This window comes from Halalkalibacter lacteus (assembly GCF_036663595.1).
Classification (GTDB): domain Bacteria; phylum Bacillota; class Bacilli; order Bacillales; family Bacillaceae_D; genus Halalkalibacter; species Halalkalibacter lacteus.
In genome coordinates, this window is the sequence record NZ_JAWRVL010000003.1 from 115,343 (window position 1) to 173,013 (window position 57,671).

The 57,671-nt window shown below is 37.3% G+C and carries 58 protein-coding genes, 5 tRNA genes, 1 other RNA gene, 1 pseudogene and 1 riboswitch (2 of these 66 running past the window's edge); of the genes and pseudogenes, 50 read left to right on the forward strand and 15 right to left on the reverse strand.

Annotated elements, in window-relative coordinates; translation table 11 throughout:
* A protein-coding gene (locus SAZ04_RS03255; RefSeq protein ID WP_332690974.1) for a deoxyribonuclease IV crosses the window boundary here: on the forward strand, positions 1–270 show its end. Its footprint begins 624 nt before the window's first position; 270 of the gene's 894 nt are visible here — the last part of the coding sequence; its start codon lies off the left edge, out of view; its stop codon occupies positions 268–270.
* A 91-nt stretch (positions 271–361) separates the two neighbouring features.
* Here SAZ04_RS03255 and SAZ04_RS03260 read toward each other — a convergent pair whose 3' ends face one another.
* Positions 362–625 carry a DUF2624 family protein gene (locus SAZ04_RS03260; protein WP_332690976.1) on the reverse strand — a complete coding sequence of 88 codons (264 nt, stop codon included), beginning with the start codon at positions 623–625 and terminating at the stop codon, positions 362–364.
* A gap of 174 nt (positions 626–799) precedes the next feature.
* On the opposite strand from SAZ04_RS03260, the gene SAZ04_RS03265 reads away from it, so the two are divergent.
* The 3 genes from SAZ04_RS03265 (at position 800) to SAZ04_RS03275 (ending at position 3,990) form a co-directional block, all read left to right on the forward strand.
* On the forward strand, positions 800–1,918 hold the full coding sequence (locus SAZ04_RS03265) for a two-component system sensor histidine kinase NtrB (RefSeq protein ID WP_332690978.1): 1,119 nt from the start codon (positions 800–802) through the stop codon (positions 1,916–1,918).
* 450 nt (positions 1,919–2,368) lie between these two features.
* A complete protein-coding gene (locus tag SAZ04_RS03270) occupies positions 2,369–3,121 on the forward strand; it encodes a metal ABC transporter ATP-binding protein (RefSeq protein WP_332690980.1) in 753 nt (250 codons plus the stop codon).
* Positions 3,121–3,990 carry a metal ABC transporter permease gene (locus tag SAZ04_RS03275; protein ID WP_332690982.1) on the forward strand — a complete coding sequence of 290 codons (870 nt, stop codon included), beginning with the start codon at positions 3,121–3,123 and terminating at the stop codon, positions 3,988–3,990. Before SAZ04_RS03270 ends, SAZ04_RS03275 begins: the two co-directional genes overlap by 1 nt.
* Before the next feature lie 58 nt (positions 3,991–4,048).
* On the opposite strand, the gene SAZ04_RS03280 is transcribed toward SAZ04_RS03275, so the two are convergent.
* A complete protein-coding gene (locus SAZ04_RS03280; protein WP_332690985.1) occupies positions 4,049–6,172 on the reverse strand; it encodes an RNA degradosome polyphosphate kinase in 2,124 nt (707 codons plus the stop codon).
* 62 nt (positions 6,173–6,234) lie between these two features.
* Positions 6,235–7,794, reverse strand: coding sequence for an exopolyphosphatase (gene ppx, locus SAZ04_RS03285; RefSeq protein WP_332690988.1), 1,560 nt, complete (start codon positions 7,792–7,794; stop codon positions 6,235–6,237).
* 164 nt (positions 7,795–7,958) lie between these two features.
* Between ppx and SAZ04_RS03290 the strand changes: the two genes are divergently transcribed.
* From SAZ04_RS03290 to SAZ04_RS03310, 5 genes are all read left to right on the forward strand, one after another.
* A complete protein-coding gene (locus tag SAZ04_RS03290; RefSeq protein WP_332690991.1) occupies positions 7,959–8,735 on the forward strand; it encodes a metal ABC transporter ATP-binding protein in 777 nt (258 codons plus the stop codon).
* A 3-nt stretch (positions 8,736–8,738) separates the two neighbouring features.
* Complete coding sequence (locus SAZ04_RS03295; protein WP_332690995.1) at positions 8,739–9,608, forward strand: metal ABC transporter permease; 870 nt, start codon at positions 8,739–8,741, stop codon at positions 9,606–9,608.
* A gap of 29 nt (positions 9,609–9,637) precedes the next feature.
* Positions 9,638–10,471, forward strand: a complete 834-nt coding sequence (locus SAZ04_RS03300; RefSeq protein ID WP_332690998.1) for a metal ABC transporter permease — start codon at positions 9,638–9,640, stop codon at positions 10,469–10,471.
* A gap of 2 nt (positions 10,472–10,473) precedes the next feature.
* Positions 10,474–10,899, forward strand: a complete 426-nt coding sequence (locus SAZ04_RS03305; RefSeq protein WP_332691001.1) for a Fur family transcriptional regulator — start codon at positions 10,474–10,476, stop codon at positions 10,897–10,899.
* A gap of 239 nt (positions 10,900–11,138) precedes the next feature.
* The gene (locus SAZ04_RS03310; RefSeq protein WP_332691004.1) at positions 11,139–11,357 is read left to right on the forward strand and encodes a DUF1540 domain-containing protein; all 219 of its coding nucleotides are present in this window, start codon (positions 11,139–11,141) and stop codon (positions 11,355–11,357) included.
* A 36-nt stretch (positions 11,358–11,393) separates the two neighbouring features.
* Here SAZ04_RS03310 and SAZ04_RS03315 read toward each other — a convergent pair whose 3' ends face one another.
* Positions 11,394–11,972 (reverse strand): hypothetical protein, encoded by a 579-nt coding sequence (locus tag SAZ04_RS03315; protein ID WP_332691008.1) that lies wholly within the window; start codon positions 11,970–11,972, stop codon positions 11,394–11,396.
* Positions 11,973–12,132: 160 nt separating this feature from the next.
* Here SAZ04_RS03315 and SAZ04_RS03320 point away from each other — a divergent pair, with 160 nt between their 5' ends.
* Positions 12,133–12,597 carry a DUF4190 domain-containing protein gene (locus SAZ04_RS03320; RefSeq protein ID WP_332691011.1) on the forward strand — a complete coding sequence of 155 codons (465 nt, stop codon included), beginning with the start codon at positions 12,133–12,135 and terminating at the stop codon, positions 12,595–12,597.
* 58 nt (positions 12,598–12,655) lie between these two features.
* On the opposite strand, the gene ispG is transcribed toward SAZ04_RS03320, so the two are convergent.
* Entirely contained in the window at positions 12,656–13,750 is a 1,095-nt protein-coding gene (gene ispG, locus SAZ04_RS03325) for a flavodoxin-dependent (E)-4-hydroxy-3-methylbut-2-enyl-diphosphate synthase (RefSeq protein ID WP_332691388.1), read from the reverse strand.
* A 184-nt stretch (positions 13,751–13,934) separates the two neighbouring features.
* Entirely contained in the window at positions 13,935–14,303 is a 369-nt protein-coding gene (locus SAZ04_RS03330; protein WP_332691014.1) for a hypothetical protein, read from the reverse strand.
* Between the two features lie 165 nt (positions 14,304–14,468).
* Here SAZ04_RS03330 and SAZ04_RS03335 point away from each other — a divergent pair, with 165 nt between their 5' ends.
* The 3 genes from SAZ04_RS03335 to SAZ04_RS03345 all read left to right on the forward strand — a co-directional run bounded on the left by SAZ04_RS03335 (position 14,469) and on the right by SAZ04_RS03345 (position 17,499).
* Complete coding sequence (locus tag SAZ04_RS03335) at positions 14,469–15,707, forward strand: MFS transporter (protein ID WP_332691017.1); 1,239 nt, start codon at positions 14,469–14,471, stop codon at positions 15,705–15,707.
* A gap of 133 nt (positions 15,708–15,840) precedes the next feature.
* Positions 15,841–16,722: a DUF1002 domain-containing protein gene (locus SAZ04_RS03340; protein WP_431308950.1), complete on the forward strand. Its 882-nt coding sequence runs from the start codon at positions 15,841–15,843 to the stop codon at positions 16,720–16,722.
* 129 nt (positions 16,723–16,851) lie between these two features.
* On the forward strand, positions 16,852–17,499 hold the full coding sequence (locus tag SAZ04_RS03345; protein ID WP_332691020.1) for an NfeD family protein: 648 nt from the start codon (positions 16,852–16,854) through the stop codon (positions 17,497–17,499).
* Between the two features lie 33 nt (positions 17,500–17,532).
* Here the strand turns inward: SAZ04_RS03345 and SAZ04_RS03350 are convergent, their stop codons facing one another.
* Positions 17,533–18,303 (reverse strand): DUF1189 domain-containing protein, encoded by a 771-nt coding sequence (locus SAZ04_RS03350; RefSeq protein WP_332691023.1) that lies wholly within the window; start codon positions 18,301–18,303, stop codon positions 17,533–17,535.
* A gap of 363 nt (positions 18,304–18,666) precedes the next feature.
* Here SAZ04_RS03350 and SAZ04_RS03355 point away from each other — a divergent pair, with 363 nt between their 5' ends.
* The 20 genes from SAZ04_RS03355 (at position 18,667) to SAZ04_RS03450 (ending at position 37,753) form a co-directional block, all read left to right on the forward strand.
* Positions 18,667–20,292: a Na/Pi cotransporter family protein gene (locus SAZ04_RS03355; protein WP_332691026.1), complete on the forward strand. Its 1,626-nt coding sequence runs from the start codon at positions 18,667–18,669 to the stop codon at positions 20,290–20,292.
* Between the two features lie 221 nt (positions 20,293–20,513).
* A tRNA-Asn gene (locus SAZ04_RS03360) sits at positions 20,514–20,588 on the forward strand.
* Positions 20,589–20,594: 6 nt separating this feature from the next.
* Positions 20,595–20,668: transfer RNA gene (locus SAZ04_RS03365), tRNA-Met, on the forward strand.
* A 28-nt stretch (positions 20,669–20,696) separates the two neighbouring features.
* Positions 20,697–20,772, forward strand: a tRNA-His gene (locus tag SAZ04_RS03370).
* A gap of 4 nt (positions 20,773–20,776) precedes the next feature.
* Positions 20,777–20,853, forward strand: a tRNA-Ile gene (locus tag SAZ04_RS03375).
* Positions 20,854–20,876: 23 nt separating this feature from the next.
* Positions 20,877–20,969, forward strand: a tRNA-Ser gene (locus SAZ04_RS03380).
* Between the two features lie 376 nt (positions 20,970–21,345).
* A complete protein-coding gene (locus SAZ04_RS03385) occupies positions 21,346–21,954 on the forward strand; it encodes a superoxide dismutase (RefSeq protein ID WP_332691029.1) in 609 nt (202 codons plus the stop codon).
* Between the two features lie 121 nt (positions 21,955–22,075).
* Positions 22,076–23,374, forward strand: a complete 1,299-nt coding sequence (locus SAZ04_RS03390) for an MFS transporter (RefSeq protein ID WP_332691032.1) — start codon at positions 22,076–22,078, stop codon at positions 23,372–23,374.
* Positions 23,375–23,478: 104 nt separating this feature from the next.
* Positions 23,479–23,659: non-coding RNA, 6S RNA (ssrS, locus tag SAZ04_RS03395), on the forward strand.
* 78 nt (positions 23,660–23,737) lie between these two features.
* Positions 23,738–25,837 carry a peptidoglycan D,D-transpeptidase FtsI family protein gene (locus tag SAZ04_RS03400; RefSeq protein ID WP_332691035.1) on the forward strand — a complete coding sequence of 700 codons (2,100 nt, stop codon included), beginning with the start codon at positions 23,738–23,740 and terminating at the stop codon, positions 25,835–25,837.
* Between the two features lie 510 nt (positions 25,838–26,347).
* The gene (locus SAZ04_RS03405; RefSeq protein ID WP_332691038.1) at positions 26,348–26,986 is read left to right on the forward strand and encodes a DUF4912 domain-containing protein; all 639 of its coding nucleotides are present in this window, start codon (positions 26,348–26,350) and stop codon (positions 26,984–26,986) included.
* 11 nt (positions 26,987–26,997) lie between these two features.
* Complete coding sequence (locus tag SAZ04_RS03410; RefSeq protein WP_332691041.1) at positions 26,998–29,778, forward strand: 1,4-alpha-glucan branching protein domain-containing protein; 2,781 nt, start codon at positions 26,998–27,000, stop codon at positions 29,776–29,778.
* 18 nt (positions 29,779–29,796) lie between these two features.
* Positions 29,797–32,214 carry a sugar phosphate nucleotidyltransferase gene (locus SAZ04_RS03415; RefSeq protein ID WP_332691044.1) on the forward strand — a complete coding sequence of 806 codons (2,418 nt, stop codon included), beginning with the start codon at positions 29,797–29,799 and terminating at the stop codon, positions 32,212–32,214.
* A gap of 97 nt (positions 32,215–32,311) precedes the next feature.
* Positions 32,312–32,857, forward strand: a complete 546-nt coding sequence (locus SAZ04_RS03420) for a hypothetical protein (RefSeq protein WP_332691047.1) — start codon at positions 32,312–32,314, stop codon at positions 32,855–32,857.
* Between the two features lie 186 nt (positions 32,858–33,043).
* Positions 33,044–33,193, forward strand: a complete 150-nt coding sequence (gene rpmG / locus SAZ04_RS03425) for a 50S ribosomal protein L33 (protein WP_034624960.1) — start codon at positions 33,044–33,046, stop codon at positions 33,191–33,193.
* An 82-nt stretch (positions 33,194–33,275) separates the two neighbouring features.
* Positions 33,276–33,833 (forward strand): 5-formyltetrahydrofolate cyclo-ligase, encoded by a 558-nt coding sequence (locus SAZ04_RS03430; protein WP_332691050.1) that lies wholly within the window; start codon positions 33,276–33,278, stop codon positions 33,831–33,833.
* Positions 33,833–34,624: a DUF92 domain-containing protein gene (locus SAZ04_RS03435; protein WP_332691053.1), complete on the forward strand. Its 792-nt coding sequence runs from the start codon at positions 33,833–33,835 to the stop codon at positions 34,622–34,624. Before SAZ04_RS03430 ends, SAZ04_RS03435 begins: the two co-directional genes overlap by 1 nt.
* Positions 34,625–34,634: 10 nt before the next feature.
* On the forward strand, positions 34,635–35,654 hold the full coding sequence (locus SAZ04_RS03440; RefSeq protein ID WP_332691056.1) for a ThiF family adenylyltransferase: 1,020 nt from the start codon (positions 34,635–34,637) through the stop codon (positions 35,652–35,654).
* Between the two features lie 177 nt (positions 35,655–35,831).
* Entirely contained in the window at positions 35,832–36,035 is a 204-nt protein-coding gene (locus SAZ04_RS03445; RefSeq protein WP_332691059.1) for a sodium:proton antiporter, read from the forward strand.
* Between the two features lie 215 nt (positions 36,036–36,250).
* Complete coding sequence (locus SAZ04_RS03450; protein WP_332691062.1) at positions 36,251–37,753, forward strand: rhomboid family intramembrane serine protease; 1,503 nt, start codon at positions 36,251–36,253, stop codon at positions 37,751–37,753.
* Here the strand turns inward: SAZ04_RS03450 and SAZ04_RS03455 are convergent.
* Entirely contained in the window at positions 37,750–38,628 is an 879-nt protein-coding gene (locus tag SAZ04_RS03455) for a hypothetical protein (protein WP_332691065.1), read from the reverse strand. The genes SAZ04_RS03450 and SAZ04_RS03455 overlap by 4 nt on opposite strands.
* 127 nt (positions 38,629–38,755) lie before the next feature.
* On the opposite strand from SAZ04_RS03455, the gene SAZ04_RS03460 reads away from it, so the two are divergent.
* Positions 38,756–40,219, forward strand: coding sequence for a spore germination protein (locus SAZ04_RS03460; RefSeq protein WP_332691068.1), 1,464 nt, complete (start codon positions 38,756–38,758; stop codon positions 40,217–40,219).
* Between the two features lie 101 nt (positions 40,220–40,320).
* Here the strand turns inward: SAZ04_RS03460 and SAZ04_RS03465 are convergent, their stop codons facing one another.
* Positions 40,321–40,728, reverse strand: coding sequence for a YueI family protein (locus tag SAZ04_RS03465; RefSeq protein WP_332691071.1), 408 nt, complete (start codon positions 40,726–40,728; stop codon positions 40,321–40,323).
* A gap of 147 nt (positions 40,729–40,875) precedes the next feature.
* Between SAZ04_RS03465 and SAZ04_RS03470 the strand changes: the two genes are divergently transcribed.
* The 13 genes and pseudogenes from SAZ04_RS03470 (at position 40,876) to SAZ04_RS03530 (ending at position 51,324) form a co-directional block, all read left to right on the forward strand.
* A complete protein-coding gene (locus SAZ04_RS03470) occupies positions 40,876–41,388 on the forward strand; it encodes a hypothetical protein (RefSeq protein WP_332691074.1) in 513 nt (170 codons plus the stop codon).
* 18 nt (positions 41,389–41,406) lie between these two features.
* Positions 41,407–41,598: a YqgQ family protein gene (locus tag SAZ04_RS03475; RefSeq protein WP_332691077.1), complete on the forward strand. Its 192-nt coding sequence runs from the start codon at positions 41,407–41,409 to the stop codon at positions 41,596–41,598.
* A gap of 10 nt (positions 41,599–41,608) precedes the next feature.
* Entirely contained in the window at positions 41,609–42,574 is a 966-nt protein-coding gene (locus SAZ04_RS03480; RefSeq protein ID WP_332691080.1) for an ROK family glucokinase, read from the forward strand.
* Between the two features lie 76 nt (positions 42,575–42,650).
* Positions 42,651–44,060, forward strand: a complete 1,410-nt coding sequence (gene aspA, locus SAZ04_RS03485; RefSeq protein ID WP_332691083.1) for an aspartate ammonia-lyase — start codon at positions 42,651–42,653, stop codon at positions 44,058–44,060.
* Between the two features lie 233 nt (positions 44,061–44,293).
* Entirely contained in the window at positions 44,294–45,412 is a 1,119-nt protein-coding gene (locus SAZ04_RS03490; RefSeq protein ID WP_332691086.1) for a YqgU-like beta propeller domain-containing protein, read from the forward strand.
* A gap of 142 nt (positions 45,413–45,554) precedes the next feature.
* Positions 45,555–45,661: riboswitch (TPP riboswitch) on the forward strand.
* Positions 45,662–45,717: 56 nt separating this feature from the next.
* Positions 45,718–46,350: a thiamine phosphate synthase gene (thiE, locus tag SAZ04_RS03495; RefSeq protein WP_332691089.1), complete on the forward strand. Its 633-nt coding sequence runs from the start codon at positions 45,718–45,720 to the stop codon at positions 46,348–46,350.
* Between the two features lies 1 nt (position 46,351).
* Positions 46,352–46,549 (forward strand): sulfur carrier protein ThiS, encoded by a 198-nt coding sequence (gene thiS / locus SAZ04_RS03500; protein WP_332691092.1) that lies wholly within the window; start codon positions 46,352–46,354, stop codon positions 46,547–46,549.
* 2 nt (positions 46,550–46,551) lie between these two features.
* Complete coding sequence (locus SAZ04_RS03505) at positions 46,552–47,331, forward strand: thiazole synthase (protein WP_332691095.1); 780 nt, start codon at positions 46,552–46,554, stop codon at positions 47,329–47,331.
* A 24-nt stretch (positions 47,332–47,355) separates the two neighbouring features.
* Complete coding sequence (gene thiO / locus SAZ04_RS03510) at positions 47,356–48,465, forward strand: glycine oxidase ThiO (RefSeq protein WP_332691098.1); 1,110 nt, start codon at positions 47,356–47,358, stop codon at positions 48,463–48,465.
* Positions 48,466–48,570: 105 nt separating this feature from the next.
* Positions 48,571–49,374: a bifunctional hydroxymethylpyrimidine kinase/phosphomethylpyrimidine kinase gene (gene thiD, locus SAZ04_RS03515; protein WP_332691101.1), complete on the forward strand. Its 804-nt coding sequence runs from the start codon at positions 48,571–48,573 to the stop codon at positions 49,372–49,374.
* A 232-nt stretch (positions 49,375–49,606) separates the two neighbouring features.
* Positions 49,607–50,200 (forward strand): hypothetical protein, encoded by a 594-nt coding sequence (locus tag SAZ04_RS03520; RefSeq protein WP_332691104.1) that lies wholly within the window; start codon positions 49,607–49,609, stop codon positions 50,198–50,200.
* A gap of 32 nt (positions 50,201–50,232) precedes the next feature.
* A pseudogene (locus SAZ04_RS03525) lies at positions 50,233–50,913 on the forward strand (DUF1385 domain-containing protein); the annotation flags it as partial.
* Between the two features lie 78 nt (positions 50,914–50,991).
* Complete coding sequence (locus SAZ04_RS03530; RefSeq protein WP_332691394.1) at positions 50,992–51,324, forward strand: MTH1187 family thiamine-binding protein; 333 nt, start codon at positions 50,992–50,994, stop codon at positions 51,322–51,324.
* A gap of 34 nt (positions 51,325–51,358) precedes the next feature.
* Here SAZ04_RS03530 and SAZ04_RS03535 read toward each other — a convergent pair whose 3' ends face one another.
* From SAZ04_RS03535 to SAZ04_RS03545, 3 genes are all read right to left on the reverse strand, one after another.
* Positions 51,359–51,787: a GNAT family N-acetyltransferase gene (locus SAZ04_RS03535; RefSeq protein ID WP_332691107.1), complete on the reverse strand. Its 429-nt coding sequence runs from the start codon at positions 51,785–51,787 to the stop codon at positions 51,359–51,361.
* 7 nt (positions 51,788–51,794) lie between these two features.
* Complete coding sequence (locus SAZ04_RS03540) at positions 51,795–52,310, reverse strand: YjcG family protein (protein WP_332691110.1); 516 nt, start codon at positions 52,308–52,310, stop codon at positions 51,795–51,797.
* A gap of 80 nt (positions 52,311–52,390) precedes the next feature.
* Positions 52,391–53,122 carry an alpha/beta hydrolase gene (locus SAZ04_RS03545; protein WP_332691113.1) on the reverse strand — a complete coding sequence of 244 codons (732 nt, stop codon included), beginning with the start codon at positions 53,120–53,122 and terminating at the stop codon, positions 52,391–52,393.
* 250 nt (positions 53,123–53,372) lie between these two features.
* Between SAZ04_RS03545 and SAZ04_RS03550 the strand changes: the two genes are divergently transcribed.
* Complete coding sequence (locus SAZ04_RS03550) at positions 53,373–53,561, forward strand: hypothetical protein (protein ID WP_332691116.1); 189 nt, start codon at positions 53,373–53,375, stop codon at positions 53,559–53,561.
* A 172-nt stretch (positions 53,562–53,733) separates the two neighbouring features.
* Here the strand turns inward: SAZ04_RS03550 and msrB are convergent, their stop codons facing one another.
* The 3 genes from msrB to SAZ04_RS03565 all read right to left on the reverse strand — a co-directional run bounded on the left by msrB (position 53,734) and on the right by SAZ04_RS03565 (position 55,260).
* Positions 53,734–54,168: a peptide-methionine (R)-S-oxide reductase MsrB gene (msrB, locus tag SAZ04_RS03555; protein ID WP_332691119.1), complete on the reverse strand. Its 435-nt coding sequence runs from the start codon at positions 54,166–54,168 to the stop codon at positions 53,734–53,736.
* Positions 54,161–54,649: a peptide-methionine (S)-S-oxide reductase MsrA gene (gene msrA, locus SAZ04_RS03560; protein ID WP_332691397.1), complete on the reverse strand. Its 489-nt coding sequence runs from the start codon at positions 54,647–54,649 to the stop codon at positions 54,161–54,163. Before msrA ends, msrB begins: the two co-directional genes overlap by 8 nt.
* 122 nt (positions 54,650–54,771) lie before the next feature.
* Complete coding sequence (locus SAZ04_RS03565) at positions 54,772–55,260, reverse strand: hypothetical protein (RefSeq protein ID WP_332691122.1); 489 nt, start codon at positions 55,258–55,260, stop codon at positions 54,772–54,774.
* A 289-nt stretch (positions 55,261–55,549) separates the two neighbouring features.
* On the opposite strand from SAZ04_RS03565, the gene SAZ04_RS03570 reads away from it, so the two are divergent.
* Positions 55,550–57,259, forward strand: a complete 1,710-nt coding sequence (locus tag SAZ04_RS03570; RefSeq protein ID WP_332691125.1) for a BCCT family transporter — start codon at positions 55,550–55,552, stop codon at positions 57,257–57,259.
* 300 nt (positions 57,260–57,559) lie between these two features.
* Positions 57,560–57,671, forward strand: the 5' end (the start) of a protein-coding gene (locus SAZ04_RS03575; RefSeq protein WP_332691128.1) for a PAS domain S-box protein. The gene runs 1,697 nt beyond the window's last position; only the first 112 of its 1,809 coding nucleotides appear in the window; its start codon is at positions 57,560–57,562; its stop codon lies beyond the right edge, outside the window.

A 57,671-nucleotide genomic window follows, 5' to 3' on the forward strand; every position in this document is an offset into this window, starting at 1 on the left:
GACCGTCTAAAAGTATTGCATATAAATGATAGTAAAAATGAGCGTGGAGCTGCTAAAGACCGTCATGAGAATATTGGGTTTGGACATATAGGCTATAAGGCTCTCCATTATATAGTTCATCATCCACAACTGGGCGAGGTGCCTAAAATTCTTGAAACTCCTTTTGTTGGAGAAGATAAAAAGAATAAAAAAGCTCCTTATAAACATGAAATTGAAATGCTTATTAATGGCGAGTTTGATAAAGAAGTACGCTCAAAAATACTTCTATAGCGTAAGAGGGGTGGCTCAAATTCGGGCTGTTAACCGACCGTTTGAGTCACCCTTTTGATGGTTGTTCTATGATATTTATTTGCCTTTTTTGTTATAGGTATTGGCTAAACTGATGCAACAATTGCTGTACGACAGATGAAACATAAGGATCTACTTCGTTTTGAAGACGTTGTATCATCCTTTCGATTTGTGCTTTATTCGCGACATCAATTTTTTCAGAGTGTAAAATGGAAATTACTTTTTCAGCTTGATTGGAACTAATGTTAATATTATGTTGGCTCGCAAGATCTAAAAGTTCTGTTGTTGTTAATGAATTAATCTTATTGTTGATAAGTTGTTGCATGATTGCATTCATGAAAGCACCCCTCTTCATCCCTTATCATAATGACAGTGTATGACTTCAATAAGAAAATGTGCAGAAAAAAAAGGAAATATTGTTAGTCTTATCGAATTAAGAGAGAGAACCCTAAAATAAAAGGGGAAAAACTCGAGAGAAATATCACTGTTTGAAAAGAGGGGGTGGGGCCTTATGGAAAATAAGCACCTAGAAAAACAAATAGCCCCAAAGAGGAAAATAAATTATTCATTAATGAACCAGCCTGTGCCAATACAATCATCGACACTCATGGAGGAAAAAATGATTGAGCAACACATTCTTATTGAGGAATTAGGTGTTCCTTTATTAAAAATTGATGAAAACTTACATATGGAAAAATGGAATAACGCTTTCATAGAAATACTCAACATAAGTGAAGCTGATTTGCATGTTTATTCATTGGTTGAACTGAGTATGCAGAAACCTATTATTTCATTCAGTTTGCATCTAATTCAAAAGGCGTTTGGAAACAAATGTAAACAAGAACAGGATTTTGAAGATGAAGATATCTTGTATCGTGTACGAGTCATTCCATTTCCCAAAGATGGAATCGTGTATGTAATATATGAAGATCGATCGCTTCAAAAACAATTTGAAAACTTACTCACGTTTCACCATCAAATGGAAGCCGTTTCTCACATCGCTGCAGGGGTTGCACATGAATTGCGAAACCCTTTATCTGTTATAAAGGGCTTTCTGCAATTAGCAAAACTAACAAATGATCATCAAAAGTATTATGATACGATTATGTCTGAATTGGATCGTATGAATGGAATACTTGAAGATTTCTTATCTGTTTCACGAAAAAAATTAGACCGAAGATGGCAATCACCCGTTCAAATAATGGATTCCTTGACGGAGATCATCAAAGCTGAATGTCTTCTCCATGATGTCGAGTTTTATCTTGAATTAAGTGATACGGATAAGCCAGTCTATGTGAACGAATCAATGATTAAACAAGTCTTGCTAAATTTATTACGTAACTCTGTTGAAGCTTATGGGGAATCCAATGTGAATCGAATGTTGAAAATAGAAACAACGGTCCAAGAAGAGAATTATGTCATTCAAGTAAAAGATAACGGAAAAGGGATGTCTGAGTCGGTTTTACAGCAACTAGGAAAACCTTTTTTTACAACAAAAGAGAGAGGGACAGGGATTGGAATCCCATTATGTAAGAAGATCATTGAGGATCATGGAGGCAGTTTTCAGGTAGATAGTACGTATAATGTTGGAACAAATGTGATCATTTCCTTGCCGTTAGGAAATCACTGAGGAGGGTCCTTGATAGGGTCTAGATAATAACTTTTAAAAAGGATTTGGCTTATTGACTATTCGCCCACTATAAGAAATTTATAGCGGGTTTTTTCGCGTGGAATCATTTTTTAACATTACCTAACTCGATGCTTTTTAGTCTTTTTCTAATTGGTCAGTTAAAAGAATGTTCATAACAACATTTACAAGAGCGAGAAGAAAGATTATAATTGATAAAGATAAAAGTTTACTTAGGGAAACTTTTATTCCCTGTCCTAAATTTGCACCTATTTCATTGTATAGCCATATGATGTTGTAACCCTTCATGTTAAATGCCTTTAATATACTTAAGTTACAGCATATTCACATAACAGTGTACATCTCTTTAGAAAAAAAAGAGGGATTCTTATAACGGAAAAGTTGCGTTATGGCAACATTAAAGGATTTTTTATTAGATTGGAGGAGAAGGTGTTGGATAATGTGTTACGAGTTGAATCACTTTCTGTCTATTATGAAAGTAACCAAGCGATTAAAGATATTAGCTTTTCTGCAGAAAAAGGAAAGTTAATCGGGATTGTTGGACCAAATGGAGCTGGCAAGTCAACTTTAATAAAAGCCATTCTTGGATTAGAGAAAGCACAAGGAAAAGTATCTGTTTTAGGGGAAAAAGTTAATAATGTTAGAAAGCAGATTTCTTACGTACCACAGCGCAATCAGATCGATTGGGATTTTCCAGTTTTGGTTGAAGATGTTGTGATGATGGGGCGGTTTGCTCATATTCCGTGGTATAAAAAAGCTGGGAAAAAAGATCAAGAAATCGTCGCAGAATCACTTGATAAGGTAGGGATGATTGATTTTTCTAAACGTCAGATTGGTGAATTATCGGGCGGGCAACAGCAAAGGGTATTTATTGCACGTGCTTTAGCACAACACGCTGATATGTTTTTTTTAGATGAACCATTTGTTGGAATTGATGTAACATCTGAGGAGATTATTATAAATTTGCTCAGAGAAATTAGAAACATGGGAAAAACTGTTTTTGTTGTTCACCATGACTTAAGTAAAGTGGAACAATATTTTGATGAACTTTTACTAATTAACAAAGAACTGATTGAATATGGGAAAGTCAATGAGGTATATCAACCAGATATACTCTCAAAGACGTATAGAGGAAGTATTACATTAGTTGGTTCCAATGAAAACATGATGGTGGTGAGTGAGTAATGAGTGACATTTCAATGTTTATTGATCAAGTAATGCGTTATACTTACTTGCAACAAGCTTTAGTCGCTGCAATATTAGTCGGGATCATCTGTGGGGTGATTGGTTGTTTTATCATTTTACGAGGAATGGCTCTTATGGGCGATGCCATTTCTCATGCTGTGTTACCTGGCGTTGTCATTGCTTATATGATTGGAGCAAGTTTCTTTGTAGGGGCAACGATTACAGGTGTGTTAACAGCTCTTGCAATTGGATATGTCTCTCAAAATAGCCGGATAAAAGATGACTCTGCTATTGGAATTATGTTCACCGCAGCGTTTGCCCTTGGAATTGTGCTAATTACTGGTCTTCGTGGAACTGGGGTCGATTTATGGCATATCCTTTTTGGTAATGTACTTGCGGTTTCTAGGAGTGATTTATTCGTTACGGTTGGAATTGGTGCGTTTGTTCTACTGATGATAGTTATTTTCTATCGTCCTTTGTTGTTGAGTACGTTTGATCCAATTATGGCAAAGGCAACTGGTGTTCCCGTTCACTTAATTCATTATTTGCTTATGCTTTTACTATCACTTGTAACAGTTGCGTCATTGAAGACAGTAGGAATTGTCCTTGTTGTCGCAATGCTGATTACACCAGGAGCAACCGCGTATTTATTAACTGACCGTTTACCTGTGATGCTTATGTTGTCTGCTATGTTTGGAGTCGTTTCAGCAGTTGTCGGAATGTATTACTCCGTTATATATGATGTTGCATCAGGTGCTTCTATAGTACTCGTGGCTTCTACGCTGTTTGGCCTTGCTTTTTTCTTTTCACCTAAACAAGGAATTGTTACAAAAAGGCTGCGTTCTAGGAAGGTGCAGAAAGCATCATAAATGTCTAAAAAAACGAAGCTTCGTAGCTTCGTTTTTTTAGAGTATATAAATAAGGAGGCTATTCTTCGCTTTCGGTAAATCGCGATGCAATTTCGTGAAATTGTAGTTGGCTCTGAATAGGCTGTTCATGTGAAGATCTTTCAATATACTGGTAACTACCATCAGTATTTTGTTGACGAGTTTTGGTATTATCTTGAAGCGTAATAGTTAGAATTTCTTTGATCCGGTTTTTATTTTTCTTGCTAATAACAGGAAACAGAATTTCAATTCTTTTTTCCATATTTCTCGTCATCCAGTCAGCAGAGGATAGATAAATCTTTTCCTCACCATTATTGTGAAAATAAAAAATTCTGCTATGTTCTAAAAAGCGATCGACGATGCTAATAACCCTGATATTTTCACTTACTTCCTTAATTCCAGGTCGTAAACAACAAATTCCCCGGACAATCAAATCAATTTGAACTCCTACTTGCGAAGCTTCATATAACTTTAAAATAATCGGTTTATCAGTAAGAGAATTCATCTTAGCGACTATGCGTCCTTGAGAGCCTCTTTTATGAATTTTAATTTCTTGATCAATTAAGCTGAGAAATTTCTCTCTAATTTCAAAAGGGACAGTAGCCAGATGATACCACTGCGGTTTTTCACTGTATCCACTTAAATAATTAAAAAAATTCGTTGCATCGATGCCAAATTGATCATTGGCAGTTAGAAAGCCTATGTCCGTATAAAGTTTAGCAGTGGAATCATTATAATTTCCTGTTCCTAAATGAACAAAGCGTTGGACTTGATCATCCTGATGGCGGACAATAAGAGTTATCTTACTATGGGTTTTTAAAGCTGTAATCCCGTAAATAACGTGAACCCCAGATTTCTCCAGTTTTTTTGCCCATTGAATATTGTTTTCTTCATCAAAACGTGCCTTTAATTCAACAAGTACAGTTACTTGTTTTCCATTTTCGGCAGCTTGGGCGAGTGCATGAATAATCGGAGAATCTCCACTAACTCGATAAAGAGTTTGTTTAATAGCAAGGACATCAGGATCATCAGCAGCCCGTGCGATAAAATCTATAACAGGTTGAAAGGACTCATATGGATGGTGGAGAATGATGTCTTTTTTTAAGATAGCTTGAAAAATATCCTCTTCTCCGAATAGATCCTCAGGTGGTTGCGGAATCAATGTCTCGTTAGCTAAATACTCATGTTCTTTAGCTAGTTGTCCGTAAAGTTTAAATAAGAACGATAAATCTAATGGTCCATTAAAGGAGTATACATCATTTTCATGTAGCTCTAGTACATCTAATAGAAGGTTGAGAACATTTTGATTCATTTGATCTTCTTGCATTTCTAAGCGGACAGCAGCTCCCCATTTTCTTTTTTTTAATTCTTTTTCAATTTCACGAAGAAGGTCACGTGCACCTTCTTCATGGATCGTCATATCTGCATTACGTGTAATACGAAAAGGTGACACAGATTTGACGACAAATCCACTAAATAAATCACCTATAAAATGACTAATTACATTTTCAAGTAAAATGAATTGCTCATTTTGTTTTTCTCCTGTAGGAGTAGGAAGTTTAATAAAACGAGTTAAAACAGAAGGTACTTGGACAATAGCTAATTGATCTTTTTCTTCCTCATTTCCAAGCTTTTTTAAAATGACAGCAAGGTTTAGACTCTTATTTAAGAGCATCGGAAAAGGACGGTATGCATCAATGGCCATCGGTGTCAGAACCGGAAAAATATAATTTTGGAATCGCTTTTTTAAAAAATGTATCTGTTCATCATTGCATTCATCGATCGATAAGAATTGAAATCCTTCATGGAAAAGAAGAGGTACAAGTGTTTTCGTATAAACGGTATCTTGCAATCTAATCAACCGATGATTTTTTTCCGCTATATGTGTTAATTGTTGTTTAGGGGTAAGTCCAGCCTTGTTTTCTGGTCGATTATAACCAGCTTTTACTTGATCTTTTAAACCCGCGACTCGAACCATAAAAAATTCATCAAGATTTGAGCTGAAAATTGCTAAAAATTTTAAACGTTCTAGTAGCGGATTTCGCTCATCAATTGCTTCTTCTAAAACCCGTTCATTAAAAGCTAGCCAACTAAGTTCACGATTGTTATAAAAGGTTGGGTTATTTATGTCAATATGTTCTTGACTAACGATATTATTTTGCATTGTACTCAACCTCTCTGCTAGTTTCGTCCTTTCCATTTTAACAGCTGATTGTAAATTTTATGTTAAGAATTCACTTTAAGAACTTCGACCGGTATATAACGAAATTTAATTGGATGTTTCAGTGCGCGCTCTAGATGCTTTTTATTTTTTGAAGCCTGCATATTTTCAAAAAACGCCTCTTCTTGATAATAAAAGGGGATTGTAAGTTCATCCTCAGTTTTTTCTACTTGGCCAATTTCTAGAATGGCTTTTCGGCGAGTTCGGTCCAATGAATAGGCTAACTTCATAATGGAGCCAAGAAATTCATAAAATCTCAGATCTTTTTTCTGTATAATTCGCTGAAAAGGCTCAGCATACTTAAGCAGTTGTGTTTTTGATTTAAAAGAAGATATAAACGCAATTGCTAGTTGGTCACGATGTGAAAGGCCTTCAATGGTCATATTCGTTAATAAGTAAAACGTATTTTGACTGCTAGCATCATTATTTATATACTCTCCAATATAAAGAACCCTTGCACTTTGATTGAGTAAGGTACGTGCGTTCTCACTTGAATGTTCGACGTGACAAAAGGAAGAAAGTTCATTATATAATTGAGTAGCAAGAGAGGATACATGGTTTACATGGTCAACGCTCACTTCATAGTTGTGGGTCAGTTGGTGAAAACTTTCTTCAACTACATTAGGAAAGCGAGTCGTTTCTACTTCTTTTAGCACTTCCTCGTAAAAGACACCATCACGTAAACCTTTGCGGCTCATAATAAATGTTTCTGCTTTTACGAAGGAAACGAGAGATGAAATAACTTCAGCTGCGGGAATAATGATATCAGCACGTTCTTTCGATAGACCATCTAACATCAAGCGCTCTTCTATCGTTGACTGTTGCAACATGTCATTTAGCTCAATCAAATCTTCCTTTGTAAATTCGTATTGATGAATGCCAGGCAAAGGATATTCTATTTGTCTTTGATGGATAAGAGAGAGGTTTCTAGCACTTCCACCGATTCCAATAACCGGATAATTAGATTTGTTTTTTAACCATGGCAATGTATGTAATTGTTCTTTGATATAATTTTTAAGAATTTCTAGGTTAGTGGAATTTGGCTGCTTGTCTCCATAGAACTTCTGTTGTAAGGTAATTGCTCCAAACGGAAAGCTATGATAATGTTTTAACTCTCTGTTTTCAAATAATGTAATCTCAGTACTTCCACCACCTATATCAACAGTATAGCCGTATTCAATATTAGTGGAATTGACAACTGCTAAATACCCATAAAAAGCTTCTTCATATTCAGATAAAACACGAATATCAAAACCTACCTTAGCTTTCACTAATTGAACAATTTGATTCTGATTTTTCGCTTTTCGCATCGCAGCAGTTGCAACGAGAATAACCTTTTTAACTTTATGGAAAATAATTACATCTTTAAAGCGGTTAAGAGTCTCTAATACAATCGTAATACCGTTGTCTGATAAGTTCCCTTCTTTTGTAATATGTGCACTAAGTCTTGCTACCGTTTTATAGTTGTGTATTTCGTTATAACACCCATTAAGGTCAATTTTATTAATAACTAATCGAATGGAGTTCGACCCCATATCAATAATCGCCACTTGATTTTCTTTCACATTACTCACCTCGACCTGTTCTGTTTAGATTAACTCGATTATAGCAAAAATTGTCTTTAATGCTCAAAGGTAGACAGAATAAAAATAACCTTTATAATAGGAGAGGACGTTTACTAAATCGTAATTATTCTTATAAGTTTTTAGTTTTTGAAGGAGGAACATAAATGAGTTCACCTAAACAAGATGAGGCGGTATTACTAGATGGTGTCTCATTTCAATATGGTAATCAAACTGTTTTAGAAGATGTATCGTTACAAATAAATAAAGGGTCATTTCTCGGATTAGTAGGACCAAATGGATCAGGAAAATCAACGTTAGTTAAATTGCTCTTAGGATTGTTGCAACCTCAAACTGGAGAAATTCGCTTATTTGGTCAACGAATTTCAAAGTTTCATCAATGGGGGAAAATTGGGTTTGTATCGCAAAAAGCGAATAGTTTTAATTCTGGATTTCCTGCTACTGTTTTTGAGGTTGTATCTATGGGGTTATATGGGAAAGTCGGATTGTTGCGCTTTTTAACGAAAACACATAAACAAGCCATTCGAGAGGCAATTGATCAAGTTGGGATGACAGACTTTATGCATAAAAACATTGGCGAATTATCTGGTGGACAACAACAAAGAGTGTTTATCGCTCGTGCGCTCGTAAGTGAACCTGAGTTATTAATTCTCGATGAACCGACAGTAGGTGTGGATGTTACTAGTGTTAGACAGTTTTACGACTTGTTAGATCGATTAAATAAAGAAAAAGAAATTACTCTTGTACTCGTTACCCATGATATAGGAGCAATGACAGATCATGTAACTGATGTTGCTTGTTTAAATAAGACCCTTCATTTCCACGGAAATACGGCAGACTTCGAGGCGAATCAAGATTTATCGTCATTTTATGGGCATGATGTCCATCTTTTAACCCATAATCATAGTCACGGAGGGCATTAACGAATGTTGGACGCATTTTTTCGTTATGAGTTTTTGCAAAATGCATTTTATACGGGATTGCTCATAGGGCTTCTTGCTCCAATGCTTGGAGTATTTTTAGTCGTTCGCAGGCTTGCTTTAATTGCTGATGCGCTATCTCATATTACTTTATCAGGAATTGCAGCTAGCTTGTTGCTATCTAAACATGTTGTCTTTTTTCAAGGGCTCAATCCTTTATATATCGGATTGGTTTTTTCTGTTGGTGGTTCACTCTTAATCGAACAGCTTAGAAACGCCTATAAATACTATAAAGAGATAGCCATTCCCATTATTTTATCTGGTGGAATTGGGTTAGGTGTTGTATTTATTTCACTAGCAGATGGATTTAACAATGATCTTTTTAACTATTTATTTGGAAGCGTGATTGCAGTTAGTCGTTCCGATTTGTGGACGATAAGCATCATTACCGTTCTCGTTGTGACTGTTATATTTCTGTTTTATAAAGAGTTATTTTTCTTATCTTTTGATGAAGAGCAAGCGCTTGTATCTGGCATTAATCGTAAGCTTATTAATTTTATTTTTATCATAATGGTAGCTCTAGTCATAGCGGCTTCAATGAGGGTGGTAGGGATTCTTCTTGTGTCATCTTTAATGACTCTACCTGTTGCAGCAGCGATGAGACTAGCAAAAGGCTTTAAGCAGATGTTTTTGTATTCGATTTTATTTGGTGAAATAGCTGTCATTGCAGGGTTGATTTTCGCATTTCACCTTGATCTTGCACCTGGTGGAATGATTGTGATGATTGCTGTTTTAATTTTGCTTGTAGTCATTTTATTTGAGAAAACTTTCTGGAAAATAAGTAGGGTGTTTAGCAAATCACAGAAAACGAGGTAATTAAACTTAAGAATAGGGGCTTATAAAGCATGGATGTATTATCACAGTTGACTTTTATAGAGAGAGGTCTTGTCGCAGGTATTGTGATTGGCTTTATTGCGCCGATTTTAGGTGCATTTCTCCTTGTGCGTAGAATATCTGTTATATCAGAATCCATCTCCCATATTACGTTGACTGGAATCTCAGCCGGTGTTTTACTAGGTACAATAGGACCTTGGTTTCAATCGATAAATCCAATGTATATGGGGGTTGTTTTTGCTCTTTTAGGAGCTTTGATTACAGAGCGATTAAGAGATGTATATCGGCATTTTCAGGAATTGGCGATTCCCATCATCTTATCAACAGGAATAGGACTTAGTGCGATCTTTATTAGTTTAGCGAGAACAGGTTATAATGAATGGTATTCATATTTGTTTGGGAGTATTGTCAGTGTTACAGTCAGTGATTTACATTTCATTCTGATAACAGCAATAGTTGTAGTATGTATGATTGCATTGTTTTATAAAGAATTTGTTTCGATCTCCTTTGATCAAGAATTTGCAAAAGTATCTGGGATTTCAATGAGAATAGCGAATTTTACTTTCGCATTGTTAATTGCCCTTGTTATTTCAATATCAATGAAAGTTGTCGGAATATTACTCGTTGGTGCACTTATAGTCATTCCTGTTGCAACGAGTATTCAAATAGCAAAAAGTTTTAAGCAATTGATTGGATTTGGAATTTTATTTGCTCAATTAGCAATGCTAATTGGTTTGTATTTTTCTTATCAATTTGCAGTAGCTACAGGTGGAATGATTGTTATGATAAACCTGCTCCTATTAGGGAGCGTTATAGCATTCAAAAAAGTTAGAGGGGGCTTGTGATCATGAATGTAAATGAAGCAATGGAGCTCTTGAAAGAAAAGGGTTATAAACATACAGAAAAAAGAGAAGATATGCTACTCTTTTTTGAAAAAGAAAAGCGGTATTTATCAGCAAAGGACGTGTTAGAACGTTTGCAAAGTGAGTATCCAGGCATGAGTTTTGATACAATTTATCGCAACCTTTCTTTATTTACTGAATTGAACATACTTGAGGAAACAGAGCTTGAAGGAGAGAAACGCTTTCGATTTAGTTGTTCAACGACACAACATCACCATCACTTAATCTGTTTAGAATGTGGAAAAACGAAACATATTGACCGTTGTCCGATGGATTTAATTCAGCAACAGTTTCCTGATTTTCAAGTTACAGGACATAAATTCGAAATTTATGGGAAATGTCAGAGTTGCGATGCAATAGGAAAAAAGTAGACTTTAGTTAATAAAAGTCTACTTTTTTATTGTAAGCGATGCATTGAGTTATAAATAGGTTCAATTGTTATTGAAATAAATAATTACAAAGTTAAAGTGAAATAAATTTACTAGCCAAGTGAACAAACCTCACTTAGTCACTATATATAAGCATTTGTAACAAATTGGAGGTATGCCATATTTTGAAACGCATGAAATAGCATGAATATCCTATCCTATTGTGTAGGAGGGGATGAAACATGGCAAAGCCGATTGTAAAATGTAATGTAGCAAATTGTTCTTTTTGGGGTGAGGGGAACAAGTGTCAAGCTGAATCGATCCTTGTAGAAATTGATTCACATGCTAATCACGACTATAGCATGGAAGCTGGCGAAGAACCCTACGGTGAGGCTGAACACATAGATTCAGCTCATGACATTAAAGAAACGTGTTGCCACACCTTCCGTCCAAAAGAGTAAAGGAAAAAGGACTGGCGAGAGCCAGTCCTTTTTCTTTTACATTGTTTCTTGTAGCCAATTATCTACCCAATTTTTTGCTTCTACCCAATTATTTGCTCGAATGACGTTTTGGGGAGAAGGGAGACGATTGTATGGTGTATCCATTAAAATGACAGGAATGTTGAATTCTTCAGCAATAGCTACGGCGTTATCATGTTTATCTTCAAAAAAAATATCCAATTGATGCTTACGTACAGCATCAAGTTTATTATGTTTCCCAACTAATTCAATATGGTCATATGGCACAGATCTCGTTACAAACCAATTTTGAGTAATTTCAGTTAAGTGGTTTCTTCTTGCTGTTATGTAGATTAAATCATGTGCTTTCGTCCATTCATGTAATGTAAGCTCTGCGTTTGCGGCTAAATTTGCTTGTTCATAAATAGTCGCTTCATGCTTACCCATCCATTCCCAAAATTGATCTTCTGTAATCTTTAAAATAGAAGTCAAATCATATTCAGTTAAATCATCTAATGTTAAAGATTTATTGAAATGTTTATTTAAATAGGGGATAAATGTATTTGGATCAGTAACAGTACCATCGATATCCAGTCCCATTCTCTTTTTTTTGTTCATCTTGTCACCTCATAATAAATGTCCTTGTACTTTAACCTTACACGAAATTTCCCAGTTGGTCTAGTCACTTACCTGAGCAAGAAAAGATTAACACCGATAATTATAATTGTGTGCGTCATACTATAACTGTTCCCCGAAAAAAAGAAAGTGAGGGATTCGTATGGCAGATCGAGAACATCCAAAAGATGAACCGATAAGGTTGGTTGATGAAGACGACCGTTCTTTAACACTGGTGAATAACCATGTTGATGGAGGGCGTTATGAAAATGGACGAGCAGATAGCCGTGATCTTGAGTTAACAGAAGAAGAAAAAGATGATGAACCAGTTGTTACAAATTTCCAGGAAGAAACAGCTGTTGAATATGGAACGGTGAATGGAATGGCTGAAAGAAATGACACAGCCGAAGCAAATGAAGATGATGTCACGGCTGGACGAGGCGTCGGAACATTTGCGATTGTCCTTTCCATTTTATCTTTGTTCTTCTTGCCGGTATTGCTAGGTGCAGCTGGCATTGTAGTTGGTTTTGTTTCACGTCGTTATGGCTCCACATCGCTTGGTAATTGGGCGATAGGTATTGGTGCAATTTCGATTCTCATGACCGTCTTTTTCTCTCCATTCTTTTAACGTACAAGTAATGGATGAGAACGGGGAACATATAAAGAAAAAAGCATAAGCGCTTAGCTTATGCTTTTTCTAATTCACGCTGTTTTTTAAAGTACTCTTCAGCGATTTTATCAATTTCTATTTTTAGTTCTTCAACCATTGTTTCTTCAGGTACTTTTCTAACAATTTCACCTTTCATGAATAGAAGACCTTCACCGCGAGCACCGGCAATTCCGATATCAGCTTCGCGCGCTTCGCCAGGACCATTTACTGCACATCCTAAAACGGCAACTTTGATTGGGGCTTTAATGTTTGCAATATAATCCTCAACTTCATTAGCGATGCTGATAAGGTCAATCTCAATACGCCCACAAGTAGGACATGAAATAAGTGTTGCCGCATTAGCAGCAAGACCAAATGATTTTAATAATTCACGAGCTACTTTCACTTCTTCAACTGGATCAGCACTTAGTGAAATTCGTACCGTGTTTCCAATCCCCATGTTTAAGATTGCTCCGAGACCTGCTGCACTTTTAATCGTACCCGCAAAAAGAGTTCCAGATTCTGTAATACCTAAATGAAGAGGATAGTCAAAAGCTTTTGCTGCTTTTTCATATGCTTCGATCGCTAAGTTAACATCGGAAGCCTTCATTGAGACAATGATGTCATGGAAGTCAAGATCTTCTAAAATTTGAATATGGTGTAAGGCGCTTTCAACCATACCATCAGCGGTTGGATAGCCATATTTATCAAGAATTCGTTTCTCTAAAGAACCTGCATTAACACCGATCCGAATAGGAATGCCTTTTCCTTTTGCAGCTTGAACAACAGCTTCCACTTTATGACGTTTTCCAATATTTCCTGGATTAATCCGTATCTTATCGGCTCCACCTTCAATTGCTTTTAAAGCAAGCTTATAATCAAAGTGAATATCAACAACAAGTGGTATATTAATTTGTGCTTTAATATCAGCAATGGCTTCTGCTGCTCGCATGTCAGGGCAAGCTACTCGAACAACTTGACACCCTGCTTCTTCAAGTCGTTTTATTTCAGCAACGGTCGCTTCAACGTCATGTGTTTTTGTTGTTGTCATACTTTGAACAATTACTTCATTATTGCCACCGATAGTCAAATTACCTACCTTTACTGGGCGAGTTTTTGTACGATGTATTATTTCGGTCATTGACCTATCGCTCCTTTATCTCATTATGAGAATCGTCTTCATTTTATCAATGTCGGTAATTGTTTGGCAAGGATAAAGTAATGGTTCTTTAAAAGAGATGGGATATATGACAATTTTAGTACAATACTATTACATAACAGCGTATTTGTAATAGGACCTTGTTACATACTCATTCTTAATGATAAAGAGGGAAAAAATATTTCTTCCCTACTTGCATCTCTTCAGGCTTAATCCCATCATTTAACGTCTGAAAGTCATGAACGATTTCTTGAATTGAAGGGGATATAGGGCCTTTGTGAAGATGCTCAACAATGGAGAGAACTGTGTGACCAGGTTCTACAACAACTTCCTTAAAGGGCTCAAACTCAGCTACAATTACTTCGTTCTCACTTTTATCAGTGTCATCAAGTTCCATTTGTTCCTCAATGATTGATTGTTCCGTGGCTGTTTGGGTTAGTCCATTGGGTAAAGTTCCAATTGTAAGATCATAATAAGTGCTATATAAAATGACGAGGATTATGAAAATTGTTCCGATCCGTTTCACAGCTTGTCCTCCCTTAAAATCCTTATTATTCATTTAGAGTATATGTATTAATGAATTGAATATGACAAAAATAAGGAAAAAGTTTCAAGAGTTTTGTCAAAATGGTTGATTTTTACCTTTATGAGCAACTTTTCAAAAGGTATTATTTTTATAGAGGTGAATAAAATGAAAAATGCTCGTCCTACTTACTTATTGTATTTTATAGGTCTCCTCCCGTTTATTATGGTGATTGGAAATTCAATGTTTATCCCATTGCTTCCACAAATGCAAGTAGATATGGGGCTTACAACAACGGAAGGTGGCTGGCTTTTAACGAGTTTTTCAATTCCAGCGGCGTTGCTTGTTCCATTTGGCGGAATACTATCTGATCGATACGGAAGAAAAAAGATAACTTTAATTGCTCTTCCTTTCATTATTATAGGGTGTGTTATTTCGGCTTTTGCTGGCATGAGAGGAGACGAAGCTGGTTCATTCCAACTAATGATGGTTGGACGTGTATGTCAAGGAATAGGAGCTGGGGGGGTTACCCCTCTAGCGATGGCATTTATTTCAGACCTTTATCAAGGGGAGCAAAGAAATCGTGCTTTAGGTGCGATTGAGGTATTTAATGGTGCAGGAAAGGTTATTAGCCCGATAATAGGTGGACTTGTTTTAGCTTTCTCATGGTATTTTAGTTTTGTTGTTTTTTTAGCAGTTGCGATTTTCGCCTTTGTCGGAATCAAACTGTTTATTCCGACTGAACCTTCCGCTAGGAATGATTTTGAAAAAAACAACGAAAAGGTCGGTAGAATAAAAAAGTTATTTATTCATCATTGGAGGTGGCTAATCCCGATACTCGTATCAGGGTCTATAGGGATGTTTTTATTATTTGGTTATTTGTTTTATTTCTCATACTTACTTGAGTCCACTGTTAGGTTTTCTGCTTTTTTGAATGGAGTATTGCTTGCGTTTCCGTTGCTTGTATTAACGATCCTTTCGTATTCGACTGCAAGAAATCTAAAAAGAAATGAAACTCAATATAAGCGTGCATTCATTTACGGGACGATGTTGATGATCGCTGGTTCGTTCTTGATGTTAACCGATGATTCCCTTGGTTGGTTTGTTGGAGCAATCGTCATTTATTCATTTGGATTTGGCATGTTACTCCCCGCTGCTAATGCGGCGCTTGCTTCGATTGTTTCGAAAAAGGAACGGGGAACTGTGTTTTCTTTTTATACGATGTTACGTTTTCTAGGTGTGGCACTTGGGCCATTATGTTTTGGTATATGGATGAATGATGTCCAACAAATGATGTTTACAGCTTTGTTTTTTGTTTCATTGAACGCGTTAATTTTATTATACAGCTGGCGATGTTTACCGCTTGGAAAAGAATGTAATACTGTGGAATTGCATGTCTATAAATAAAAAATGAGACTAAAGACCCTTTTGTTTTTTGGGGGAAAATGTTTCTTATTTAGTAGAGCACTCGTCTCATGAAGAGAGCTATTCGAGGAAGATTTAGACACCCTCGTAATAAAAGGAGAAGATGAATATGAATATGAATATGAAATCGGTATGGAAAAGGTTACTTGCACTTACACTTATTTTTGTGCTTGTATCTCCATTGTTCGTGTCAGCTGATGCAGTTCCTGGAGATGAAATTATCACTCTTGGTGAAGATTTATCAGAATCACAAAAGCAAGCTCTATTGTCTGAGATGGGGGCAACACAAGAGGATACAATTATAACTGTCACAAATGAGGAAGAACATCAGTACCTTGGAAATTATATTAGTGCATCACGGATAGGAACGAATGCTTTGTCTTCATCAAAAATAACTCTTAGAGAAGAGGGGGAAGGCTTATCGGTTGAATCCAATAATATTAATTGGGTTTCAGATGACATGTATGCTAACGCATTAATTACGGCTGGGGTGGAAGATGCGGATATTTATGTAACAGCACCTATCGCAGTATCAGGTACCGCTGCGTTAACGGGTTTAATTAAAGCATATGAGATTGCAGCAGAAATTGAAATTCCAGAAGAACAAAAGCAAATTGCTAATGAAGAGTTAGTTCGTACAGGAGAATTAAGTGATTCAATTGGAGTCGAAGAAGCAACTGAATTAATGAACCGAATTAAAGAAGAGATTGCAAACAATCCAGTTGAAACAGAAGATGATTTAAGGGAATTAATTCAACGAGTTGCTTCTGAGCTTGGCATTACGTTAACAGATGAAGAGTTAAATGGACTTGTATCTTTATTTATGAGAATGAAAGATCTTAATATTGATTGGAATCAAGTTCAAGACCAAATTTCCAAAGTTCGTGATAACTTAGATGAATTTTTAAATCGAGAAGATACACAAGGTTTTATTAGAAACTTTCTTGATTTAATTAACCGTCTGATAGATTCTCTTCGTGGGATATTTAGTTCATAATAAGAGAGAGGTTTTCCTCTCTTCCAAAAAATAAGAGAAGATTGGTTTTTGGTATTTTCTTATTTTTCGGAAGAAAGTGAAACGCATCCATGTTATGATTCGTATACGATTAGTAAGGAGGGACGGGAAATGGAATGGTTGGATTTACCAAGTGTTGGGTTCATTGTTGTGTTTTTAGGCACACTATTTTTAATTGGAGAATTACTTGTTAGAGCTAAAGGACTCTTTGCTATATTAGGGATTGCTATAATGGCCATGTACTTTTCGTATCACCTTACAGGAGATACCGGATTATGGGTAGTGCTCTTATACATTGTCGGCTTAGTATTAATTATAGTTGATGGAAAAGTTATAACTGATGGTACGGTTGCTTTGTTAGGCGTAGTTTTAATGATCATTGGTCTAGCAGTTCCAGCCCCAACTTTTATTTATGGTACTCTAGTTTCTATGGGTTTTATTGTTGGCGGCTTTAGTTCAGCACTATTTTTAAAAGTGTTTCCATCACGAAATTTATGGGCAAAAATGACGCTGAAAGATAAGCTAACAAGTGACTTAGGATACAACTCAATTAATGAACAATATCATGAACTAATAGGGAAACAAGGGAGAACGGTTAGCTCTTTTCGGCCGACTGGTACAGTTGAAATCGCAGGAGAACAATATAGCGCAACTAGTGGAAGTCATTGGATTGAAGCTAACACTGATATCATCGTTACGTCAGTAGATGGAACGAGAATTCTTATTAAATCATTAAAAGATAGCCAAAAAAGCGAGTAACGGTGATTAGTTACTCGCTTTTCTTTTTTATTATCATTTTTTTCTAGGGACCGGAATGGATTTTATCGAAATTACAACGAATAGAAAGGTGGATGCTATGAATGCACTAAACGGAATAGGATAAATTAAAACATCGACCCAAAAGAGCAGAATAACAGGAAGTGTTATTGCATGGGCAGTAATTAACCATAAATGACGATATTCCAAATTGCGTGTGCCTTTAAATAATAAAGCAACAAGAGCTAATAGTGACACACCAAGAAAGGCTAGACCAGCAAGTGCAACGAAGAGCAGACTGATGATGATAAGTAATAAAATTGGCAAAAATCCTTGTAAATCACTTATGCGCTTAGATAGATCGTCTTTCGAAAATTCTTGTAACCCAAGAAGTGTGTATGGAATTGATTGACTGTTACCATCAGCTATAAATAAAAATTCATGTTGTTGTAGGGCAATGCCATCGTGCAATTGTTGCAGTTTCTGCTCTGTATATGTATTGGAGGAATCGATTAGGAAGAATCCTTCTCCAGCAACTTCGGTATAAAAAGGTTCTTCACTTTCCCAATAGAGAGCTCCCTCTCTAATTTGAAAGTTTGGTATGTCATTTTGTAAAATGTTGTCAAATTGTTCTACGCCTGATATAGCTGTTGAGTATAATGTGACAAAATATGGAGTGCTAGAAATAAATATGATAAAGAGTACATACCCAATTGTTGATGTAATGGGGCGAAACCGACTATATGCAATCACTTTTTTACTGTAGAAGCTTTTACGAAACCAGGCCCAATAGCTCAGGATAATCACCTCTTTCACTCCTCGTTATTTTAACGAATAGAGAGTAGAATTGCTATAAGTATTACGTATATTTTTAAACAAAAGTGTCAAAGCACAGAAATGTAGCACGTATGCAGCAATAACAATAAGCCATACATAGAATACTTAAGGTGATAGCATTTCTTATACGACTTGAGACGGCATTGTTATTCTTTTATCTTAAAGGTAATAAATAATTTTATTTTGAACAACATCGAAACAACGTGTGAACTTTTAAACTTTTTTTGTTTACAAATGGTTCGACAATGCTTAATAATAGACAGGGTGTTCATGTTGATGTTTGTCGAAAGTTTGATGATTACTTTGACTTATGAAATGAAGGGATGAGGATTTGTGGATTTACAAACGCTCTTGTTCATGTTTTTCGGTGGACTAGGTATTTTCCTGTTTGGTATTAAGTATATGGGGGATGGGTTGCAAAAAGTTGCAGGAGAGGGATTACGCGACGTTCTTGATAAATTTACAACTAATCCAATTATGGGTGTTTTTGCTGGAGTTGTTGTTACAGTTCTTTTACAAACAAGCACAGGTACAACGGTTTTAACAATTGGACTTGTTAATGCCGGTTTTATGACATTAAAACAAGCAATTGGCGTTATTATGGGCGCAAATATTGGAACGACGGTTACAGCTTTTATTATTGGGATTAAAATATCTGCTTATGCCTTACCGATTATTGCAGTAGGCGCTGCGTTAATTTTCTTCATAAAGGCTAAAAAAGTTAACAATTATGGACAAGTGATTTTTGGTTTTGGTGCACTATTTTATGGTCTGGAGTTAATGGGGACCGGTCTCAAACCACTGCGGGAGTTAGAATCATTTGCTGAATTGACGGTAAGTATGAGTGAAAACCCATTACTAGGTGTTGTAATTGGGACGATTTTTACTGTTTCTGTACAAAGTTCAAGTGCTTCAATTGGCTTATTGCAACAGCTCTATGAACAAGGAGCAATGGGATTAGATTCAGCACTACCAGTTTTATTTGGAGATAATATTGGAACGACGATTACAGCGATTTTAGCTGCAATCGGAGCTTCTGTTGCGGCCAAAAGAGCTGCATTAACACATGTAATTTTTAATTTGATTGGTACTGTTATAGTCTTAATGATCTATCCGCTTTTCTTTAACTTTATTAGTTATTTAGCAATCGAAATAGGTCTTAATCGTCCAATGACAATTGCTTTTGCGCATGGGATATTTAATGTATCTAACACATTGATTCAATTGCCTTTTGTTGCGTTATTAGCTATTATCGTAACGAAGCTAGTTCCGGGGGAAGAATATAGTATAGAATATAAAGCGAAGCATCTAGACCCTAGGTTTATTGGTAGCTCACCAGCTATAGCTCTTGGGCAAGCTAAACAAGAAGTTCTTAGAATGGCTGAATTTTCAGAAAGAGGTCTTTATGAGGTGAGTCAGTACTTAGAAAACGGTCAAAAGAGACATGCTGAAATGTCTATTCAATTTGAAGAGGCTATTAATAATCTAGACCGTAAGATTACTGATTATTTAATTCAAATTTCATCAAGATCCTTATCTGCTCATGATTCAAAAATGCACTCAATGTTGATGGATACCGTTCGAGATATTGAGCGAATTGGTGATCACATTGAAAATATTGTTGAATTAAAAGATTATCAAAAAGCAAATAAAGTTCATATTTCAGATAAAGCACTTGAAGACTTACGTGAAATGTCTGAATTGACTCTTTCTACACTGAAGGAAGCAATTCAATCATTGGATTTAATAGACGGAGAGATGGCTCGTTCTGTTCTAGAGAAGGAAGAGAAGATTGACAAAATGGAACGAAAGCTTAGAAAACAACATATTCATCGTGTGAACGAAGGAAAATGTTCTGGTTCAGCTGGTATTGTTTTTGTTGATATTGTAAGTAACTTAGAACGGATTGGCGATCACTCTGTAAATATTGCCGAAGCAGTGATTGGAGAAGAGCGTTAATTCTAAATGAATGAAGGTACTCAAAAGGCTTAAAATCGACCTTTTGAGATACCCTTTACAAAAACTCGTATCTTTAATGAAATGCTTGTTAATCTATAGTAATGTATGGTAAATTAGATCAGTATGAGCAGTCAATTTGCTCTTTATTTTTTTGGGGAAGAAAAAAGGTGTTGACGTTCACTGAATAGCATGATATTATAATCCTTGTCTTTAAAAGATATTCCACAGTAGCTCAGTGGTAGAGCTATCGGCTGTTAACCGATCGGTCGTAGGTTCGAGTCCTACCTGTGGAGCCATATTATGGCGGTGTAGCTCAGCTGGCTAGAGCGTACGGTTCATACCCGTGAGGTCGTGGGTTCGACTCCCTCCGCCGCTATTCCTGTAACATAAATAGATTTCTTGTGGCGATTGTGGCGAAGTGGTTAACGCATCGGATTGTGATTCCGACATTCGTGGGTTCAATTCCCATCAGTCGCCCCATAGAGGACCCTTAGCTCAGTTGGTCAGAGCAGTCGGCTCATAACCGATCGGTCGTAGGTTCGAGTCCTACAGGGTCCACCAACTTATATACATATTTGAAACACGGAGGAATACCCAAGTCCGGCTGAAGGGATCGGTCTTGAAAACCGACAGGCGGGTCAAACCGCGCGGGGGTTCGAATCCCTCTTCCTCCTCCATTACTATGAATAACTATAAGGATCTGCATATATGCAGATCCTTTTTTGCTATTTTACAAAACATTTGTTACAAAATATAGTTTTTTGTCGAAAGCGAATAAAGTGGCAGGAGCTGATGGATGTCTTGACGAAAATACACACTTAGTCCATTTTATTTTGTACATAGCAAATCTTTTAATGAAGTTTACTTTTCGTGAAATTAGGGTAGAGTAAATTTGTCTACTTTACTGAAAATAGTGAGCATAATCATTGCAAGAATGTTCAAGTTTTGGTAATGTAATTATTGGAAGACTTATGAAACAAAAATGTTGCTAAAGTCCACTTGTGGAGTTTCGACTCCACACTATTTTGTTACTTACTTTGAGGAGGAATTATAATGGCTTACGAATTACCACAATTACCTTATGCAGCTAACGCACTAGAACCTCATATTGATGAGGCGACAATGAACATTCATCATGGAAAACATCACAATACTTACATCACAAAGTTAAACGCAGCACTTGAAGGTCATGAAGATCTTGTAGGCAAAAGCATTGAAGAATTAGTTTCTAATTTAGATGCTGTTCCTGAAAGCATTCGTGGAGCAGTTCGTAATAACGGTGGAGGTCATGCAAACCACTTGTTCTTCTGGCAAATCCTTAGCCCGAATGGTGGGGGAGCACCGACAGGAGAACTTGCTGATGCAATCAACTCAACGTTTGGTAGCCTTGAAGCATTTAAAGAAGAATTTGCAAATGCAGGTGCTAATCGGTTTGGTTCTGGTTGGGCTTGGTTAATTGTTGATGGAGGAAAGCTTGCTGTAACAAGTACTCCAAACCAAGATACTCCTCTTATGGAAGGGAAAACGCCTATCCTTGGACTAGATGTATGGGAGCATGCATATTACTTAAATTATCAAAATCGCCGTCCTGATTATATTAATGCATTCTGGAATGTAGTAAATTGGGATGAAGTTTCAAAGCGTTTCAACGAAGCTAAATAAGAAAAGAACTTAAGTGTTATAATTAGGTTACAAAAAGTCCTTAAGGAAAAATCGCCTTAAGGGCTTTTTGTGTATAACCGCTTTTTGAGGTGACACACTACTTGTAAGGGTGGTGGAGTCGGTGAATAAGTTATTGCTAAAGAAAGTTATTGGTGATATAGAGGTGACAAGAGACTTAACTCTTTTGCTCGTAATAGGAGGGCTCTATGCGTTAAGTTTTGCTTTGTCTAATACATTTGTAAATGTTTATTTATGGAAACAATCGGGGGAGTTTGTTGATATTGCTCTCTATAATTTAGGTTCGGTTGTCATGCAACCACTAGCGTTTATAGTAGCAGGGAAAATAGCGAAAAAAATTGATCGCGTTATTGTATTAAGGGCCGGGGTTATTACACTTGCAGCTTTTTTTTTAACAGTTCTTTTTCTAGGAGATCAGGCGAATCAATATCTTTTGCTGTTGGGTGCGTTAATAGGGATGGGCATTGGTTTCTACTGGCTAGCCTTTAATGTTTTGACATTTGAGATTACTGAACCTGAAACAAGAGATTTTTTTAATGGATTTCTTGGGCTTTTAACATCGTTTGCTGGGATGATCGGACCTATTTTGGCTGGTTTTATTATTACAAGAATGGAAAAATTCACGGGGTATACAGTTATTTTTACCATTTCGCTTTCTCTCTTCGTTGCAGCTGTCTTAACTAGTTTTTTGTTACAGAGACGTTCAGCCGAAGGACAATTTTATTTTAAAAGAATACTTAAGGAGCGTAAGAAAAATTCAAACTGGCGGCAAATATTACGTGCCCATTTCTTTCAAGGCTTACGAGAAGGAACTTTTGTCTTTGTGATAGTGGTTTGGGTATATATTGCAACAGGGAGTGAACTTGCCATTGGTACATATGGCTTAGTAGCTTCGGCGGTGCAATTTGTTACTTATTATATTGTTACCCGTATCATTAAGCCGACGTTTAGAAAGAAACTAATCTTATTCGGTGGAATGATCCTTTACTCAGCTATTTTTATTATAGTAATAGGGGATTTAACTTTCACTAAATTAATTATGTACGGTGTAGTTGTCTCAATAGCTTATCCGATGCTACTTGTACCGTATGTCTCCCTTACATTTGATGTTATAGGAAAAGGATGGAAGGCTGCCGAAATGAGGGTAGAATATATTGTTGTTCGAGAATTATTTGTAAATTCAGGTCGAATTGTTTCTGTACTTGCCTTTTTAGCAACGGTGACATTTTTCTCAGAAGAAAAAGGAATCCCTATTCTTCTCCTTGTACTAGGGGCAGGTCACACTCTTATTTATTTCTTTGTACGGCATGTCCAATTTAAGAAAGATGAAGGTGGGGAAGGTTACAGTTTTGCCAGACAAAAAGGAGGAGATGGAGATTCCTCAGGAGGAACAACGGTTTAAGAGTTAGTGAAAAAAGGCGTTTTTCCCTTTTTAGCTACCTCATAATGGTTCTGTTTCCCTTTTGACTTTACTAGCGTGTATGCTATAATAAAATCAATAATAACAGTTACCTGCCGTGTTAGTTAGCTTCTCCTTGTTTCGAACCTTGATTTTTTTAAGGGAGTTTTATATTGAAGATCTGCCAGCATGCCAGCACGTTCTGGACGCTGAATGAGGTTCTGCGAACACCCACCTACGAGAGTAGGTTCATGAAACAACTGAAGCAACGGCACACGCGGGTTACGACTATGAGGACATTTCTAGACACCTTTTTGTAGGTGTCTATTCTATTGTTTAGAGAAAATTTATAGGAGGAACAAACAGGTGGGGAAATCAACCAAGCTAAAGAAAAAACAACATGTCTCAGTTCGTTTGAATGTTCTTTTCTTTGCTGTATTTATTTTGTTTTCGGCGCTTATTCTTCGTTTAGGGATTGTTCAAATTGTTGAGGGACAGGAATTTGTTAAGGAACTAGAGAGAACGAGTAATACGACAGCGCGAATAGATGCACCACGTGGACTTATGTATGATCGACTTGGAAATGTCGTTGTAGATAACGAGCTTGAATTATCAGTTATATACACAAATTCATCGAGAACAACGAGTGCTGATTCAATGCTTACGATTGCGCGTGATTTGGAGAAGGTAATTGATGTTGAAACAGACCGAATTACAGAACGTGACAAACGGGATTACCTTTTAATGAGGATGACTGAAGATGAACGGTATGAGCTTGTAAGTCGTGAAGAAAGAAAAGAGTTAGATAACACGTCGGGTGAATATCAGTTAGAAGTTGAGCGTATTCCAGATGAAGCAATTGAGGGGTTATCAGAAGAAGATTTACGTATACTTGCAATTTACCGCGAAATGTCTAAAGGATACGCAAACACTCCGCAACGAATCAAACGAGGCATTACTGAAGAAGAAGCTCATCTTTTGAGTGAAAACTTGTATCGACTTCCAGGTGTTGATATTTTACGAGATTCTCGTCGGAATTATGTGTACGGTGATTCCTTTCGAAGTTTATTTGGATCAACTGGTTCAATTCCAAAAGAAAAAGTAAATTATTATTTGTCGAGAGGATACGATCGTTCTGACTTCGTAGGGATTAGTTTTCTAGAGTTACAATATGAGGATGTATTACGTGGTCAAAAAGCAATTGTGGAAAGTATTACACACTCAAGTGGAGGACAGAATGTAGAAAGTTCTATTAACGAGCGTCTTGGACAGCGTGGAAATGATCTTGTATTAAGTTTGGATATGGAGTTGCAACAACGTCTAGAAGAAATAATTGATGAAGAGATGAAAAAAGCAGGCAATTCTTTTATCTTGGATCGTTCTGCTTATGCTGTTCTTATGGATCCTCGAACTGGCGATATATTATCGATGGCTGGCTTTAATGATCCTGTTGGTGGAAATTCGAATAATAATGCAGATCATATTGGGAATGTAACGAAATCATTTGAAATGGGGTCTTCTGTTAAAGCTGCATCTGTGTTAACTGGTTTTCAAACTGGAATAACGTATCCTGGTAATAGCTTTAATGATCGCCCAATTCGTTTGCCGTCAACACCAGAAAAGAAGTCAGTTAGAAATTATGGGTGGGTAAATGATTTGCAAGCACTTGAAGTTTCGTCAAATGTTTATATGTTTGAGATTGCAATGCGAATGGCAGGTTGTAACTATCCTAATAATTGTAATTGGACAAGTAATTCGGTTGAACGTGCTTATAATGAAATTAGGTATTACTTCAGTCAGTTCGGTTTGGGATCTGATACTGGAATAGATCTACCATCAAGCTCGTCTGGTTTAACCGGTGGTACGTCAATATATGGAAATTTACTTGACATCATGATTGGACAATATGATACGTATACTACCCTTCAATTAGCTCAGTATATTTCAACAATTGCAAATGATGGAGTGAGAATGCAGCCTCGTTTCGTAACTGAAATTCGTGAACCGGTATCGAGTCCAGAAGGTCAAGGTGCGATTGTTCAAAAGTTTGAACCGAATGTGTTAAATCGAATAGATATGAGTGATGAGTATATTTCGCGTGTTCAACAAGGCCTGCGAAATGTTATGACTAGCGGAACTGCGAGTAGTCGTTTTGCTAATAAATCGTACCAACCTGCTGGGAAGACAGGGACAGCACAGGTAAGTGTTGTTGTTGGTGAGGGAGATAGCCGTAGAATTATTAATGGAAACACTCAGACATTAGTTGGATATGCACCATACAACAACCCGGAAATTGCTTTTGCAATCGTTGTGCCAAATGTTAAGCTAGAAAGAAACGGTGGAAGATTAGGGATGGCACAGGAAATTGCTAGTCAGGCATTAGATACTTTTTTTGAAATGAAAGAAGTTCGCATAGGTCCAACGAAAGCAGACCGACCAATACTTGAACAACCAGATAATGATTAGAAATATTCCTGTAGCGATATATACAAAAGAGGACTTTACTCGATATTATTTCGAGTAAGGCCTTTTTTGTGAGTAAAAGTTGTTTCTTAGGTTTCCGCTAATTAGGAAAAACTATGATTTAATTCGTAGATTTATTAGTATATATGTTGACTTTGTTGTTCAATTTCGATAATAAAATGATGCCGAAAAAACTATGTAAACACCCTTTATTCGACACCCTCCACCTAATGAATGTAATTTCGATATCATTATCTTTCATTCGACATAAAATGACTAACTTAAAGCGACAAAAAATATTGGCGAAAAAAGGCGAATAATTTATTTGGTTTAGGAAAACGGTGTCACACGCAGGTGTGACAAATTAAGACAAATTCACCTTCTTGTTCGTTTGAAATGAGACCTGTATGATGAATATAAGAAAAAAAAAAGACATACAATCAAGACTTACTTCATATAGAAATTCATATTTTGAATTTGCTATAAATTGAAAGTATTGTTATTGGATTGGAGGTGAAGAAGTTGATCGAACAAATTCTAAACTTACGTGAACAGGGCTATTCGTTCCGTAAAATTGCAAAGGAGCTAAATACAACAGTGGGAAAAGTACAATATCGCTATCAAAAACACAAACAACAGCATGAGGAAAATAAAGAAAATGACTATCACTTTGAACAAATTGTACCTGACAGTTATGAAAGAGATGAAGTTACATTGCTTTCGCAAAGTCCTAAGGTGGTCTATGCATATTGGGAAATCAGTACATCTTTACGACAAATTACAGAGCATCAATGTCGTTTGCCTTGGCATGATCTTCACAAACAGTTACGAGTATATGACTGCACAATGATAGATTTTAATGGACACAATGAACATCGTTACTTCGACATTTCTTTACCGGAAATGACGAATAATTGGATGATTCAAAATCTAGAACCGAACAGAACATACATAGTTGATTTGGGAATTCGGACAAGACAAGGCTCATTTCTTTCACTAATTCGTTCCAATGCAATTGATACTCCACGTTCAGATGAAGCATCGAAAGGATTACATGTTGATGCTGTAAATGAATGGAAAGAGGGAAGTGCAAGCGAACCAAGATGGCTTGAGCATTTTAGTACTTATTCATATTATGAGAAGGTAAAATAGGGGGAATTGTTTTGAAAGAAGGTTATTATTCACTTGTACTCCATGCTCATCTTCCCTATGTTCGTCACAAGGAAGAAGGGCGACTAGAGGAGCGTTGGTTATTTGAGGCTATGACAGAATCATATATTCCATTGTTATGGGAGCTAGATGACGTAAACATATCTGAAGCATTAACGATTTCATTTTCACCACCAGTAATGGAAATGCTTTCTGATCCAGTCATTCAGGAGCGATATCTAGATTATATTATTAAGACAGAAGAGTTACTTCAAAAGGAAGAAGAAAACGCGGTTTCACAGAAAGAGCTTGATCTAGTCTCCTTCTACATGGAGCGTTATCAGAAAATTAAGAAAAAATTTCTTGATTTAAATAAAAATATTCTAATTGGATATCGTGAATTATTTGAAAAGAGAATTATTAGATGTATTACAAGTTCAGCGACACATGCATTTTTGCCATATGTAAAAACAAAAGCGGCCATCCGTTCTCAAGTTGTTGAAGCAATTCGCTGCTTTGAACAACACTTTGGTTCGAAACCTAAAGGATTTTGGCTTCCAGAATGTGCTTTTGCTCCAGGTATTGATCGAATTCTTGTTGAGGAAGGAATTGTTTATTCTTTTGTTGATGAACACGCTCTTAAGAATGCAGACCCAACTCCTTCAAAAGGCAGCGGTTCTCCGATCTATTCTCCGCATGGGCTTATTCTTTTTCCGAGACACACGGACCTTTCAAGTAAGGTATGGAGTTCTACTCTTGGCTACCCTGGTGATGTTGATTATCGTGAATTTTATCGTGATATTGCCTATGAACGTGATTGGGAATATATCAAACCTTATGTTCACGAGGAGGTACGCATAGATACAGGAATTAAACACAAGCGAATTACAGGTCAAGTAGAAGATAAGGATATTTATGTTCGAGAATGGGCTGAAGGTAAGATTCATGCACATGCGGATAACTTTGTATACTCCATTGAAGAGCAAATTAATGAACATGGGGATCAGTGTTTTCCTCCATATCTGATGGTAACACCATTTGATGCAGAGTTGTTTGGGCATTGGTGGTTTGAAGGCCCAGAATGGATCGGACAAGTGTTAAAGAAGGGGCAGAACCGAATTCAATTTATAACACCGGAAGCCTACATTGATCGTCATTATCAAGATCTCGATACCGCTCATGTATCTTTCTCTACATGGGGGCGTGAAGGATATGGACATGTATGGGTTAATGAAACCAATCAACATCTCTATCGTCATCATCACAGAATGGAAACCGATTTAGCAGCGATCGCGGCATTCTATTCGAAACCTACTAATTTGGAAAAAAGATATTTAAAACAGATGGTCCGTGAATGGATGTTGGCAGTAAGTAGTGACTGGGCTTTCATAATGGATGGTCAGAGTGCTGTTCAATATGCGGATGAGCGCTTCTCCCTCCACTTGAGTCGATTTGATGCGATTAAAGGAAAGCTATTAAATGAAACTATTCAAGATGACTGGATAACTTCAGTGGAAGAAAGTTTTCCGTTTTTACAAGATGTTGACGAGCGCATATTCTATTCTCCTCACGATGCATATGTTCAATCAAAAGAAGAGGTGGATACAGAGAAAAAGCGGTCAATTTTAATGCTTAGCTGGGAGTTCCCTCCAATGATGGTGGGAGGCTTATCTCGACATGTTTATGATTTATCAAGAGCAATGGTAACAGCTGGACATGATGTTCATGTCGTGACTTCTTATGTTGCTGGTTACCCTGATTACGAGATTAACCAAGGTGTACATGTGCATCGTATTAAAGGGTTGCAACCTGAAGCAGAGCAATTTTTTGATTGGGTTGGTAGTTTAAATGTTGCTATGATCCGCTATGTTAAGAATCTTGCAAGGAAGCAACAATTTGATATTATCCATGCTCATGATTGGCTAGTTGGAGTTGCGGCAAAAGGACTAAAACAGTCATTACAAATTCCTCTCTTAGCAACAATTCATGCAACTGAGCACGGACGTAATAATGGAATTCATAGTGAATTACAATATGAAATCAATCAAAAGGAATGGGAATTATCGTACGAGGCAGATCGAGTAATTGTGTGTAGTGACTATATGAAGGAGGAAATTCAGTCAATCTTCTCATTACCAGATGAGAAACTATCTGTAATTCCCAATGGCGTCGATCCTGACCTATTACAACCATATACAAGCATTACTGCTACGAATATAACTGCAAATGATACGTTTACTGTATTCTCGGTTGGCAGAATTGTACGAGAAAAAGGGTATCAAACTGTTATAAATGCTGCAGCGATGTTGAAGGAAAGAAATGTAAATATCCGTTTTGTCATTGCTGGAAAAGGGCCAATGCTTGATGAATTCAGACATCAAGTTTATGAAAGACAATTAGAATCATATGTAACATTTCTTGGTTTTGTTAGCGATGAAGAAAGAAATGAATGGTTCAACCGTTGTGATGCAACAATTTTCCCGAGCCTTTACGAGCCATTTGGGATTGTTGCACTTGAAGGCTTAGCCGCAGGTAAAGCAACAATGGTGTCTGATACAGGTGGCTTAGCGGGAATTATTCGACATAATGAAAATGGAGTAAAATTTTACCCGGGAGATGAGCAGAGTCTAGTAACACAAGTACTTTATTTATACAATCACCCAATTGTAAGAGAATCTCTGGCAACGCAAGGGCTTCAAGACGTGAAAACACGTTTTGATTGGGAGACAATTGCAAATCAGACTGAAAAAGAAATTGACCATTGTTTAGAAGGAGAACTAGAGCTAACTATCTAATGAGGGGGCAGATGTGAAATGAAAGGTGTTATAATGGCTGGAGGAAAAGGAACAAGACTACGTCCGTTAACTTGCAGTGTACCAAAACCAATGGTTCCATTAGTTCAAAAACCAGTAATGCAGTATAGTATTGAGCTATTAAAACAATATGGAATTACAGATATTGCAGTAACCGTTCAATATTTACCTGATGTTATTCGTGATTACTTTGGGGACGGATCGAAGTTTGGAGTGAATTTGACCTATTTTGAAGAGACAACTCCTTTAGGAACAGCGGGTAGCGTGAAACAAGCTGAAGAGTTTTTAGATGAGCCTTTCATTGTAGTAAGTGGAGATGCATTAACGGATTTCGATCTTAAATCTGGAGTTGATTTCCATAACGAGAATAATAGTCTTGTAACAATTTTTATGAAACAAGTAGAATGTCCACTTGAATTTGGTGTGATTATGACAGATGAACAAGATAAAATTGTTCGTTTCCTTGAGAAGCCGAGTTGGAGTGAAGTGTTTAGTGATACGGTGAATACTGGTATTTATATTATGGATCCAAGTATTTTCTCCTATATAAAGAAAGACGCAGTTGTAGATTTTAGCAAGGATGTATTTCCGCAATTATTAGCTGAACAGTCAGCTATGTATGGATATGCTGCTGATGGGTATTGGTCAGATATAGGTAACTTAAAACAGTACCGACAAGCTCATAGTGATTTACTAAATGGATCGCTTGATGCAAGCATTCAAGGAACTGAAATAGAGCCGACTATTTGGGTTGGCGAAAATGTCATAATTGAAGAGGGTGCCAAGATAGAGGGACCGGTTTCAATTGGATCAAATACAATTATTCGGTCAGGTGCGCACTTAGGCCAACACACTGTCGTTGGATCTGATACTACTATTTCGAATCGAGCTTCACTTAAGCGGTCAGTATTGTGGAACGGAAACTATCTTGGTGATGATAGTGAACTAAGAGGTGCAACGTTGTGTCATGGTGTTACAGTTGGTACAAAAGCGACTCTATATGAAGATGCTGTTATTGGACATCATACTGTCATTGGCGAAGAGGCGAAAATACAACCAGAAGTGAAAGTATGGCCTTACAAACGAGTAGAGGCAGCAACAACTGTACCTCAAGCTTATGTGTGGAATGAAGTTGGTGCACAGTCGTTATTAAAAGGACATCGCGCTAGTGGGGTTGCTAATGTTGAAATGACACCTGAAGATGCTTCCAAATTAGGCGCTGCATATGGTAGTTTGCTTAATCAAGGGACGAAAGTATTAATAGCAAGTGATAATCATCCTTTCTCACAGGTTATGAAACTATCACTTATTCAGAGCTTACAAGCATCAGGAATTCATGTTGTTGAGCTTGGGGAAACGATGCTTCCCATTCTCAGATATAGTGTTGAAATGGCTGATGCAGGAGGCGGTATTTATTTACGAATAGCTGATCGAGCTCAAGAAAAACAAATGGTCATAGAGTTTTTCAATGAACAAGGATTCCCGATTAGCACGTCTGAACAACGTGAGTTAGAGCAAGTGATGGCCTTTCAATCTTACCGTCGTGTAGCGTTTGAATATATCGGTGACTATCGAATTGACAACCTACTTGAAGAAAGATACACGAATCAAATATTACTCGAAGTAAATGAGGGCGCTATCAGAAATAAGCAGTGGAAGATTGCTCTTCATTATGAAACAACTGAGCAACATTCTTATCTCTCTAATTTTCTCTCTAAGTTAGGATGCGATGTTCATATTATTCCTAGTCATGTAAATGTTGACTCCATGAGAGAATATTTAAATAATAACAGTCTTGAATTAGGCATTATGATAGGAGAAAGCGGTGAATTCATAAGCTTAATGACGGAAAAGGGAATTCTAGTAACAGAAGAAGAACAATTAATGTTATTTATTTATATGCAATTTGAAAAAGGGCTACGCTCAGAGCTTGCGATTCCTCTTTATGGTGGGTCCGCGCTTGAAGAGATAGCGGCAAGCTATGACAAGAAATTAATTCGCACCAAAACGTCAGTTCGTGCGATGATGGAGTCTGAGGGTACCGTTCAAATGATGGCTTATGATGCCCCTTTTGCAATCGTGCACTTGTTAGACTTCTTAACAGAAAATAATGTATCTCTTACAGATGTTTTTAGTGAACTTCCATCACAAGCTATTTACAAACAAGAAGTCAATTGTCAAACTCAACAAAAAGGTGTTGTTATGAGAAAGTTGATGGAATCATTAAAAGGAAAAAATGTTGAATTAGTAGATGGAATGAAAGTAAGAGATCAAGAAGGAAGTTGGACTTTTATCGTGCCAGATCAAGACCAAGCAACCTTTACTGTGTATGCTCAATCGAAAGATGGAGCACATGCAAAACAATTGGCAGGTGAGTATATTGAACAAATTAATGCTATTAAACAACAAACAACCTAATAAACTCGCCTTTCTTAAAGAAAGTTTTCACTCTCTTAAGAGTTTGGGCGTCTGGTTAAATGGGAGATGCTCATGGCTAAGCAGTGAGGAATGGGATATGTCTCCGGGACAAAACAGGACAGGGGCATTGTCTATTATCGTTGCTTATCATAAGCAGTGGGAATTTCAAGTTACCATATTAAAAGAACGGTTTGATAAAGAACTTGGTTTCCTATATAAAGTGATTCTAAATAACCAATCGGATGAAAAAAGAGATATAAGGTTTGTATATCATCAACACAATCTTGCTTCACTTACACGCCAAGTATCTTTTGTTTCTCCTTCAAAGCAGACTATATTACATTATGGAAAGCCGTATTTATCTCTTCTAGCATCGCGGTTTCATAACGAAATAAATTGTCAGCTTGCTGTTGGGAAGAAAGAAAAGGTTTGGTGCGACCAAGAAGGTACTTTAGTTCTTGCGCCCTTATGTACAGATGGGCAGGAAAGTATGATCGTGTCAAGAATTCAGATGAATCCTTCACAAGAAACGTATGGTCGTATTTGGGAAGTGTTTGGTCAAACAGAAGAGGAAGTTTATATAAAACATTATAAGCAAGTTACGTTTGATAAATTGAATCAAGCGACTAAACAGACACTATAACGAAAATTTCTAACATTAAAAGAGTGGATTCTATCAAGAAATGATAAGATGTGAGCATTGATTATTCTTAAAATATCTTGATATACTTACGATCCGCTCTTTTCAACAGAAAAAACACTTGATTGAAGCGCGAAGATTTGCTATCATATTCAAGTATGAAGTAAGAACAGTTTGGAGGGATAGCAAATGCGTGTACAAGTAACTCTTGCTTGCACTGAGACAGGAGATCGTAATTATATTACAACAAAAAATAAACGCACAAATCCTGAGCGTATTGAATTCAAGAAATACAGCCCAAGATTAAAGCGTCATACGTTACATCGTGAAACAAAGTAAGCAGCTGGATTCTCCGCTGCTTTTTTCTTTTTAATTTAAACAAATAGATCCTCTTCAAAATGAATGAGAGTGAGTGAATGTCTTGGAAAAAAAGGCGGCTATACGGCATCAAGTCAATCAAGCATTAGAAGCGTTAACGGAAAAGACACATGCAAAGTGGTCTTTTGAAATCGCGATGCATCTTATCTCTTCAACTTATTGGAAAAAGGCAAAAATGATTGCATTTACGATATCTCGTGGTCGCGAGGTTGATACATATTATTTAATTAGAAAGGCATGGGAAGAAGGAAAGCGTGTTGTCGTTCCCCGTGCAAACTTCAAAACAAAGTGTATGACATTTTACGAGATTACTAGATTCGATCATTTAGAAGATCGACCCTATTGTTTGAAAGAACCAATGGTTGAGTTCTGTCAGCCAATTAATCACGATGAAATTGATTTAGTCATTGTTCCGGGATTAGCTTTTGATAAAAATGGCTATCGATTAGGATTTGGAGGAGGCTTTTATGATCGGTTTCTTCCGACAGTTGATGCTATCACACTATCACTAGCCTTTCCATGTCAGATTGTACAAACGCTTCCTGTTGAGAAACATGATCAGAAAATAGATCATATTATTTCTCCTTTTGGTTTTGATTAATGATGGCGATTATACTTTTACTAGGAGTTTTTCTTTTAGCGATAACTGCTTATTTCAGAAAGAAATTAACTCGTTCTGGAGCATTGGCCGCATGTTTTGTAGGAGGATTTATTGCCATTGGGTTGGAGTTATATGGATTGCTCTTACTTGGAATGTTTTTTATAAGCTCTACTATACTTGGGGCTTTAAAGACTGATAATGAAGAGTCCGATATAATTGAGAAAGGCGGGAAAAGAGATGCCGTACAAGTACTTGCAAATGGCGGAGTAGCTTCCTTATTAGCACTTATGTATCTTATTTATCCTTCTTCTATCCTCATTTGCGGTTTTGTGGCAAGCTTGGCCGCCGCTAACTCTGATACGTGGGCTTCTGAAATCGGTCCTTATAGTAAATATCGCCCATTTCATATAATAAAAAGAACACGTGTAGCAGTTGGGACATCAGGAGCGATAACGGCACTAGGTTCTGCTGCTGCTTTTGCGGGAAGTTTTCTAATCGTTGTTTTTTCGATTTTTTTTTGGTGGGGTGATCACTATAATAGCCATATGTTATTGATTTTTTTGACTTTGGCTGGATTTATCGGTAACGTATTTGATACAGTACTTGGAGCCATGTGGCAAGTTGTTTATCGTTGTCCTTCTTGCGCTATTGAGACGGAACGAAAGGTTCATTGCGGGGGAAAGACCATTCGTGTAAAGGGAAGCGATTGGATCGATAATGACATTGTGAATGTTGGCTGTACAATCTTTGCTGCATTACTTGGTATTCTAATAGGTTGGTTGTTCGTATAAGGAGGAAGACATGGGAGAAGAATCAATGGAGCGTTATTCAAGACAAGTTCGATTTTCACCTATAGGTGAAAAAGGCCAAAAGTCGCTCTCGGATAAATCGGTATTAATTGTAGGTGTGGGTGCACTAGGAACAGTACTTGCTAATCATTTAGTACGAGCAGGTGTAGGGTTAGTTCGTTTTGCTGATAGAGATTACGTTGAGATGAGTAATCTTCAGAGGCAAATGCTGTTTGATGAATTCGACGTAAAGGAGAGTTTGCCAAAAGCAGTAGCTGCTGAACGCAAACTGAAAGCGATCAACTCAAATGTGAAAATAGAAGGTATTGTTACAGATGTAACAATAGATAACCTACCATCATTAATTGAAGGTATTGATCTTGTGCTAGACGGGACTGATAATTTTCGAACTCGTTTTCTTTTAAACGATATGTGCTTTAAAGAAGGAATCCCGTTTGCTTATGGAGGAGCAGTTAGTTCGAGAGGAATGTCTGCCCTATTTATTCCTGGGAAAACACCGTGTTTGCGTTGTTTTATTAATCAAGGTGATGGCAATGGTCAAACTTGTGATACCATTGGGGTAATTAGCCCTGTAGTGGATATTGTTGCATCTTATCAAGTGGTGGAGGTACTGAAGTATCTTGTAGGTGATGAAAAATCACTTAGAGGCACACTGCGAAGTTTTGATTTATGGAAAAATCATCAATTTGATTTAAAAATGCATGACGCAAAAGAGAGTTGTCCGACATGCCAAACCAAAGAGTATCCTGCACTAGTTGAAGCAGAGGATCATGTAACGACTCTATGTGGAAGAGAAACGGTACAAATACAACGACACGAGCCTATTGATTTAAAAAGGTGGGCTACCACGTTAGAATCGGTTACAGAAACAAAATTGACTCCATTTCTATTGAGAGCTCAACTTCCAGAAGGAGAAAGACTTGTTCTATTTCCAGATGGCAGAGTGCTTGTACAAGGGACTGAAGAAATCTCACGAGCAAAATCGTTATATAGCAAGTACATGGGAGGATAACTTTTTTTGATGTTAGTACCCATTATGTTCACCAAACGGATGATACTCGTTTATCCTGTCTTGTGAAAAATATATATTCTCTTGAAACAGCTTTATTTTAGAAAGAAGAACCGTTTTTTTCATAAGATGGATAAAATGATGGATCAACACGCAAAGTAAGATAGAGGAGGGATGATCATGTTACAACGTCTCATTTCTATTCTATCGCTAGTCTTCTCGATGTACTTTATGTACAAGTATCGTTATCGTGTGTTAAATACGTTTCTAGGCCGCCGCATGTTACGTAAACTTGCAGTAGCGTTTGCCATGCAAATACCTTTTATCCGCGATAAGGTACTCGGATCGGTTTTACAAGCTAACCGACCGCAAGAAACAGTATAAAAGATAAAAGGGTCTGTCTTCCTAGAGGAGTTGTTGTCTAGAAGACAGACCCTTTGTCTTGATTATTACCTCTTTGAACAACCAATAAAGGCAGTTGCCATGTTTTACGTTTGTTCTCAGCAATTGTAATTCTCTTTTCGAACAAAGTACTTCTAGAAACGGAAATTATTGCTATAATAATTTTAAGGTCAATATATGGTGGAGAGGGGGGTTTTATGGAATCGTTACAGCATGATTATTTCTTTTGGAGATTGATTCATTATTATATTCTTCAAAAGGGATTTCGGGTTCTTGATAAAAGAGGTCAAGAATTTTGGTTAGAAAATGAGGAAGCTAAGCCTCGAAGGGTTTTACGAATCGTACGTAAGGATTTAGACTTTACTGGTTCGTTTAGAAGAGATATTGTTGAATCTGTAAACCAGTTTGAACATATGAGAGGTCACCTTCGCCTCCGAAAACTGATAGGTGAAAACCTATATATTAGTGTATATCCACCTGTTGAATCTTTTGAAGATGTTACAAAACCATATTATGAAAGTAAAAAGAAACGAACGACCGTTTTTACTTCTTTACTAGATAGAAAAAGTACTGAGAGAATAAACCTTCCTGATATTCCATCTATTGAAACGGTAGAACAATTAGAAATAGCTATTTTTCACCTGAAACAACAGATTACTCAAGCAACAAGGGCTCGTGAAGAAAAGGAAAAGTCATTGTTTTTACAAGGCAAACCAATTGCAACAGTTCTATTATTATGTTGCATTGCAGCGATGTTTTATGTTTTAGAGCAAAACGGGGGGAGTACCTCGATTTTGACGTTAATTGAGTTCGGTGCTAAATATAACCCTCTTATTATTGAAGGAGAGTGGTGGCGCTTACTATCAGCGATGTTTCTCCATATTACTTTTCTCCATCTTTTTATGAACTCACTCGCTTTGTTTTATCTTGGAGGAGCTGTTGAAAGGATGTATGGAACAGCTCGTTTTTTAATTATATATTTCATAGCTGGATTGACTGGTTCGATTGCAAGTTTTTCCTTTAATGAACAAGTTGCAGCAGGTGCATCAGGAGCTATTTTTGGATGTTTTGGAGCATTGCTTTATTTTGGTACGGTATATAAAAAGTTATTTTTTAGGACGATGGGAAAAAGTGTGCTAACGATTTTAGTAATAAACTTAATATTTGGATTTGTCGTTCCAATGGTCGACAATGGGGCTCATATTGGTGGGCTTCTTGGCGGGTTTCTTGCTTGTGTAATCGTTCATTTGCCAAATCACAAAACAACGTATAAACAGCCTGTAGTTGCAGCTATAACGACATTCTTGTTATTGGGACTTTTTTGGTTTGGTATAAATAACGATCAAAAAGCGAGCTCGTCTATTTTAGAGCTACAAATTGGTCAAGAGCATTTGCAACAAGATGAGCTAGAGTTAGCTTACCCTTTTTTAAAAAGAGCTGTAGAAGAAGGAGCGGCCAGACCTGAAGCAACTTTTTTATTAGCTTATGCTGAAGCAAAGTTCGAAAATTATGAAGTAGCAAAAGAACTTCTGCTTGTAACGATTGAAAAAAGATACGTATTTCATGAAGCTCATTATAATCTAGCTCTCATTTATTTAGAACTTGATCAAATCGAGGAAGCTCGTGCATCGGTTAATCGTGCCGTCCAACTACATCCTGACGATACTTACCTCGATTTACAAGAGCGTTTACGTGACTAAGGTTTCAATGTTTGCAATAGTTGAATCGGCTCACCGTCTGCAGTTCTAAATAGGACAAAGAAATGATCAGCGGAAGTAGGTACAAGAATCACTGGGACAGTGCTACCGATGGGGCTTACAGAGGTCCCGTCATGTTTAGTAATTCCGAGTACATAATTTTTGTATAATCCTTCCCAAAGGCCGCCAAGAAATTGTGCGGTCTTTTCTTTTGTCAGTCCTGGTAATGGCTCTTCTTCGTATAGACCTAAATCTGTTAGGGCGATACGCTTATATTCATCTTTAGGGAGGTTGTAATACTCGAATAATGCATCCCAATCGTAATCTTGTTGCTGCTTTAAGATGTAATCAAGTATTCGTTTGCTTTCTTTTTCTTCTTCGGTACTAGGTTCTCGAAAAGCATGCAACGGACTAAGGGGTGAGTCAATGACATACAGCTGATCAAAGCTGAGTTTTTGTGCGCTTTTTATTACATCATTTGGATAATGTAGTTCTGCATGGTGAAATGTGACAACTCGATAATGTCCACTGTCATCTGACCGTACATCTTTCCCCATGTTAATCGTGTCAGTATTTTCACGCCAAGAGGAAAGAGCATCTTTTAAATAACCATCTTCGAATAAAAGAGACACATCTTGACGTAAGTAAGCAGGTTGGTTTAATACAGATGTGACACTCCAATCTAAAATATACTCATCCTCATCTTTCATTGCTTGAAACTCGATTTGGGATCTAGACTCATCAAACGAAGCATTAGGATCTAGTGGAAAGAAAATTAATGCATCTCGTAATGGCTCAGGTTTGATCGTGATGACGAGAAAAAGTCCCACACAAAAAGATGTTATTAATAATGTAATTGCGAATTTCCATTTTTTCATCGTCGTCCCTCCAATGGACAAACTATTTGCCACATTTATATGTGTCTAGCAAAGCCATTATGCATGTTCGTATGCATGGATTTGCCTATTGTAGCAAATAATGAAAAGGTATTGGAGGTGGCTGTAAGTGAGCGTAAAGAAGATAAAGCATCCTGTTTCGATCGTATATAAACAGAATATTAATTTTCTGAAAAAGGAATTAGCCGTTGATAAGAGTTTTGACTTAATACATTTGGAACTCGAGCATGGAGAACGAGAAATGTCACTCTTTCTTGTTGATGGATTTGGTAAGGATCAAGCAATTACTCAGATTCAACGAGAATTGATTCGGATAACCGCTTCTGATTTAGCAGATCGGCCTTTGGATCGATTGATGAAGCACTACATTCCTTATGCTGAAATAGAGGCGACGGATGATTTAGATAATGTAGTGGATCAAATCCTTGCCGGTCCAGCAGCTCTTGTTGTTGAAGGTATTGACAAAGTTATTTTAATTGACACACGTGAATATCCCGTAAGAGGTCCAGAAGAGCCAGATACAGAAAAGGTTATTCGTGGTTCTAAGGATGGGTTTGTAGAGACTCTAGTGATGAATGCAGCTCTTATGAGACGACGTGTAAGAGACAGAACAATGAGAGTAGAGTATGTGTCAGTTGGGCGTCGATCTAAATCTGATTTAGCCATTTCCTATATTGCTGATATTGCAGATCAAGAATATGTGACGAAAATTAAAGAGGCATTAGAGAAAATCGATACAGATGGATTACCAATGGGAGATAAGACAATAGAGGAATTTGTCTTTGGTCATAATAGTAATCCGTATCCAATGGTACGTTATACAGAGCGTCCAGATGTGGCTTCTACACATTTACTCGAAGGTCATGTCATCATTATGGTTGATGGTTCTCCAAGTGTAATGATTACACCCACAACGTTTTGGCACCATATGCAACATGTTGAGGAGTACCGGCAAAAGCCAATTGTCGGTACGAGCTTACGAGTAGTTCGCTATGTTGCAGTCTGGGCATCTATTTTTTTATTACCCCTATGGTACTTATTAGCAACCAATGAGCAACTAACGCCAGAAGCTCTAGTATTTATTGGAGCTGAAGAGGTAGGGACCGTTCCTTTATATGCACAGTTTCTTGTGGCTGAAATTGGAATTGAGATGCTTAGAATGGCAGCCATTCATACTCCCAATGCTCTTGCAACAGCATTAGGTCTTGTCGCTGCTCTTTTAATTGGGGAGGTGGCAATAAATGTTGGGCTTTTCTCGCCTGAAGTGGTTCTGTACTTAGCTGTAGCTGCTGTTGGAACATTTGCGACTCCAAGTTATGAAATGAGTCTGGCAAATCGTTTAATAAGGGTAGTTCTATTAATTGTTACAGCCATATTTGGAGTAGCTGGGTTTGTAATTGGAACTACCATTTGGTTGCTAATGCTCGTAAACCTTCACCCATTAGGTACACCATATATGTGGCCACTCCTACCGTTTAATGCCCAAGCCTTTAGAGATGTATTATTCCGTGTAGCAATGCCTCTTAAAAAGCAAAGACCATCAGCCGTACACCCCAATGATCCGGATAGATGAAAAAACAACGAGACCACGTGAACTTCGTGGTCTCGTTGTTTTTTTAAAAGGTATGAATTAATAAAATTTGAGTGAAGAAAAGAATGACTCATCCGTCTTTCTTAAAAATTAGTTGCTGACTCTTCCATATCGCGTTCGAACAAGTCATCTTTAACAAAGATGTCATTACCATTTATTGCTTGTGACTCAGTCGCAAGGACAAGTCCGAATGGTGTTTGTTTTTGTGGTGTAACGATGGTGAAGCGAATACCTATTTTATTTGCTTCCTGGATGTAATTTGAATAGTTTCCATAATTTAAGTTACTGTTTACGTATAAGTGTAGATTTGATTTTGTTTTCATTATTTGTAGAGCTTCTGAATACATCCCTTTGTGAATCACTTGCCTTTTTGTAAGCGCTATATGGATTCGTTCTAAAATAGTTGTTAAAAATAATTGTCTTTCTTCTGGTTTGATTTCAGGGGTTCCGTAAATTGCGCGATCAATGATGTCTTGTACCTTTTGGTCCATTGTCGTCCCTCATTTCTTCATTTCACTTGAACAAGTTTTCTTCCTGTCCTTCTTATTTTTATTTACAGACATATCATATCATAAGAACATATTGCCTTGAACGTAATTTGTCAATTCGATAATGCTTTAAAAAGGAAGGTGTCTTTCATGTGGTTTACGATGCTTATTTTAGTGTTTGTTTTTACAATAGGTATGACGATTGGTGGGTTACTAGCTGCACCGAGAGATACTGTAAGACCGATTCAGGTTATCTTATTTTCTTTGTTTTTTTTATTTTTATGTTACATGGGGATGATTACAGGAATGTTTATAACAGGTTGGATTGGATTACGCTTTATTGAAATTGTATTAGCTATTCTTACCCTTCTTTTTATTGTCGCTTGTTTTAGTCGCTTTCATCCTACACTTGGCTTTTTTCATCCTGAAGATAAAATTCTTTTTTCGATGCTTGCTTTTTTGTTTTTCTTAATGGGGGTAGAATGGGGTTTAGTGGAATTCAGAACGTTTTTCACTATAGCGGCAGCCTTTTTGTTTACCGCGGCATTGGGCCTTGGTTTATATGTTCAGATGCAAATTCGACAGGCTTTTTGGCGTCATTCCAATATAGCATATGCTCCGCTAATTTGGCTTCTTTTCGTAACCGTATTGAAGCTGTTATAATGGGTTAGAGGTGAGCACATGAAAACAATGTACGACGTAAGACAGCTACTTAAAAATCATGGGGCGATTGTTTACACACGAGATCGATCTTTTGATCTTGCTCTGATGGAAGAAGAACTCCGTGAATTGTATAATTGGAAGATTATTGATTCACATATATTTCAACAGGGGTTGCTCATCTTACGGAATGAAAATAAATCAATGAATTAGAGGGTGGAGAATGGTGTCAAAGAAATGGTTTGTAGGTGTAGATATTGGTGGAACGACAATAAAATTGGCTTTTGTGACGTTAGATGGAGACATCGTTACGAAGTGGGAGATTCCTACGAATAAAATAGACGATGGGAAACACATTACTAGTGATATAGCCCGGGCAATTGAAGAAAAGCGTGAAGAACTTGGTGTAACGAATGATGCACTTAAAGCGATCGGTTTAGGAGCACCTGGTTTTATCAATATGGAATCAGGATTTATTTATCATGCTGTCAATATTGGTTGGAAGAATTTTGCCTTAAAAGATGAACTGGAAAAGGAAACAGGGCTATCCGTAACGGTTGACAATGATGCAAACATTGCTGCTTTAGGAGAGATGTGGAGAGGAGCAGGTGATGAAGCAAAGAATTTGCTTTGTGTAACTCTTGGAACAGGTGTAGGCGGCGGGGTCATTGTAAATGGTCAAATTCTTCATGGGGTAAACGGAATGGCTGGAGAAATAGGTCATCTTACTTCAATTACCGATGAGTCTGGAGCACCATGTAATTGTGGGAAAACAGGATGTCTTGAGACAATAGCATCAGCCACTGGGATCGCAAGGTTAGCAATGGAAGGGGTGCAAAAGCAACCTGATAGCATTCTTCAAACGGTTTTTGAACGTCAAGGAACGCTTACTGCAAAAGATGTGTTTGATGCTGTTAAAGCAGAGGATGAACTTGCGAAGTCTATTATCGACGAAATAAGTTTTCATCTTGGATTGGCGCTTGCAAATTTAGCTAATGCACTAAATCCTGAAATAATTGTTCTTGGCGGAGGCGTTTCAAAAGCTGGAGATTTATTGATGAATCCCCTCAAAGAGCAATTTAAGTGTTTCGCCTTACCTCGTGTTGAAGAAGGTTGTAAATTTCGAATTGCCACACTTGGAAATGATGCTGGTGTCATTGGAGGAGCATGGTTGGCAAAACAAGGGTAATGTCTGGTCACATATACATTGTGCTGTACATACGATATAACAAGGACAATCATTACAACAAAAGGAGTTAAATCGGATGTCAGAATACCGGACGGAACGAGATTTAATTGGAGAAAAGCAAGTCCCGAAAGAAGCATATTACGGCATTCAAACAGTCCGTGCAAAGGAAAATTTTCCAATAACAGGATATCCACCACATTCTGAACTTATACGAGCATTTGGGTATGTAAAAAAAGCAGCAGCAATGGCGAACCGTGATGTTGGTGCACTTAGAATTAATATAGCAGATGCCATTATTGAAGCTGCTGAGGACATAGTTAATGGTAAGTATCAAGATCAATTTATAGTTGATGCCATTCAAGGTGGAGCTGGTACGTCTTTTAACATGAATGCGAATGAAGTTATTGCGAACCGGGCAATTGAACTACTTGGTGGTCAAAAAGGTGAGTATATGCGCGTGAGCCCGAATACACATGTAAATATGGCTCAATCAACAAATGATGCTTTCCCAACGGCCATTCATATTGCTGCACTTCGTCTAGCGGATGGTTTAACAGAAGAGTTAAATAAATTAATTCTTGCTATTAAAGAGAAAGAAAAGGAATTTGACAATGTATTAAAAATGGGGCGTACTCATTTGCAGGATGCTGTTCCGATTCGGATGGGACAAGAGTTCGGTGCGTATCAACGAGTCCTAAGCCGAGACCTTGGTAGGATTAAACGTTCGGTTGGTCAGTTATTTGAGGTCAATATGGGAGCAACTGCTGTTGGAACTGGACTTAATGCAAAGCCTGAATATATTAAAAAAGTAGCTGTTTATTTATCTGATATAACTGGATATCCTTTTAGGACAGCGGAAGATCTAGTGGATGCAACGCAGAATACAGATGCTTATACAGAAGTGTCAAGCGCATTAAAAATTATGGCTATCAATTTATCTAAAATGGCAAATGACCTACGTCTAATGAGTTCTGGACCGCGTACTGGACTGAATGAGATAAATCTGCCATCAAGACAACCGGGCTCTTCCATCATGCCTGGAAAAGTAAATCCTGTAATGTGTGAAGTGGTTAATCAAATTTCCTTTCAAGTTATTGGAAATGATCATACGATTAGTCTTGCGTCAGAAGCAGGCCAATTAGAGCTTAATGTAATGGAGCCAGTACTGGTATTTAACTTATTGCAATCATTTTCTATTTTACAAAATGGAATAAGTGTTTTTAGGAAATATGCGATCGAAGGCTTAACTGCAAACATAGACAGATGCCGTGAGATGGTTGAAAGAAGTGTAGGGATCGTTACGGCGATAAATCCTCATGTTGGCTACGAGGTGGCAACAAGAGTAGCGAAAGAAGCGATTCAAACGAACAGACCCGTTCGAGAAATTTGTCTTGAAAGAGGAATTTTATCGGAAGAGGAATTAAATGAAATTCTTGATCCGAAAGAAATGACGAATCCAGGTATAGCTGGTTCACGATTTATTTAAGGTTAAAAAGACATTGCGAATAACTCGGATGACTCAATGACTTCAGCTTCCATTAAGAAAATAGTGCAAAAGGGTATTTGTATGCGCTATAATGTATTGATTTGGAGTTTGCTGAAGATACTGAGTCATTTTTTTGTGTACGTTTAGTGAACTTATCTATTTGTTGAATCATTTTAGGGAGTTTATTCGTCTAATAAATGAATTAAAATATGAAAAAGTGGGGACGGGTTGACATGAAACATTTGATCGTAAGTATCTTTGTTCTTTTTACAGTTTCAGCCTGTGCCCAAGCTCCTACCTTGATCCTACCTGCCCCAAAAAGCTTGAGTGAGTTACCTGCTAAGTCCAATGTACCTTCTTCATTTTTTACGGGTTCAATTATGACACCAATACAAAATAAGCTTCCTATTATAGAAGTAGCAAGTTGGTATGATAAAGATACTGTACTATTTTTACAAGAGGAAAATGAACAGTTCAGTTTACATAAACACAATCTTTTTTTAGGAGAATCGTCAGTTTTTTTAGAAGAAGATGGGTGGATAATAGACGTAAGAGCAAATGCAGATTATTCCTTATTTGCTGTACAGTATCTTTCTTTGGAAGAACAGTCACAGTTGTTGATCCTTAATGATCAAGGGGGTATTATCTGGACAATTAAGGATTATGGTGAAGAGTATACGATTTATTGGAATCCATATGACACACAGACATTTGTGATGGTTGCTTATTTGCCAAATTGGGAATTTGAAACATATGTAGGGAATGTTGAAGAGAAGAAGATAACTGATATTGGCCTTGAAGAATCCTATATTCAGTGGGTCTCAGAATCGAAAGTAGGATATTTGAAATGGGAAGAGTTAGAACCCAATTTTCAAGCCCCGCTTTATGAACTAGATATAGAGAATGGAGAAACCAATAGGTGGAAGGATACAGTTATTGCATTTATGGCTTTTCCTGATGGGTTATCGCTTTCTGTTACTGTTGATTCCATTTATGACCTCTATTCTGTCTATCGTTTTTATGATGAGCAAAAGCCATATAGAAAAATTGAGATGCCAATCCTCAACACGTATTCAGAGCAGTGGTGGATTCCATATTATTCGTATGATCATAACAACGGCATTTTTTATTACTTGCGTCCAAAATATAGCAGTGATTACTTTAGTTATGAAGATGGATACGAATTAATTGCCTATAACGTTCGAGCTGACTCTGAAGAAAAATTGATTTCATTAGAAAAGCATGTCCCACTGTCTATTTCACCAGGAGGATCCATTCTTCTTATTGGTGAACGGTATGAATTTGGATATGATATACAAGAAGGGGCACTTGTACCGATGTGGGAAGAATAGAAGTTGCTAAAGAAAAGTTTTTTGAGTGCCTCTAAGTTGTGAGTGCAAGACATTGCACCCACTTTTTTGAACACACATAAAACTCGAACCCCTTGCATTTTTGAAGCAGTCTGTCATAATGGAGTTAATAACTTGTATGTATTTTCAAGACTAGGGGTGTCCATCTAGTGGACTGAGAAAAAGGCTATGCCTTTTACCCTTATACCTGATCTGGATCACGCCAGCGTAGGGAAGTCGTCGCAGTCGTATTCCGTATGTTCGGATGCGGCTTTTTTTGGATTTTTTATCATAAAGGTGGGGCTAGCATGAAAGAGTTTAAATTATACGCCATAACAGGTGAAGAGTTTCATCAAGGTCGAGAACTTATAGAAGTTATGGAAGCAGCGATTCTTGGTGGAGTGGATATTATTCAATTGCGAGATAAGACAAGCAGTAAGAGAGAAGTATTAAGGAAAGCTAAAGCATTACGAGAATTAACGGAAAAGCATGATGTAACGTTTATTGTTAATGATTATATTGATGTTGCTCTTGCAGTGGACGCTGATGGGATTCATCTTGGCCAAGATGATTTGCCACTTGCTGATGCAAGAAATATTTTGGGACAAGATAAAATTATTGGTATTTCAACTCATCATATCGACGAAGCACGTGAAGCGGAAGCAAGTGGTGCTGATTATATTGGAGTTGGACCTATTTTTCATACAAATAGCAAAGTTGATGTTGTTGACCCGGTTACGACTGAATACATTCAACAGGTCGCTGCTGAAATTACGATCCCGTTTGTCGCGATCGGAGGGATTAAACTGCATAATGTCGATCAAGTATTAGAAGCAGGTGCAACGAGAATTTGCATGATCTCAGAAATCGTTGGAGCGGAAGATATTAAAGGAGTTTGTGAGCAATTTACGAAAATATTAGCTGAAAAGGGAGAGAAATAAAGTGCGTTTACTCATTAACGGAGAAGAACATAACATAGATGCTTCTACTCTTGAAGAGGTTGTGTCTCATTTTGAACTTGAACCTCACCTTGTTGTAACTGAGATAGATGGTTCGATTATTGAACGTTCAAATTGGTCTGTAACAAAATTGCATGATGGAATGAGAATTGAACTTGTTCAATTCGTCGGAGGTGGATGAAAATGAAACAAAATAAATTAACAATAGCAGGCAAAGCATTATCATCTCGTTTTTTTCTTGGAACGGGAAGATACCCAAATCCTTTTGTGCAAAATGAAGCAATAAAAGCTTCTGGAGCTGAAGTCTTAACGTTTGCTATCCGAAGAGTGAACTTAGGTGCTCCGAATGAAGATGCGATTTTACAACATTTAGAAGGAATGTCATTCACGTATTTGCCGAATACATCAGGTGCTAAAACGGCTGAAGAGGCGATTCGAATTGCTAGGCTTGCTAAAGCATCTGGTTTAAGTGATTGGATTAAAGTTGAAATAAGTGTTGATGAAAAGACACTTTTACCAGACCCAATTGAAACGTTAAAAGCTACAGAGGTTCTTGCTAAGGAAGGATTTGTCGTTTTGCCATACACATCAGATGATCCTGTTCTTTGTAAAAGGTTAGAAGAAGCAGGTGCCTCTGCTGTAATGCCAGGCGGCGCTCCAATTGGAACTGGTTTAGGTATTTTAAATCCTTATAATCTCGGATTGATTATCGAACAAGCGAATGTGCCCATTATTGTTGACGCTGGACTAGGTTCAGCTATGGATGTTGTCCAAGCAATGGAGTTAGGGGCAGATGGTGTATTAATGAATACTCCTGTAGCAAAGGCGAAAGATCCTGTAAAGATGGCTCATGCAATGAAACAAGCAATTGAAGCAGGTAGATTATCATATGAAGCAGGGCGGATCCAAAAGAAGAAGTATGCAACTGCTAGTAGTGGTCTAGCTTCATTCGTTTCAAAGTAGAAGGGCTGATTGGGGGGGAGAATTGTGCAAGAGAAAGTAATCATTTTAGGAGGGGGCGTCATTGGTTTAGCGACAGCATTTGAGCTTAGCAGACGTAATTATGATGTCACAGTTCTGGAGAAAACAAGTTGCGGGGGGCAAGCATCTGGAGCAGCCGCAGGCATGCTTGCTCCTTTTTCAGAAATTGGAGAGGACCCCGATGACTTTTTTAAATTATGTCTTGATAGCTTGCGCATGTATAATAAGTGGCAAACTGATGTAAAAGAAGTATCGAAGTTGGACTTTGAATTTTCTCAGAGTGGAAGTCTTCATGCGGTTTATCATGATGCTGATGTGCTTTCTCTCGAAACGAGACAGTCATGGCAACGTGAATGGGGAGCTCAAGCTGAATTAATTTCGGGTGAACAATTATGGAAAATGGAGCCGTCCCTTTCTAAAGACGTGAAAGCTGCCATGTATTATCCAGAGGAGAGTCATGTTTTTGCACCGGATTATGTGAAGGCATTAGAACGTGCTTGTCGCGCAAATGGAGTTACCATTATTGAACATCTTGATGTAGTAGAGGTAGTTGAGTGGAAACAGTCGGTTGCATTACGTGCAAAAGATGGTCGTGAGTTTGTAGGAGATCGTCTGATTGTTTGCTCGGGCGCTTGGTCTAGTGAATTGGAGGAAACATTCGGAGTTCGAATCCCAGTTTATCCGATACGTGGACAGATTTGTGCATACGAAATACCCATTAATCAGGTCAAACATATTGTTTACACAAGTCAAGGATACCTCGTTCCAAAGGCAAATGGAACATTAGTAAATGGTGCTTCAGAAGACATTGCCGGCTTTCGTACGAACGTTACGGAAAAAGGAATTGCACGGTTAACGAATTGGAATAAGCATGTTTTCCCATTTTTGGAAAAGGAAACTCCCTTTCACACATGGGCAGGACTACGTCCAGCAACTCAAGATGGATTCCCGCTAATTGGGAAACTTGATAAAGCATCACATATTGTGTTCGCAACGGGGCATTATCGAAATGGAATCTTACTAAGTCCAGTCACTGCTGTTGCAGTAGCTGATCTATTAGACGAAAAAGAAGCCTACTCACCACTAGCCTCTTGCAAACCAGAACGATTTACATAAGAGAGGTGGTTCCAAAAGGGGTGCATTTCCCCTTTTGGAACTATCTCGACGCAATGAGCGGAGCCGAGTGTTTCTTTCTAAACAAACATGAAAGGGTGATGACAAGTGTCAATTGCCAAAACATTAACGATTGCTGGATCTGATAGTGGTGGAGGAGCAGGAATCCAAGCTGACATAAAAACGTTTCAAGAATTACATACATTTGGAATGAGTGTGATTACAGCTTTAACGGCACAAAATACACTTGGTGTGCATGGGGTGTTTCCGCAATCTTTAGAAGCAATAGAAGCCCAGCTTGATGCTGTTTTATCTGATATTGGCACTGATGCTGTAAAGACAGGAATGTTGTTTTCTGCTGAGATTATATCTCTTGTTGCAAGCAAACTAAAAGAGTATGAAGTGAAAAACATTGTGGTAGATCCAGTCATGATTGCTAAAGGGGGAGCTTCGCTTCTACAAGAAGAGGCGGTTCGAGCATTAATAGAAGAACTCCTGCCAATCGCTACTGTAATCACACCTAATCTACCTGAAGCAGCAAAGATGCTTGGGCAAAAAGAAATGGAAACGTTAGAAGAAATGAAGCAGGCAGCTATTGACCTTCATAAGATGGGGCCTGACTATATCGTTTTAAAGGGAGGCCATTTACTAGATGGACCTGCTGTCGATCTTTTATATGACGGAGAAATGATTTATGAGTTGAAAACAGAACGGATTAAGACGAAACATACACACGGAACAGGATGTACATTTGCTGCAGCCATTGCGGCAGAATTAGCAAAAGGACATTCAATTAAAGAAGCGACTGAGGTGGCAAAGTCTTTTATTACAGCAGCCATTTCTGATTCACTTTCGATTGGGAACGGGATTGGCCCAACGAACCATGCTGCATATCGACGTTCAACTCTTTAAATGTTCGTTTAAAGAACATCGCAAATTATAAGTAGAGGCCAACTGGATATGTGTGATCCTGTTGGCTTTTTTTTGTACGCGTAATGGATCAGGAAATTGTTACTAATAAATTGAAAACAGTCGTTTCCTTTCCAGTTTGTTCGACCTCTTGTATAATGTGAGAAGGTGTTGCACCATTTTTAAAAATACATAGAATAGGTGAATATATACTAGAAAGGACGTAGCGAAAAATATGTTTCGTGGAAATAAACCAGTGCTTATCTTACCAGCTATTTTAATGGTTCTAATGCTTTTGGGAGGGTACCATTTTTTACAAGAGTCTGAGGCCATTACAAACGAGGATCTACAAAAAAGAATCGAGTTTCAAGTGAGTGGGAATAAAACTGAGGAAGGTATGGATGTAGAAGCAAATTGGGACTGGACTGTTATGCCAGTAGAAGGTTTATACGGTGAAGATTATATCGGCGTTTCGGTCATTGACAGAGAAACTGGACAAGTGCGGACAGATATTGAGATTGAAAATGGAACGGTTGAATTATTTTATGCAAACCGAATTATTGAGCAGTCTGAAGGGATTGTCGTTGATAATGGGATCATTTTTGCTTTTCCCAACCAATTAATTGAACATGAGAGTTATGGTAATATTGGTAGAGTAGAAGCAAGGATAGTAGGGGAAAATCTAGATAAAGACGATATTATTGTGAATCTATTACATACGTGGTCTGATCACTCACCTCTTGAGATGGAGGATGCAGCGTTCTCGTCACCAACGTTTACAGAGGCTGCTAATGTACCATATTGGATCGTTTCATATGAAGCCGATTGAATACTGTATGAAGAAGAAGGATGGGTGTGTGCATGAAAATAAGAGGGCTCTCCTATCAAAATGGGATTTTTTATGTCGGGAAACAGCATATTGCATGTGCATACCATGAGAAGGGGCGTTTGAAAAGTTGGCTCAAGCCGATCAATGCCAAGACATTGGCTTTGATGATGAAGCAAATCATTTTGTCGATGCCGATATGGTTTAAAGTACTTACGGTCATTTATGTAGGGTTAGTGTTTGTTCCAAAAATTCTCATCATATGGAATCTAGCTATTTGGGAAGGTCTCCCATACTACTTCTTGTTTTATTATATGTTTGGGACTCATTTTTTGTTTCCAAAGCAGCTTCGAAAGTATCATGGTGCAGAGCACAAAGTATTTAGCGATACAGGAGTAAAAAGAAGGTCTCGTTTGTTTCAAATAAGTAAAGCAGCTATCACAAATCGACATTGTTCTACGAATGTAGTTGTTATTTACTTTTTAAGTGTCTTATTAGGAGCAGTGGGTCTTTTGTTTTTTACTGGTCGATATATGTTGTCACTAGAAATAGCGTCTTATGTAAGCTTGATAATGGTTCCGATCGTTCAAAGGTTATTAGAAGTTAAAGGGTTTGGATTTGTAAAAAAGGTCGTACTTGCTATCTCGTATTGGCTCCAAAACCATGTGACAACGACAGAGCCAGAACGTGCACATATGATCGCGTCAATCGAATCTTATCGAAAGCTTGCTGCAAAGGAATTTCCGGAAAGGTTAATCGTAAAACGTCCAAAATTGAAGAAGGAGGAAACACTTATGGCAATAGTTGATGTAACGATCATTCCAATTGGTACTGACACTCCAAGTGTAAGCAAGTATGTAGCAGAAATCCAAGAGGTACTAAAGACATATGAAGGGAAAGTGAAGTATCAACTTACCCCAATGAGTACGTTAATAGAAGGGGAGTTACCAGTATTATTTGAAGTGATTCAAGCCATTCATGAAGTTCCATTTAAGAATGGACTTTCTCGTGTGGCAACCAATATTCGTATTGACGATCGTCGTGATAAACAATCAACGATGGCAGGAAAGCTAGAAGCGGTGAAGTCGCATTTAAACAGTCGGAACGAAGAAATAAAAGAAGACTAAAAAAGAAAGAGGCAGTAGCCTCTTTCTTTTTAGACTACACGATTTGTTTGACCATCGTGACATGTGGAATTCCTGCATCTAGAAATTCACCAGAGATTGTTTCGTATCCTAACTTTTGATAAAAATCTTGAGCTTGAGTCTGAGCATTAAGTTTTGCTTTCGTTTCTCCTTCAATTCGAGCCTCATTCTCTATTTCCTCCATGAGTAGACGTCCAGCACCAGTGCCGCGAGCTTTTTTTGCAATACAGATACGCTCGATTTTCCCGTATCCATCAACAAAGCGTAGACGTCCAGCGCCAATAGCTGATTGATGATGATCATAAACGACAAAATGAATCGCTTCGTCTTCAAATTTATCAATTTCTTCTTCAATTGGCACTTGCTGTTCTTCTACGAATACTTCTGTACGGATTTTATAGGCGTCTTCACGTTGTTCCTTCGTTACAACTCTCACTACATTCATAAAAAAATTATACTCCCTTTCCAAGGCGAAATGTTTCATCTACAGTCCAAGAGCCGTTTTCAAGCTGGTATAGCAATTGCATCCTTGCAATTGTTTCTTGATGCTCAATTCTGTGCATTTTTAGTTGACCTAGAACATCAGCATGTTCCTGGCTTGAAAGATCTTGTCCAATTGTGACATGAGGGATAAATCCATATTTTTCATTAGATAGGAATGGTTTAGTGTGTAGTGCTTCGTATAAATATGTTAGTGTCTCATGTTCACGAATTTTAAAGAAAATCGTATGGGATTGTGGATAGAACGTGTCGACCTTGTAAATGTCAATAAAAATAGGTTCTGCTTTTTCGGCAATTTGCGACATTGTTTGAACGAATGATGGGAGCTCTTCTTCACTCATTTCAAACGGCTCTTTAATTGTGATATGAGGTGGTATGAGCGCATAATGTGAATCATAACGCATCCGAAATGAGTTCGCCTGATCTTGTAGTTTTTTTGATGGGAATAAAGCAATTCCATATTTCATATCAATGTCCCCCTCGTATCAAACTGTTCTAGTTTTTATTACAAAAATAATAAAATGATTCGCCCTTGATCAATTCCTACTTAAGATAATAACGTTGTTAGTCCTCTAGGTAAATCTGTTTGCCAATAAGTCCATGTGTGGTCCCCATCAAACTCATCATACGTATAAGTGAATGGTCTTTCATTTAAAATAGTATGTAATTTCTGATTTGGTGTAACAAAATCAAGAGTCTGGCCATCTGTTGTTTTCACACTAGTTTCTTTTTTTCCAATGACATGATAGAGCGATAGGTTATTTGGTTTATTATAAGCAGTTACCGCATTCATAACCGTATCGTTTACAAATGGTGAATGCATCATGACTTGTCCAAATAGACTTGGATATTGTAAAGCTGCTAATAAGGAAACGGTTCCCGCAAGAGAATCGCCTGCTAGCGTTCTAGCTGAAGCAAGTTGATGTGTTGGATATTCCTTATCAATAAATGGAACAAGTTCATTTGCTAGAAATCGTATATAAGAATCAACCTTATCTCCATCCGGATGATAGCGTTTCCGTCTTTCTGAAACAGATGGATATGGAACAGCAACAATGATTGTTTCTTTTATCTCCCCGTCGTCCATTAATTGTTCAGCCTGTCGTGGAATGCGACCTAATTGGAAATAATCGTTTCCATCTTGACAAATTAGTACATCGTATGTTTGTAAAGGTGTAAAGTTTGGTGGTGTATAAATCAATAATGAAATGTCTTCTTGTAACTCATTGCTTTGTATGTTTGTTTCGATAATGGTCCCAGCTAACGGTCTTCTAGCCATTTATCTCAAACCCTTCCTTTAAAATAGCTTCTTTTATTGTACCCAATCAATCACAAAAATGCTATGCAATTGCAGTAGTCATTTATTAGAAAAATAAAGGTTATTGGATTGTTGAACGAATGTTTTAAATAGCATTTAGCTGAATCTTTGTTTGTTGATTCTATATTTTTAAGCATGTCCTGATTGAACAAATTGTGAAGTTCATTAATATTTTGTACTATAGTAAAAAAGGTAAGAAAGGTATGAGAGTATGATGGGAAAAATACCTCGATGGATTTATTATAAACAAATTTTTCGTTCAAAGTTTCAAGCTGGATGTGTCAAAGCTAAAATTGAAGACAATTGGATCAATGGGTATGAAGTAGGTCCACTTGTAGAAATTAAAAAACTTAGAACGGACAAATATGTTGTACGGTATACGTATGATGAAAAAGTATAGGTACTATGGTAAATTAGATCCTAAAAATTTTCAGATAATTGTTTTGCTAGAGAGTTTTCTCCTTTTTAAACACATATTTTTTAGAAAAACCCCGTACATTGGATTAATATCCGCTATACGGGGTTTCTTTAAGAGCGTGAACAGCTAGCTGTTCACGCATTACGGTCTGAGGTTATTCAAATAACTTTTGATAAGGTCCGTAGCCTTCTTTTTCTAATTCTTTTTTCGGAATGAAACGTAATGCTGCGGAATTAATACAGTAACGGAGCCCCTTAGGTTCTGGACCATCATTGAAAACATGACCAAGGTGTGCGTCACCCTCTTTGCTGCGGACTTCCGTTCGAGTCATCCCATGACTAAAATCTTCTTTCTCAATAACTTCTTTCTCGACAATTGGTTTAGTGAAGCTAGGCCAACCGCATCCGGCATCATATTTATCGGTTGAACTAAAAAGAGGTTTACCTGAGACGATGTCTACATAAATTCCTTCTTCTTCATGATTATAATATTCATTTCGAAAAGGTGGTTCAGTTCCATTTTCTTGTGTTACTGTATACTGCATTGGAGTAAGACGTTTTTTTAGTTGTTCCTTTGCTTCTTTACTCATTATCTTCCCCCCAGTGTTGATTAATAAAGGCTCTACGGCCTGAGCCTATTTGATATCTCGTATAATGAAGTGGATTTTTTTTGTAATAATCTTGATGGTATTCTTCTGCTGGATAGAATGTAGAAGCAGGTAAGATTTGTGTCGCGATTGGTTTGGTAAACTTCCCACTTTCATTCAGCCGTTTCTTTGAATTTTCAGCTAATCTTCGTTGTTCGTCAGTATGATAAAAGATAGCAGTACGATAAGAATCACCACGATCAAAAAACTGTCCACCAAAATCTTCGGGGTCAATTTGTTGCCAAAAGATCGTTAACAATTTCTCGTATGTAAATATGGCAGGATTAAACGTAATTTGTACAGCTTCAAAATGTCCGGTTGTTTCTGCGCATACTTCTTGATACGTCGGGTGTTCCTTATGGCCCCCAGTGTAACCAGAGATAACTGACTTAATGCCTTCGTATTGATCAAATGGTTTGACCATGCACCAAAAGCAACCGCCTGCAAAAGTTGCTTTATTAAAAGTTGTTAAAGACAATCCAATCCCTCCTTTATTTTATTATAGCAACTAATGGTTCAGAGGAAAAAAGTTACGATCGAATATCGTTAATTACGATCCTGTGTTTGTGGGTTTATACCAATTGCACGTAAAACGATGAAGCGTATAATCATTCCAATTAAATAGCCACTAATATGAAATAAAATAGGGAGCCATATTACTCCTGCTATCTGGCCAAAAATTTCAATACTTTGAGAATAAATCACCCCGATAGTCCCGCAGTAAGCAGAAAAAACAAAGGGGATAAAAGCATAACGAATGTTCTCGCCACCAGCATCTCGATAAGCATCATACATTGAAAATAAATACAAACAAGGATAAAACATAATCCATTGATAATTTACGGAATCATTTGCGGTTTCACCTAAACCATAAAAGCTAGGAATAATGGCTAAGTTTAATCTTGCTTGCACATTTACAGTGAATTCTAAAATAACAAATAAAAATCCTTTAGCGTACTTTTTGTTAAGGAATTGCCCAAAACCTGGGAAGGCTATGCTCCAAAAGATTATTTCTGCTCGTTTTTCTTTACTCATTAGCAACTACCTCTACTCTACTTGAGTGAATTTTTATATTTAGGTGTATCGATAAATTCAAGAGTGTTTATAGTTTATCATCTAAAGATTTTTTTACACGGTTAAAACATTTTTTACAATTATTGGTTGGTAGGGAAGAGCGCTAATTTAAATGTACATTTGAATACTTTAATGAAATAAAACAAACGGTAAGTTTAAGACATGTGCAAATTGGGTAATAAAAATTGTTGGTATTTTTATTTTGTTTTTACTAAAATGAAAGAACGGTCTTAAAGAAAGGAAGTAAAATATGAATCAAACGAATGTAAATCAAAAACCAGGCAGTGTCCTTATTATATCGGCCATTATTGTCGGTCTTTTTGTGTTATGGGGCGCATTGTCACCAGAAACATTAGATGCTGTTGCAGGGAAAGGTCTTACATGGATGTTAGAAAACTTTGGTTGGTTTTATATGTTATCAACCGCGTTTTTCGTCTTATTTGTTATTGTGCTGGCGATTAGTCCATTAGGGAAGATTCGTTTAGGAAAGACAGATGAGAGACCTGACTATTCATGGTATTCATGGATAGGTATGCTATTTGCTGCTGGAATTGGAGTCGGATTTGTTTTCTGGGGAGTAGCGGAACCGGTGCTATATTATTTTGATACCCCAATGGGATTTTCTCCTGAAACGCCAGATGCAGCAGTGGCAGGTCTGCGTTATGCTGTTTTTCATTGGGCCTTGCATCCGTGGGCCATCTTTTCAATTGTCGGCTTAACCCTTGCGTACGTACAATTTCGTAAAGAACGTCCAGCTTTAATCAGTTCAGCTTTTTATCCACTCATAGGTGAAAGAGTTAACGGTTGGGTCGGGAAATCAATTGATATTTTAGCTGTTATCGCAACATGTACAGGTGTAGCGACAACATTTGGATTGAGTGCACTTCAAATCACTGGTGGACTTTCTTACATATCGCCTATTCCTAATACGGTTGTAACACAAACAACAATCATTGCAATAGTGACGTTTCTTTTCATGTTTTCTGCAGCAAAAGGCGTCGATAAAGGGATAAAAGTGTTAAGTAATATAAACTTAGCTGTTGCTGCTGTTTTACTTGTCTTTGTAATTGTTGTTGGTCCAACTTTGTTTATTGCAGAAAGTTTCGTGACAACACTCGGTGGTTACATTACAAATGTAGCGTCTATGAGTTTAACGATGACTCCATTTACTGAGAGTACATGGCTTGGGACGAATACCATTTTCTTTTGGGCATGGCATATTGCTTGGGCTCCTTTTATGGGGATATTTATCGCTAGAATTTCTAGAGGACGTACCATACGTGAATTTATGGCTGGGGTTTTACTTGTGCCATCGATTTTAGCTGTTATTTGGTTTACAACATTTGGTGGGACGGCTTTGAGTTTAGAGATAGCTGGTGCTGCGCCAATCGGGGATCTTGTTATGAACAATGTCGAACTTGCCCTTTTTGCTACTCTAGGAGAATTGCCGCTTAGTTCGATAACAAGTTTTATCGCTGTAATCCTTATTCTTATTTTCTTTATTACATCAGCAGATTCGGCTTCTTATGTTTTAGGAGCAATGACGTCAAACGGGAGTTTACATCCAAGCTTATTTGTAAAAATGCTTTGGGGAATTTTAATCGCTGGTACTGCAAGTGTCTTGCTTATTAGTGGAGATGGTGGTCTTGGTGCTTTGCAGACAGCATCTATTATTGCTGCACTTCCGTTTGCGATCATCATGGCGTTTATGATCATATCGATTTTAATTATGCTCGGAAAAGATTATAAACTAGAAGGAAAGCAACGCCGCAAAAAGAATCGCAAAGAAATTAAAGCTGAAATTCGTGAAGAAATGTATGACGACATTAAAGAAGAAGTAATGGAAGAAATGAAAATAGAAATGATAGAAGAGATTAAGGAAGAGATGAAAGAGGAAATCAAAGACGATCTATTAGAAGAACTAGTCAGTGAACAGGATATAAAAAAAGAAAATAAATGATTGCTGATGACCAGTACTGTAAGCTCATTATGAGATAACCTTTCTCACAGTGGGCTTTTTTTATATATGGAATATTTCACTTCATCCAATTTTGCGAATTCTAGGCTAATTGTTTGAAGGATGATTCAAATGCTTAAGTAAATTAATCGAGCGATTCTCTTTTGAGCTATAGCCTCTTTTATATACTTTTACAAGATATGATGAAAAAAAACTGAGGAAAAACGTGAATTAAGAAGGAATTAGAGAGAAAATGAAGAACTTTTATCGATGAGGTAGAATGCCTATGTTAGGAGAATAAATATGAATGTTTCGGTTTTTTCATCATGTTTAGAAGCGTCATTACAAGGACAAGCAATTGTAAATGAACGAGGAGAGTTCTTGTTTGTAAATAGGGCATTTTGCGATCAATTCG

What these genes read in the sequence shown, in the direction of transcription:
- SAZ04_RS03260 (WP_332690976.1), bottom strand. Translation starts at nt 625, where the DNA reads ATGAATGCAATCATGCAACAACTTATCAACAATAAGATTAATTCATTA.
- SAZ04_RS03265 (WP_332690978.1), top strand. Translation starts at nt 800, where the DNA reads ATGGAAAATAAGCACCTAGAAAAACAAATAGCCCCAAAGAGGAAAATA.
- SAZ04_RS03275 (WP_332690982.1), top strand. Translation starts at nt 3,121, where the DNA reads ATGAGTGACATTTCAATGTTTATTGATCAAGTAATGCGTTATACTTAC.
- SAZ04_RS03280 (WP_332690985.1), bottom strand. Translation starts at nt 6,172, where the DNA reads ATGCAAAATAATATCGTTAGTCAAGAACATATTGACATAAATAACCCA.
- SAZ04_RS03290 (WP_332690991.1), top strand. Translation starts at nt 7,959, where the DNA reads ATGAGTTCACCTAAACAAGATGAGGCGGTATTACTAGATGGTGTCTCA.
- SAZ04_RS03295 (WP_332690995.1), top strand. Translation starts at nt 8,739, where the DNA reads ATGTTGGACGCATTTTTTCGTTATGAGTTTTTGCAAAATGCATTTTAT.
- SAZ04_RS03300 (WP_332690998.1), top strand. Translation starts at nt 9,638, where the DNA reads ATGGATGTATTATCACAGTTGACTTTTATAGAGAGAGGTCTTGTCGCA.
- SAZ04_RS03305 (WP_332691001.1), top strand. Translation starts at nt 10,474, where the DNA reads ATGAATGTAAATGAAGCAATGGAGCTCTTGAAAGAAAAGGGTTATAAA.
- SAZ04_RS03310 (WP_332691004.1), top strand. Translation starts at nt 11,139, where the DNA reads ATGGCAAAGCCGATTGTAAAATGTAATGTAGCAAATTGTTCTTTTTGG.
- SAZ04_RS03315 (WP_332691008.1), bottom strand. Translation starts at nt 11,972, where the DNA reads ATGAACAAAAAAAAGAGAATGGGACTGGATATCGATGGTACTGTTACT.
- SAZ04_RS03320 (WP_332691011.1), top strand. Translation starts at nt 12,133, where the DNA reads ATGGCAGATCGAGAACATCCAAAAGATGAACCGATAAGGTTGGTTGAT.
- SAZ04_RS03335 (WP_332691017.1), top strand. Translation starts at nt 14,469, where the DNA reads ATGAAAAATGCTCGTCCTACTTACTTATTGTATTTTATAGGTCTCCTC.
- SAZ04_RS03340 (WP_431308950.1), top strand. Translation starts at nt 15,841, where the DNA reads ATGAATATGAAATCGGTATGGAAAAGGTTACTTGCACTTACACTTATT.
- SAZ04_RS03345 (WP_332691020.1), top strand. Translation starts at nt 16,852, where the DNA reads ATGGAATGGTTGGATTTACCAAGTGTTGGGTTCATTGTTGTGTTTTTA.
- SAZ04_RS03385 (WP_332691029.1), top strand. Translation starts at nt 21,346, where the DNA reads ATGGCTTACGAATTACCACAATTACCTTATGCAGCTAACGCACTAGAA.
- SAZ04_RS03415 (WP_332691044.1), top strand. Translation starts at nt 29,797, where the DNA reads ATGAAAGGTGTTATAATGGCTGGAGGAAAAGGAACAAGACTACGTCCG.
- SAZ04_RS03420 (WP_332691047.1), top strand. Translation starts at nt 32,312, where the DNA reads ATGTCTCCGGGACAAAACAGGACAGGGGCATTGTCTATTATCGTTGCT.
- rpmG (WP_034624960.1), top strand. Translation starts at nt 33,044, where the DNA reads ATGCGTGTACAAGTAACTCTTGCTTGCACTGAGACAGGAGATCGTAAT.
- SAZ04_RS03435 (WP_332691053.1), top strand. Translation starts at nt 33,833, where the DNA reads ATGATGGCGATTATACTTTTACTAGGAGTTTTTCTTTTAGCGATAACT.
- SAZ04_RS03440 (WP_332691056.1), top strand. Translation starts at nt 34,635, where the DNA reads ATGGGAGAAGAATCAATGGAGCGTTATTCAAGACAAGTTCGATTTTCA.
- SAZ04_RS03445 (WP_332691059.1), top strand. Translation starts at nt 35,832, where the DNA reads ATGTTACAACGTCTCATTTCTATTCTATCGCTAGTCTTCTCGATGTAC.
- SAZ04_RS03450 (WP_332691062.1), top strand. Translation starts at nt 36,251, where the DNA reads ATGGAATCGTTACAGCATGATTATTTCTTTTGGAGATTGATTCATTAT.
- SAZ04_RS03455 (WP_332691065.1), bottom strand. Translation starts at nt 38,628, where the DNA reads ATGAAAAAATGGAAATTCGCAATTACATTATTAATAACATCTTTTTGT.
- SAZ04_RS03465 (WP_332691071.1), bottom strand. Translation starts at nt 40,728, where the DNA reads ATGGACCAAAAGGTACAAGACATCATTGATCGCGCAATTTACGGAACC.
- SAZ04_RS03470 (WP_332691074.1), top strand. Translation starts at nt 40,876, where the DNA reads ATGTGGTTTACGATGCTTATTTTAGTGTTTGTTTTTACAATAGGTATG.
- SAZ04_RS03475 (WP_332691077.1), top strand. Translation starts at nt 41,407, where the DNA reads ATGAAAACAATGTACGACGTAAGACAGCTACTTAAAAATCATGGGGCG.
- SAZ04_RS03480 (WP_332691080.1), top strand. Translation starts at nt 41,609, where the DNA reads ATGGTGTCAAAGAAATGGTTTGTAGGTGTAGATATTGGTGGAACGACA.
- aspA (WP_332691083.1), top strand. Translation starts at nt 42,651, where the DNA reads ATGTCAGAATACCGGACGGAACGAGATTTAATTGGAGAAAAGCAAGTC.
- SAZ04_RS03490 (WP_332691086.1), top strand. Translation starts at nt 44,294, where the DNA reads ATGAAACATTTGATCGTAAGTATCTTTGTTCTTTTTACAGTTTCAGCC.
- thiE (WP_332691089.1), top strand. Translation starts at nt 45,718, where the DNA reads ATGAAAGAGTTTAAATTATACGCCATAACAGGTGAAGAGTTTCATCAA.
- SAZ04_RS03505 (WP_332691095.1), top strand. Translation starts at nt 46,552, where the DNA reads ATGAAACAAAATAAATTAACAATAGCAGGCAAAGCATTATCATCTCGT.
- SAZ04_RS03520 (WP_332691104.1), top strand. Translation starts at nt 49,607, where the DNA reads ATGTTTCGTGGAAATAAACCAGTGCTTATCTTACCAGCTATTTTAATG.
- SAZ04_RS03530 (WP_332691394.1), top strand. Translation starts at nt 50,992, where the DNA reads ATGGCAATAGTTGATGTAACGATCATTCCAATTGGTACTGACACTCCA.
- SAZ04_RS03535 (WP_332691107.1), bottom strand. Translation starts at nt 51,787, where the DNA reads ATGAATGTAGTGAGAGTTGTAACGAAGGAACAACGTGAAGACGCCTAT.
- SAZ04_RS03540 (WP_332691110.1), bottom strand. Translation starts at nt 52,310, where the DNA reads ATGAAATATGGAATTGCTTTATTCCCATCAAAAAAACTACAAGATCAG.
- SAZ04_RS03545 (WP_332691113.1), bottom strand. Translation starts at nt 53,122, where the DNA reads ATGGCTAGAAGACCGTTAGCTGGGACCATTATCGAAACAAACATACAA.
- SAZ04_RS03550 (WP_332691116.1), top strand. Translation starts at nt 53,373, where the DNA reads ATGATGGGAAAAATACCTCGATGGATTTATTATAAACAAATTTTTCGT.
- msrB (WP_332691119.1), bottom strand. Translation starts at nt 54,168, where the DNA reads ATGAGTAAAGAAGCAAAGGAACAACTAAAAAAACGTCTTACTCCAATG.
- msrA (WP_332691397.1), bottom strand. Translation starts at nt 54,649, where the DNA reads ATGGTCAAACCATTTGATCAATACGAAGGCATTAAGTCAGTTATCTCT.
- SAZ04_RS03565 (WP_332691122.1), bottom strand. Translation starts at nt 55,260, where the DNA reads ATGAGTAAAGAAAAACGAGCAGAAATAATCTTTTGGAGCATAGCCTTC.
- SAZ04_RS03570 (WP_332691125.1), top strand. Translation starts at nt 55,550, where the DNA reads ATGAATCAAACGAATGTAAATCAAAAACCAGGCAGTGTCCTTATTATA.